Raw genomic sequence first — 56,247 nt, forward strand, 5'->3', positions numbered from 1 at the left:
CGCGTTCGCCGCCTTCCTGGTGATGCCGCTCGCCGGCCTGCTGCTGGCCAGGGCGCAGGTGCGTTACGCCAGGGCGATGCGGGTGCTGAGCGTGGTCGCGCTCGGCACGCTGGTGCTCGTCGTGGTCCCGTACGTGGTGCGGATGTTCGGCATCCCGCTCAGCAACGACGACATCCCCGCCGGTCTCATCCAGCGGGTCGTGGTCGTCACCGAGCTGGGCGTGCTCGCGCTCGCCGGGATGTCGAGGCTCCGGCCCGCCCCTCAATGCTCCCAGGGTGGCGTTTCGCCGATCTTGGCGTAGTACGTGGCCAGATGCCGCTTGATCGGGCCGACGTCCTCCTCGGGCACCTTGACCCCGCCCCTGGCGCCCTCCACGACGGCGGCCGCGGCGAACACCGCCCGGGGGACCGCCTCCAGCTCACCGTCCACGACGTCGGCGATCGGCAGCTTGTACGCGCCCAGCTCGTCGGCGTTGTCGGCGTCGTACCAGACGAACGCCTGACGGTACGTCGGTCCAGGCCCACCGGCCCACTCGCGTACCCGCTTCTCCGCCGCGTCGGCGTCCCACTCGCGGTCACGGTCGGCCAGGGGCAGGTCCTGGAACTTCGTCACGGTCATGACCTCCGGCTACCCGCCCGTCAGGCGTGAAACGGCGCACTGGTGGAAGGAGGGCAGAAAACCGACCGAGACTGAGGAGTGCGTGAGATGACGATCCTGGTGGCGTACGACGGTTCCGACGACGCCAAGGCCGCGATCACCTTCGCCGGCACGCTGTTCAAGGGGCAGCCCGCCGTCGTGCTGACCGTGTGGGAGCGGCTGGCGATGACCTCGGCCCGCGCGTCGGCGGGGCTCGCGATGACGTTCGACGCGACCGCCGCCGACGACCAGGCCATCGGCGACGCGATGCGGGAACTGGCCCATCAGGGGGCCGAACTGGCCGCGCAGGCCGGGCTGGACGCGACACCCCGGGTCGAGCTCGACTCGATCGCCGTCTGGTCCACCATCGTGGATGTCGCCGCGGAGATCGACGCGACCCTCATCGTGACGGGCACGCGAGGGCTCGGCGGGGTGCGCTCGCTGCTGCTCGGCAGCACGTCCGACCGGGTCCTGCACCACGCGCACCGGCCCGTGCTCGTCGTGCCGGGCCCGGAGGCGAGTCACTAACCGCCCGCCGGGCCGGGCTGCGCGCCGGGGCGGGCCGGGCGCTGGGTGAGGCGCCCGGGGTGCACCCTTATCCTGCCTGAGAGCCGAAGGAGGGGCGGGTGGGTGAGGGGCTGGCGCGACGGCTGGGCACCTCCGACGCGGTGGCCGTCGGGCTGAGCGCCATGATCGGGGCGGGGGTGTTCTCGGCGTTCGCCCCCGCGGCCTCGGCGGCAGGGCCGTGGCTGCTCGCCGCGCTCGCGCTCGCGGCCGTCGTCGCGTACTGCAACGCCACGTCCTCCGCCCGGCTCGCCGCGCTGTACCCCGAGTCCGGCGGCACGTACGTGTACGGCAGGCGGCGGCTCGGGCCGCTCTGGGGGTACCTCGCCGGGTGGGGCTTCACCGTCGGCAAGACCGCCTCCTGCGCGGCGATGGCGCTCACCTTCGCCGCGTACGTCGCCCCCGCGCTGGCCAGGCCGCTCGCCATCGCCGCCGTGGTCGGGGTGACCGTGCTCAACCTGTACGGCGTGCGACGGTCCGCCATGGCGGCCAGGGTGATGGTGGCGTTCGTGCTGGCCGTCCTCGCCGCGGTCGTCGCCGCCGGGCTGCTCGGCACCCCGCACACACCGTCGCCGATCGGCGACCAGCAAGCGTTCGGCGGCCACGACGTGTGGGGCGTGCTCCAGGCGGCCGGGCTGCTGTTCTTCGCCTTCGCCGGATACGCCAGGATCGCCACCCTGGGGGAGGAGGTGCGCGACCCGTCCCGGACCATCCCGCGCGCCATCGGCCTCGCCCTCGGCGTCACGCTCGTCGTCTACGTGCTGGTCGCCCTGGCCGCGCTGCGCACGCTCGGGGCCGCGGGGCTCGGCGCGTCCGAGGCGCCGCTCGCGGACGTGGTCGGCGCGTCCGGCGCGGGCCGGCTGCGGCCGGTGGTGGGGGTCGGTGCGGCGGTCGCGGCCCTGGGAGCGCTGCTCGCCCTGGTGCTCGGCGTCTCCCGCACGGTCCTCGCCATGGCCCGCAACCACGATCTGCCCGCCGTCCTGGCGGCGGGGCGGACCCCGCGCAGGGCCGAGGTGGCCGTGGGAGTCGCGGTGGTCATCCTGCTGCTGGCGGCCGACCTGCGAGGGGCGATCGGCTTCTCGTCGTTCGGCGTGCTCGGGTACTACGCGGTGGCCAACGCCTCCGCGCTCACGCTGAGCCGCGCGGAAGGGGCGCCGCCGAGGGTGATCCCGGTGCTCGGCCTCGTCCTGTGCCTGGTGCTCGCCGCGACGCTGCCGCTGGAGTCGGTGGTCGCGGGGGCGGCGGTCTTCGCGGTGGGGGCGGCGGTCTGGGTCATCCGGACGCGGGCCTGGCGGCGAGGGGTGTGATCGGCCGCACCTCGGGTTCGCGCTGGAGATCGTCCAGGGGGACGTGCTCGCCCGGCGTGATCCGCTCCCGCGGTTGGGTGATTGACGGGGATGTCGGCGGGGCTTAGTTTTGCGCGAACAGACCAGCCGGTATGGAGGTCGCCCGATGCCTGCCGTCAACACCGTCCGCGGTCCCGTCGACGTCGACGATCTCGGCCAGACGCTGATGCACGAGCACGTGTTCGTCCTGGCCGCCGAGCATCTCGACAACTACGGCAGAGGCGCCTGGTGGGACGAGGAGTTCCGGGTGGCCGACGCGATCAGGAAGCTCACCGCGGCCGCCGCGAAGGGCGTGCGGACCATCGTCGATCCGACCGTGTGGGGGCTGGGCCGCTACATCCCGCGCGTCCAGCGCATCGCCGCCGAGGTGCCCGGCCTGAACATCGTCGCCGCGACCGGCATCTACAGCTTCCACGAGCTGCCGCACCAGTACGAGCATCGCGGCCCCGGCCTGTTCATGGACGGGCCGGACCCGATGATCGACGACTTCGTCCGCGACCTCACCGTCGGCATCGCCGACACCGGGGTCAAGGCGGCGTTCCTCAAGTGCGTGGTCGAACAGGACGGCCTGACACCCGGCGTCGAGCGGATCTGCCGGGCCGTCGCCCAGGCGCACGTGCGCACCGGGGCGCCGATCACCGTCCACACCAACTCCTTCACGCAGAGCGGGCCGCTCGCGCTCGACCTGTTCGCCAAGGAGGGCGTCGATCTGACCAAGGTCGTCGTCGGGCACGCGGGCGACAGCAACGACCTCGACTACCTGATGCGCCTGGCCGACACCGGCGCCATCCTCGGCATGGACCGCTTCGGCCTCGACGTGTACAACCCGACAGCGCAGCGGGTCGCCACCATCGCGGCCCTGTGCGAGCGTGGCTACGCCGACCGGATGGTGCTCAGCCACGACGCCGCCTGCTTCATGGACTACTTCGCCGGTGCCTGGGACGAGGCCCGCGAGACGCTCGCGCCCAACTGGCGCTACGATCACATCCACGACGACGTCTTGGCCGCACTGCTGGACTCGGGTGTGACCGGTGACCAGATTGAGCAAATGCTGGTGTTCAACCCGAAACGCTACTTCTCGTAAAGTAGGGGAATCGGAAGAGCAATGCGGGTAGGTGGAGCTGGGTGACTTCGGAGCAGACCTTGTCGATCAGCCTCGGTCTCCAGGGGCCGTGCGTCATCGCAAGGTTGACGGGGGACTTCGACTTCGGCTCTGCGGCCGAGGTCCGAGATCGTGTCACGAAGGCCCTCGACCTGACCCAGCCACCGCTCCTCGTGATAGACATGCAGGCCGTCGCGGTCTGCGACTCCTCCGGCCTGTCCGTGCTCGTCTACCTGCACAAGGCGGTGACGGCGTCCGGCGGGCGGCTGCTGCTGTCCGGGCTGAACGGCAGGTGCAAGCACCTGTTCGCGATCACCGCCCTCGACAAGTTCTTCGACATCCGCACCAACGCCGAGCTCGCGATCGCCGAACTCAACGAACCTGGGAATTCGCCGCCGTTTACGGGGTAGTGCCCGGATATGTCGGCCGATGAGCCTGATCTGCTCGGCATGTACCTCGAGCAGATCGGCAAGACACCCTTGCTCGCCGCCGCAGACGAAGTGGACCTGGCCCGGCGCATCGAGGCCGGCCTGTACGCGGGCCACCTCATCGCCCACGGTTCGGGCAACCCGGAACTCGAACACGTCCGCCGCGACGGGCAGCTCGCCAAGGACCTGCTCATCAGGTCCAACCTCCGGCTGGTCGTGGCCGCCGCCAGACGCTACGCCCACCGAGGGCTGCCGCTGCTCGACGTCATCCAGGAGGGCAACCTGGGGCTGATCAGAGCGGTGGAGAAGTTCGACTACGCGCGCGGTTACAAGTTCTCCACCTACGGCATGTGGTGGATCCGCCAGGCCATCGAACGCGGCATCCACGACAAAGGCCGCACCGTGCGGCTGCCCGTCCACGTCGCCGAGGAACTGGCGCGACTGGCCAGGATCGACCGGCAGCTGTTCCGCGAGCTCGGCCACGACCCGAGCGACGCCGAACTCGCCAGAGCCGCCGACCGCACCCCCGCCGACGTCCGCGCCCTGCGGCTGCTCGCCCAGGAGACGATCAGCCTCGACCTGCCGGTCGGCGAGCGCGGTGAGGGCAACATCGGCGACCTCATCGCCGACGAGGACGGGCCGCAGATCCACGAGCTCACCGAGAGCCGGGCGCTGAGCGCGCTGCTGCGCGAGGTGGTCACCACCCTGCCGCCGCGCGAGGCCATCGTCATCAGGCTCCGGTACGGCCTGACGGGCCAGGACATCAGCACCTACGGCGAGATCGCGGACCGCCTCGGTGTGACCAGGGAACGCATCAGACAGCTGGAGAAGCAGGCGTTGAACCGCTTGAAACGGGGGAGCCCACTACTGGCCTGGGCCTCCTAACGCCCCAGCCCCCATCCCCGCCCCAGCCCCCTGCCACCCCTGACCGGCCATCCGGCGCCGCCCGGCCCGCCCCCTGCCGCCCTGACCGGCCATCCAGCGCCGCCCCGCCCGCCTTCTGCCGACCACGGTCGGCGGTCCGGTGCCTTTGCGGCCCCTGCGCGCCCGGACCGGGAGTCGCGGCCTCCGCACATCCTTGGCCCGCCACTCAGAGCGCAAGTGTTCCGCCTTGATCCACCTTTGGGCTGACTTGTTGACCATCGTCGCGTTGTGGTGGTTAATCGACATGAGTCGCTTTCAACGGGGGAAGCGGCTGTTCCACGTTGCAATGGGGGCAACATGACCAAGCGTTCTGTCAGCATGCTCTTAGCGGCATCCGCCACCGCCGCCGCCCTGCTCGCGGCGACCCCTTCACCAGCCGGAGCGACCACCCGGACCGCCGCCGGTGCCGCGTCTCCCGCCACCGTGCTCGCCCCTGCGGCCGGCGTCTCCTCCGCGTCCGCGGCCAGGCGGCACCTGCTCAACTACAAGATCTACTTCGGCCGTTGCAAGGACACCTGCCGGATCAAGGTCCGGATCACGAACATCTCCCGCCAGAGCCTCTACGCGGTCAGCCTGAACGCCCGCCTGAAGATCAACGGCAAGCGGGTCGGCTCGTGTTACGACTACGTCGGCAGCATGAGGGCGAAGCGCGTCCGCTGGGCTGGGTGCACCGTCCGCTCATCGACGCTCGCGCGGCAGTGGAACCGGTGGCTCGACGGCGAGATCCGCTGGGACCGGCGCGCCAGCACGGTCGTCCACTACGAGTACTACAGATGACGCGCCCCGGCAGGTGACCGCACCCCTGGGGCCACGTTCCCGGCGCGGTCGCGCCTGACACGCCGACGACAGGCTGACCACCGCCACGAGTTGTACGAGGCCCAGGGGACGAACCCGGTTCGGCCCCTGGGTACTACGAGGTGATCAGCAGGGCGAGGCCGATCAACACCACGATCGGCACAACCCAGACCACGGCCTCGGCAGCGAACTCCTTGTACATCGCGTAGATCTCCCTCGATACGCCCCAGTCGGGCGGCGTGAACGTCACTGCGCAGCATAGCCGCCCTCTTCTATATCTCCATCCCGCTTCCTCTGGAGATGGGGGCCGTCTTTCGTGAGGCGCGTCCTGTTCGCCGGGAGGTAGGCGTTGGTGGGTGCGGCCTGTCTCGTCTCCGTGGGAGCGCACGCCGTGGTTGCTTTGGGATGGGGTGCTGTCGAGCGGTGCGCTCTGTCCTGGTTGCTCGTGGGGACGTGTGGTCAGTGGCGGCGGTTCTGGGCGATGCGCTTGCCGAGGCCGGCGAGGGAGTCGTCGGCCATCAGGGCCGGAAGGCGAGGCGTGTCCTCCTCCACTCGGCGCAGGACCTCGTCCTGAGCGCCCACGAATCGCGACCAGGCTCGTAGGACCTCGGGCATGGCCTCGATCGCGGCGTCCGAGAGGATGGCCTCGCGGGGCAGCCACGACGTCAGGAACTGCGAGACGCGAGCTGGGCTCCACCAGAGCGGCCGATCGCCCACGAACTCCGCAAGCTTCTCGAAAGCCTCCTCCGCCCCGGGAAGCTCCGGAAGATCCTTGAAGCGGGCCACGGTGTCATCGGGAGAGTGCCGGACGGGGTTCGCCACCCGCGCACGACACACCGCGACCCCCCGAACCCCGGCCAACGTCTCCGCGACCGGCGCCCCCATGACCAGATCGGTCACCTCGAAGGCGTCGAGCACCCGGCCCGCGACCACACCGGGCTCGGCCACCTCGAGATCCAGGTCGTCGAGGAACTTCACCTCCTCGACCAGGGCGTCAACCGCCAACCCGCCGTTGACCTGGTCGATGGCCACCACGACGACGTGCGGCTCCTTGCCGTTCCCGTACCGGAAGGCGAGCGCCGCGAGCACCTGCTCCCCGTACGGATCGGCCTTCCCGTACCAGGCCCCCTCACAGGACACCCGCCCCATCCGCGCCACCCACTCGCGCGACGCCCGCACGGCCTCCCGCGCCGCCCGCCCGAACACCCCCGCATCGGCGGCCCCAGCACCGGCGCCCTCACCGGCAGGCGTCGGGACGTCGTTTCCGCCGGCAGGGGTGTCGAGGCCGCTGGCCGGGGCGTTGTTTCCGCCGGATGGTGTGTCGAGGTCGTCAGCCGGGACGTCGTTCTCGCCGGTAAGTGCGTCGAGCCCCTCGGGCGTGACCGCCGCCAGGGCGGCGAGGATGAGCCGGGCCTCATCGCTTTGGTCCGAGACCAGTCGCCGCAGGAACGGCTCCCTCTCCTCGGGACGCAGGGACGCCGTGAGCCGAGCCGCCCAGAGTTCCGTGCGCAGGGGCGACCTCCACCTGAGCAGATCGCGGGCCTGGTTGATCGCCGTGTCGAAGGTGCTGGTGCTCACACTCCGACCGTATCGCTCCGAACGGCCGCCTCCATCCGCCGGCGTTGCGCTGTCGGCGGAGCACTCCCGTCCCGCCCGCAGCCGAAGTCGCCAGAGGCGACGCGGACGACGAAGGACGGCGAATCGCCACCCCAGGGCTGTAGAGGTCTCGCGGCAAACCCCTCAAAGATCCCCTCTGGGACGAACGGCCCGGTGCCCAGCGAGGAAGGAGAGGCCACCCGCATACAAAGCTCGCCCAGCAATGGCCAGGGGCCGCCCGGAAGGATGGGCGGCCCCTGGTCGGGTGTTTCTAACGGTTGTCGCCGCCGAGGCCCGCCTTGCGGAGGGCTTCGGCCATGGCGCCGGTGGGAGCCGGGCGGTCCTGGCGGCGCTGGCCGCCGCCTCGCTGGCCACCGTCTCCTCGCCCGCGCTGGTTGGAGTCGCCGCGGCCGCGCTGGTCGGAGTCGCCGCGGTTTCTGCCGTCGCCGCGGCCCCGCTGGTCTCCCTGGTTGCGGTTGCCGGTAGGAGCGCGCCCGTCGCCGCGGGGGTTGCCGTCGCGACCGCGGCCGTTGCCGCCTCGGCCGCCTTCGCCGCGGGCGCCGTTGCGCGCGTCGGCGGAGGAGGTGGCCTCGTCCTCCAGACGCAGGGTGAGGGAGATGCGCTTGCGGGGGATGTCGACGTCGAGGACCTTGACGCGGACGATGTCGCCCGGCTTGGCGACGTCACGCGGGTCCTTGACGAAGGTGCGGGACATGGCCGAGACGTGCACCAGGCCGTCCTGGTGGACGCCGACGTCGACGAAGGCGCCGAAGGCCGCCACGTTCGTGACCACGCCCTCGAGGATCATGCCCGGCTGCAGGTCGGAGATCTTCTCGACGCCTTCCTTGAAGGTGGCGGTCTTGAAGGCGGGGCGGGGGTCGCGGCCCGGCTTCTCCAGTTCGCGCAGGATGTCGGTGACCGTGGGCAGGCCGAACGTGTCGTCGGTGAAGTCCTGCGGCTTGAGCGAGCGCAGGGCGGCGTTGTTGCCGATCAGGGTCTTGAGGTCGGAGCCGACCGATCCCAGGATGCGGCGGACCACCGGATACGCCTCGGGGTGGACGCTCGACGCGTCGAGCGGGTCGTCGCCGCCCGGGATGCGCAGGAAGCCCGCGCACTGCTCGAACGCCTTGGGACCGAGCCTGGAGACGTCCTTGAGAGCGGCGCGGGTCTTGAAGGGGCCGTTGGTGTCGCGGTGCCGGACGATGCCCTCGGCCAGCGTGGAGCCGATGCCCGACACGCGGGTGAGCAGCGGCGCCGAGGCGGTGTTGACGTCGACGCCCACGGCGTTCACGCAGTCTTCGACCACGGCGTCGAGCGAGCGGGAGAGCTTGGTCTCGGCCAGGTCGTGCTGGTACTGGCCGACGCCGATCGACTTGGGGTCGATTTTGACGAGCTCGGCGAGCGGATCCTGCAGCCGGCGGGCGATGGAGACCGCGCCGCGCAGTGAGACGTCGAGGTCGGGCAGCTCCTGGGACGCGTACGGCGAGGCCGAGTAGACCGACGCCCCCGCCTCCGAGACCACGATCTTGGTCAGCCCCGGCATGAGCTTGACCAGCTCGCCCGCCAGCTTGTCGGTCTCGCGGGAGGCGGTGCCGTTGCCGATGGCGATCAGCTCGACGCCGTGCCGCTGGGCGAGCGCGCCGAGCACGGCCAGTGACTGGTCCCACTGCCGCTTCGGCTCGTGCGGGTAGATCGTCGCGGTCTCGACGACCTTGCCGGTGGCGTCGACGACGGCCACCTTCACGCCGGTGCGCAGGCCGGGGTCGAGACCCATGGTCGCGCGGGTGCCCGCCGGGGCGGCGAGCAGCAGGTCGCGCAGGTTGGTGGCGAACACCCGCACCGCTTCGTCCTCGGCGGCCTGCCACAGGCGCATCCGCAGGTCGATGCCGAGGTGCACGAGGATGCGGGTGCGCCAGGCCCAGCGGACGGTCTCGGTCAGCCAGCGGTCGGCGGGACGGCCCTGGTCGGAGACGCCGAAGCGGGAGGCGATGCGCAGCTCGTACTCGGGGCTTTCGTCGGGCTCCAGCGTGACGCTGAGCGCCTCCTCCTTCTCGCCCCTGAACATGGCCAGGATCCGGTGGGAGGGCAGCTTGGTGAACGGCTCGGAGAACTCGAAGTAGTCGGAGAACTTCGCCCCCGCCTCCTCCTTGCCCTCGCGCACCTTGGACGCCAGCCGGCCACGGCTCCACAGCTGCTCGCGGAGCCCGCCGATGAGGTCGGCGTCCTCGGCGAACCGCTCGACCAGGATCGCGCGCGCGCCCTCCAGCGCGGCCGCGCCGTCGGCGACCCCTTCGGTGACGAACCCCTCGGCGACCACGGCCGGGTCGAGGGACGGGTCGCCGAGCAGCTGGTCGGCCAGCGGTTCGAGGCCGAGCTCGCGGGCGATCTGCGCCTTGGTGCGCCGCTTGGGCTTGTACGGCAGGTAGATGTCTTCCAGCCGGGCCTTGGTCTCGGCCGCCATGATCTGCCCGCGCAGCTCGTCGTCGAGCTTGCCCTGAGACTCGATCGACTCCAGGATCGCCGCCCTGCGCTCCTCCAGCTCGCGCAGGTAGCGCAGCCGTTCCTCGAGCGTGCGCAGCTGCGCGTCGTCGAGGGCGCCGGTGGCCTCCTTGCGGTACCGCGCGATGAACGGCACGGTGGCGCCGCCGTCGAGCAGCTCGACCGCCGCCCGCACCTGGCCTTCGCGCGCGCCGAGCTCTTCCGCGATCCGCTGGTGAATAGAGAGCACTTGCCTGCCTTTCGATGGTCCCGCCGGTCAATTGTGCAGGACGACGCCGTCCTTCATGACCAGAGTGCGCGCGGGGTGGACGACCACGGCCTCCGCCGGGCCGCCCGCGGGCAGCACGACGAGGTCGGCCCGGTCGCCCGGCGCCAGGCCGTACGCTTCCAGGCCGAGCGCCCGCGCGCCGCCGTAGGTGGCGGCCTCCAGCGCCAGCTCGATGTCGTCGTCGCCGCGGAACGTGCTGCGGTAGGCGACGTGCATGGCCCGCTCCAGCATGTCGCCGCTGCCATAGGGGCCCCACAGGTCGCGGATGCCGTCGTGGCCGCAGGCGACCGTGACCCCGGCCGCGCGCAGCTTCTTGATCGGCGGCACCGGGAAGCTGTAGACGGCGGCGGTGGCCACCGCCACGCCCGCCTCGGCGAAGCCCTGGGCCAGCCTGCCCTGGTAGGCGTCGTCGAGCTGGCCCAGCGCGTACGCGTGGCTGACCGTGACCCTGCCGCCGAGCCCGAGCGCCCGGGTGCGTTCGGTGATCAGCTCCAACTCCCACGCGCCGAGCGAGCCGCCGTCGTGCAGGTGGATGTCGAGGTGCGTGCCGTACCGTTCCGCCAGGCCGAAGACCAGGTCGAGGTGCCGGACGGGGTCGCGGTCGATGCCCGCGGGGTCGAGGCCGCCGATCGCCTCGACGCCGTTCTTCAGCGCCTCTTCGAGCAGCTCGGCCGTGCCCGGGTTGGTGAGCACGCCGTGCTGCGGGAAGGCGACCTGCCGCACCTCTACGGGGATGCCCGCCGCCGCCTCCCTGACGGCCTCCACGCCGCGCAGGCCCACCAGGGGGTCGATGTCGGTGTGCGTGCGGACGTGAGTGGTGCCGAAACCGCTCATCCGCCACAGGAGCGCGCTGATCCGTTCGACGCTCGGGACGCCCAGCTCGGACCTGCGGGCCAGGTCGTTGCCGATGCGCCCGGCCAGGGTGTCGTCGGCCGAGTGCGGCACCCACCGGCCGCCGTAGAGGGTCTTGTCGAGGTGGCAGTGCGCCTCGACGAGGCCGGGCAGCACGAGCTGGCCGGTGACGTCGACGGCCTGGGCGGCCGGCGCGTCGATGCCCGGGGCGACGCGGTCGATGCGGCCGTCGCGGACGAGGATGTCGGCCGGCGCGTCGAGACCCCAGGGACGCCCGCCGCGAAGGAGCACGTCGGTCATGCCAGCACCCTAGAGCCCGGCACCGACGATTTCCGAGCCCCTCCGCCGTGAGCTTTCCAAGCCTTGTCGGCGGGCGACGGCGGTCAGGCGTCGGCGAAACGGGAGAGGTCGGCGGCCAGACGCCGATCGCGGGCCCGGCCGGAAGGCCGGATGTCGGCCAGGTGGAAGGCGCCGGCCAGGTGGGGGGCACCGGCCCGGCCGGAGGTCAGATGTCGGCCAGGTGGGAGACGTTGGCCCGGTCGGCGGCGTCCGTGCTGGGCTCCCCGGAGAACCACGCGTCGAGGATCTCGGCGAGCACCACGTCGGACGTGAGCCGCAGGCTGAGCGCGAGCACGTTCGCGTCGTTCCACTTCCGGGCGCCGTCGGCCGTGTAGGCGTCGGTGCACAGGGCCGCCCGCACGCCGCCCACCTTGTTGGCCGCGATGGACGCCCCCGTGCCGGTCCAGCAGCACACGACGGCCTGGTCGGCGCGCCCGTCGCGGACGTCGCGCGCCGCCCGCTCCGCCGCCCAGGCCCAGTCAGCCCGCTCGTCGACGTCGAGTGCGCCGTGCGGGATCACCACGTGCCCCCTGTTGCGCAACTCCTCCACCACCCGCTCGGCCACCCCGTCAAGGCTGTCGGCGGCCACCGCGATCCGCATGCCACGCTCCTTCAATAGGTCTCCTCCCACAGGTACCAGGATCCTTGGAAGTGCGCATAGTCGGGAGCCTCGAGGACGTCGGCCGCCACCCGCGGGGGCCCGCCCGGACTCCAGGCGAATCCTCCCTGGTGGATCCCGTCATCCGCACCGTCGACGATCAGGTACACCGTGCCTTCCTGCTCGAAGGCCGAGGTCACCGTGTACAGGCCGACGCGTCTGGCCTGCTCATGCCGTTCGCCGCCCGGGGGGAGCGATCGGGCGAACTCTTCCAGGCTGCCCACCGACCAGGCGAACCGGGCGTCCGCCGGCACGTTGTAGTGCAAGGCCGTGGCGACGAGGGCCGCGATCAGGGGCGTCGCGGCCCATCGGGCCCACCGCTGTCGCAGATCGGGGCGGTGGCGCTGCTTGGCGAGCACCACGCCTAGGCAGAGCAGCCACACGCCGAGCAGCAGCGCTCCTGCGAAGAGCAGGCCGAGCCCAAGAAGGAAGTAGCCGCCCGGCATGCTCCAGGCGTATCCGAGCGCCAACCCGATCACGGCGGCGGCGAGCGCCAGCCATCCGACGGGCGCGCGTATCCGTAACTCTTCCGAAGCGTCGTTCACGGCCACAGCGGGCGAGCCTACCGGCGATCAACAGGAGGAGACAGAGCCGCACCTGCCTCTGCGGAACCCACAGGCGATCCCGGCGATGGTGGCGCCTTCGGCGGATGTCACCCTACGGAACCCACTGGCGGAATGGAGTGCCATGTGCTTGGTTGAGGCGCCTTATGAAGATTGAAGTAAAGGACATTCCGGCCCTCGCCCGAGGGTGCGCCGTGCTGGGCACCGGGGGCGGAGGAGACGTGCGTACCGGATCGTTAGCGGCGATCAGGGCGATCCAGACGTACGGGGAGGTGCCGCTCATCCAGCTGGCTGATCTGCCCGAGGACGCGCTGGTCGTGCCGCTGTCCGGGATCGGCGCGCCCACCGTCAGCCACGAGATGATCCACGGCGAGGACGAGCCCAGGCGCATCGCCGAGGAGATCGAGCGGATCTTCGGCAGGTTGCCGACGGCGGTCATGTCGTCCGAGATCGGTGGCGCGAACGGCGTCGCGCCCGTCGCGTGGGCCGCGCAACTCGGCCTGCCGCTGCTCGACGCCGACGGCATGGGGCGGGCCTTCCCCGAGGTCCAGATGGTGTCGATGTACGTGGCCGGGCTCCCCGCCGACCTGGTGATCATGTCGGACGTCGCCGGGAACGTGGTGACGATCAGGCCCGTCGACGGCCTGTGGTCCGAGCGGCTGGCCAGGGCCGTCTGCGTGGCGGCGGGCTCACACGCGCTGATGGCCGACTACGTCCTGACCGCCGGGCGGGCACGCGGCGCGGTCATCGAGGGCACGGTCACCCGGGCGCTGGCCCTCGGCAGGGCCACGGAGGGGACGTCCGAGCCGCTGAGCGCCCTCCAGCGCGAACTCGGCGCGTCCAGGCTGATCACCGGCAAGCTGACGGACGTGGAACGCCGCACCAGCGGCGGGTTCGTCTGCGGCACGGCCACCATCGAGGGCGCCGGCGACGACCGCGGCAGGACCCTCACCTTGGAGCTGCAGAACGAGAATCTCGTCGCCGTCGAGAACGGCCGGGTCAGGGCGATGGTGCCGGATCTGATCACGGTGGTCGACACCGAGACCGCCGTCGCCGTGCAGACCGAGGGGCTCAGGTACGGGCAGCGCGTCACGGTCCTCGCCTGGCCGTGCGACCCGCTGTGGCGCACGGCGAAGGGGCTGGAGACGGCCGGGCCGCGGGCCTTCGGCTATGACCTGGACTACCTGCCGATCGAGGAGCTGGAGGGGGAGCCGCGTGGCTGAGGGCGCGCTTCGGATCGGGATCGACGTCGGCGGCACCAACACCGACGCGGTCGTGCTGGACTCCTCCGACCGGGTGGTGGCCAAGGCCAAACGGCCGACCAGCCGGGACGTGACGGAGGGCCTCCGCGCGGCACTCGACGCGGTACTCACCGACCTGGACGGCGAGCAGGCCCACAGCGAGCGGGCCCACGGCGAGCGGGCCCACGGCGAGCGGGCCCACGGCGAGCGGGCCCACGGTGAGCAGGCCGACCACAGGCGGGGCGGCCACGGGCGGGGCGACCGAAGGCGGGGCGACGGTGGGCGGGCCGCGAGCCGGGTCACCCGCGTCATGCTGGGCACCACGCACGCGACCAACGCGATCCTGGAGCGCGGGAACCTCGGCCGGGTCGCAGTCCTGCGGCTCGGCGCGCCCGCCACCACCTCGGTGCCCCCGCTCTCCGACTGGCCCGAGGACCTGCGCAAGGCAGTGTCGGCCGGCGAGGCGATCGTCCCCGGCGGGCACTACGTCGACGGGCGCGAGATCGGCCCGCTCGACCTCGACGCGGTGCGTAGGTTCCTCGACGGCCGCCAGGCGGACGCGGTCGCCGTGACCGGCGTGTTCAGCCCGGCGAGCGCGGACCACGAGCGTGTGGTCGCCGACTTGGTCAGGGCCGAGTTCGGGCTGCCGGTGAGCGTCAGCCACGAGATCGGCTCGCTCGGGCTGCTCGAACGCGAGAACGCCACCGTGCTGAACGCCGCCCTGTACGAGGTGGCGGCCCACGTGACGGGCGCGCTGGTCGCGGCGCTGGCGGAACGCGGGATCGGCGCCGAGCCGTACCTGGCCCAGAACGACGGCACGCTGATGACGCTGGGGCAGGCGGCGCGGCTGCCGGTGTCCACGATCGGGTCCGGGCCGGCCAACTCGCTGCGCGGCGCGGCGTTCCTGTCGGGGGTGCGCGACGCGATCGTGGCCGATGTCGGGGGCACGTCCACCGACCTGGGCGTGCTGGTGGGCGGCTTCCCGAGGGAGTCCGCGGCGGCGGTGGAGATCGGCGGCGTGCTGACCAACTTCCGCATGCCGGACATCCTGGCCATCGCGCTGGGTGGCGGCACCGTGGTCAGGGACTCCCGCGTGCGGGTCGGGCCGGACTCGGTCGGCTACCGGATCGTCGAGGAGGCGCTGGTCTTCGGTGGCCGCACCCCCACCCTCACGGACGCGGGCGTCGCGTCGGGACGCGTCCCGCCCGGTGCTGACGGCTGGCCGGACCGCCTCGGAGCCGCGCTGTCGGCCACCGACACAGCGGAAGAAATCCGAGACACTCTGCAAAACGGGCTGGCTGCCGCAGACGAGATGATCTTCGATGCGGTCGACCGCATGGCGCTGGGACGGGCCGACCGGCCGCTGGTCGCGGTGGGGGGAGGCGCGTTCCTGCTGCCCGGCCGCATCCCCGGCGTGAGCCGCGTGCTCCGTCCCGAGCACGCGGAGGTGGCCAACGCCGTGGGCGCCGCGATCGCCCTGGCGAGCGGCAGAGTGGATACGATCTTGCCAGCTGGCGAAACCAGGTCAGAGGCGATCGAAAGGGTCAAGGAGGAGGCGGCGGCGCGAGCCGTGGCGGCGGGTGCGGACCCGGCGAAAGTGGAGATCGTCGACCTGCTCGAGGTGCCGCTGAGCTACCTCTCGGAGCCCGCTGTGCGGGTACACGTCAAAGCCGCCGGACCTCTCGCCCGGTGACGAATCGAAAGGAACCCCCCACCATGCGCTGGCACAAGCGTCTGCTCGTCGCCGGGGTCGTGGGCGCCGTGGCCGTGACCGCTTCCGCGTGCGCGGGCGGCCAGGTCCGCGGCGCGGATCGCACCCCCAAGCCGAGCACCGGTGAGACCGCGGCCCCCCAAGGCACCCAGGCGGGCAAGGCCAACGACGCCACGTTCGTCTACGCGCCCAACCTCGACGTGGTCACCGACTGGGACCCGGCGACCTCGTACTCGAACGAGATCATCGCCATGTCCAACATCTACGAGGGCCTCACCAGGTACAACGCGCAGACCCGGAAGCCCGAGCCGCGCCTGGCCACCGAGTGGACCTCGGCCGCCGGCGGCAAGGAGTGGACGTTCAAGCTGCGCCAGGGCGTCACGTTCCACTCCGGCGCCACACTCGACGCCGAGGCCGCCAAGAAGGCCATCGAGCGGACGATGAAGCTCAACGCGGGCGCCGCCTACATCTGGGGCGCGGTCGACAAGATCGAGGCCCCCGACGCGTCCACCCTCAAGTTCACGCTGAAGTACGCCACCCCGCTCGACCTGGTCGCCTCCTCCGGCTACGCCGCCTACATCTACGACACCGCCGCCGTGGAGAAGGTCAAGGACGGCAAGACGGACGCGGGAACCGGCCCTTACACCGTCGACACCTGGCAGAAGGGCAAGGAGACCGAGCTCACGCTGAAGGCGTTCGAGGGGTACTGGGGCGGCTGGAAGCCCGAGCAGTACAAGAAGGTCGCCTTCCGGGTCACCCCCGAGATCACCACGGCCTGGCAGCTCCTGCAGAAGGGCGAGGTCAACTTCGTCGAGCGGCTCAACCCGCAGCTGATCGCGCAGGCGGGCGCCGTCGACAACGTGCAGACCTCGCAGACGCCGTCGTTCCAGAACCTGCTGGTGCTCTTCAACACCGCGGGCGGCCCGACGAAGGACGTCCGGGTGCGGCAGGCCCTCCAGCTCGCCATCGACTACGACGGCCTGCTGGCGGCGCTGAAGGGCGCGGGCCAGAAGGCCTCCGGGCTGGTGCCGCAGGGCCTGATCGGCTACACGGCCAACCTGGCGCCCAAGCAGGACCTGGTGAAGGCCCAGGAGCTGCTCCAGCAGGCCGGGTACGGCCCCGACAACCCCGAGCTGAAGCTCAAGATGACCTACGCGCAGGGTGACGAGGACCAGAAGCTGCTGGTCACGCTGCTCAGCTCGGCGCTGAAGGGCATGAACGTGGACCTCCAGGCCAAGCCGATGGCCTGGAACGCCCAGTGGGACCTCGGCAAGAAGCAGGGCCAGGACCTCTTCGTCATGTACTGGTACCCGGACTACGCCGACGCCTACTCGTGGTTCCTCAACGTCTTCAGGAGCGCGGACAAGCCGCAGTTCAACCTCTCCTACCTGAAGAACGCCGAGATCGACAAGGCCATCGACGGGCTGCCCCAGCTCACGGCCACCGACCGGTTCGCCGCCGAGCAGTCGTACGAGGACCTGCAGAAGAAGATCATCCAGGACCAGGCCGCCGTCGCGGTGCCGTACGTGCAGACCTACCAGCGCGCGCTGTCCAGGGACGTGCAGGGGTACGCCGACAACCCGGCCTATCCCAACGTGGTCTTCTTCTACGACCTCAAGCCCGCCGGGTGAGGTAGTGCCGCGTTATCTGGCCCGCCGGCTCGGCCAGGCGCTCCTGGTCGTGGCCGGCGTGGTCGTGCTCACCTTCGCCGTCATGCGGCTGGTTCCCGGCGATCCGGCCGTCGCGTTCGCCGGGCCGAAGGCCACGCCCGAGCAGCTCGCCGCCGCGCGGCGGCAGTTCGGGCTGGACGACCCGATCCCCGTCCAGCTCTGGAACTACGTCCGTGACCTGGTGACCGGCGACTGGGGCATCAGCCTGCACACCCGTCAGCCGGTCCGCGACGACCTGTACCTGGCGTTCCCCGCGTCGCTGGAGCTGGTCGGAGCGGCGCTGCTCGTCGCGGTCGTGGTGGGCGTCCCCGCCGGTGTGCTCGCCGCCCGCTTCAAGGCGCGCGTCCCGGACTTCGGGGTGCGGCTGACGAGCGTGCTGGCCGTCTCGGTGCCGGTGTTCTGGCTGGCCCTGACGTTGCAGACGGTGTTCGCCAGCAACCTCGGCTGGTTCCCGGTGGCGGGCGAGTACGACGCCGGACTCGACACCACCAGCCCGCTGACCGTCTGGACCAACATCACCGTCGTCGACGCGCTCATCACCGGGAACTGGCCGATCTTCACCAGCACCCTGGAGCACCTGGTGCTGCCCGCGCTGGTCGTCGCCGCCTATCCGACGGGCGTGATCGCCCAGATGACCCGGGCGGCGCTGATCGAGGAGTCGGGCCAGGACCACGCCAGGCTGGAGCGCGCGCTCGGCTTCGGTGAGACGTCGATCCTCACCAGGTTCGCCCTGCGCCCGGCGCTGAACCCGGTGCTGTCGCTGATCGCCCTGGTCTTCGCGTACGCGATCGTGAACGGCTTCTTGGTCGAGGCGGTCTTCAACTGGCCGGGCCTGGGCCGCTACGCCGCCGAGTCGATCCGCTCGCTCGACACCCCGGCCCTCGCGGGCGTCACGCTCCTGGTGGCGCTGGTGTACGTCCTCGCGAACCTGGTGGTGGACCTCCTGCAGGGCGTGGTGGACCCGAGAGCGAGGGCCCGATGACCCCAATGGACACCGCAGCGGACGTGCCCCTCCGTCGCACCCTGCCGCGGATTCCCGACCGGTTCGCGGCCGTCGGCGCGGTGCTCATCGTGCTGGTCGTGCTCGCCACCGTCCTGGCGCCGTGGCTGGCGCCGTACCCGGTGGACGAGCTGCGCCCGGCCGACGGCCTCCAGCCGCCGAGCGGCGCGCACTGGTTCGGCACCGACAACGTCGGCCGGGACGTGCTCACCCGGGTCCTGTTCGGCGGGCGGACCTCGCTGTTCATCGCCGTGGCCGTGCTGGCCGTGTCGGCGGTCGTCGGCGTGACGCTGGGTGTGGTCGCCGGGTACGCGGGAGGCTGGGCACGGGACGTGATCATGCGCGTCACCGACGTCTTCCTGGCCTTTCCCGCGCTGCTGCTGTCGCTGGCCCTGGCCGTCGTGCTGCAGCCCAGCGTCACCACCGTGATCGTGGCCATCGCCGTGACGTGGTGGCCCTGGTACACCAGGCTGTCGGCGTCGGTGGCCGCGTCCATCGCCACCCGCGGTTACGTGGACGCCGCCCGCTGCCTCGGCGTGCCCGCGCCCCTGATCATCCTCAGGCATGTGCTGCCGAACTCGCTCACGCCCGTGCTGGTCCAGCTCTCGCTCGACGCGGGCGGGGTCATCCTGACGGCCGCCGCGCTGTCCTACCTGGGGCTGGGGGCGCAGGAGCCGACGGCGGAGTGGGGGCTGATGGTGGAGCAGGGGCAGTCGCTGTTCACCACGAACTGGTGGGTCGTCACCTTCCCCGGGCTGGCGATCCTGGTGACGGCGTTCGCGTTCAACGTGCTCGGCGAGGGACTGCGCAACGCCCTGGACCCGCGGAGGATCGTCAGATGATCGAGGTGAGGGACCTCCAGGTGAGGTACGGGACGCGGACGGTCGCCCGCGTCCCGGAACTGGACGTGGCCGCGGGGGAGTGCGTGGCGATCGTGGGGGAGAGCGGGTCGGGCAAGTCCACCACGCTGCTGTCGCTGCTCGGGCTCACGGAAGGCGCGCACGTCTCCGGAGACATCCGGGTCTGCGGGGTGGACGTGCTCGGCGCGTCCCCTCGGCGGCTCCGCGAGATCCGCGGCGCCAGGGTGGCGCTGGTGATGCAGTCGCCCCAGGCCGCGCTCAGCCCGACCACCCGGCTGGGCACGCTGATGCGCCGCGCCCTCCAGCTCCACGGCGTCGACCGCCCACCGAAGGGGGAGCGGCCCGACGGAGAGCGGGCCGACGGGGAACGGCCCGATGGGGAACGGCCCGATGGGGAACGGCCCGACGGGGAACGGCCCGACGGAGAGCGGGCCGGCGGAGAGCGGGCCGACGGGGAACGGCGGGGTGGCCGGTTGCGCGGCGGGCTCCAGGAGATCATGGCGGAGGCGGTCAGGGCGGTCATGCTCGACCCGGAGATCCTGCGCCGCTACCCGCACGAGATCTCCGGCGGGCAGGCGCAGCGGTTCGCGATCGCGCTGGCCATCGCGCTCGGCGCCGAGGTGATCCTGGCCGACGAGCCGACCAGTGCGCTCGACGTGACCGTGCAAGCCGAGGTGGTCGGGGTGCTGCGCAGGCTGCGGGAGGAGCGGGGGCTGGCGCTGCTGCTCGTCTCGCACGACCTGGCCCTGGTGTCGACGATCGCCGACCGGGTGCTGGTCATGAAGGACGGCGAGGTGGTGGAGACCGGCCCAGCCGCCGAGGTGCTGGCCGCGCCGTCGCATCCGTACACGCGCGACCTGCTGGAGGCCCTGCCGTGACCGAACAACCGGACGGCGGTGGTGAGAGAGTCCCCGCCGTGACCGAACAGCGGCAGACCGCGCCGGTGCTCAGGGCGGAGCGGGTGACACTCGGGTACGGGCGGACGCCCGTCGTCCACGATGTCACCCTCGACGTCACCGAGGGCGGCGTCGGCCTGATCGGGGAGAGCGGTTCGGGCAAGACGACGCTGGCGCGGGCCTTCCTCGGCCTGCTCACCCCCATGTCCGGAAATATCTGGTACGGCGAGCAAACGCTGAAAAATGCGGACCTGAGGGCGTTTCGCCGGGACGTCCAGCCGGTCTTCCAGGCCGAGGCCCTCGACCCCAGGATGCGCATCGGCGCCTCGATCGCCGAGGGACTGCCGAGGAGCGCCCGGCACCGCGTCCCCGACCTGCTCGAACAGGTCGGGCTGGCCGCCGACCTGGCGCACCGCCGGCCGCACCAGCTCTCGGGCGGCCAGCGCCAGCGCGTGGTGATCGCCAGAGCCCTCGCCGTCGAACCCCGCCTGCTCATCCTGGACGAGCCGACCAGCGCGCTGGACGTGACCGTCCAGGCCAGAATCCTCGACCTGCTCGCCGGCCTGGACACCGAGCGCCTGCTCATCACGCACAACCTGGCCGTGGTCGGCAGGCTCTGCCGTACCGCGTACGTGCTGTTCGCGGGGCGGGTCGTGGAGTCCGGCCGCACGGCCGACCTGCTCGACCGGCCGGCTCATCCGTACACGCTGGCGTTGCGCGACGCCGTCCCGAAGCTCGGAGGCCGGCCGCCGGAGGCGCGGGGCGCGACGGAGGCGAGGCCCGCCGAGACCGGCTGCCCCTTCCGGCTGCGCTGCCCGCTGGCCGACGCGGCCTGCGCGGAGCCGCCCGCCCTCAGGGAGGTCCAGGGCCGTCAGGTGGCCTGCCACCGCGCGGAGGAGGTCCTGGGCTGAGCGTCCTCAGCCAGGTGGCCGGGCGCCGCGGAGTCCTGGACTGAGAGTCCTCAGCCCTGTGGGCTCGCCCCCGCGCGGAGTCCTGGGTGAGTGTCCTCCGGGTGGGCTCGCCCCCGCGCGGTGTCCTGGGCTGAGCGCTCGATTGGCGGGGCTCTGCGCGAAGCGGAGCTGGAGGTGGGCGCAGACGTCGTCCGAGAGCTTGGAGAGCAGCCGCGCCAGCTCGGCGCGGTCGGACTCGGGCCAGCCCTCGACCGCGGCCTCGAACCATTCGAGGGTCACCTGCCGGCACCGCGCGGCCGCGTCGGCTCCCTCCGGGGTGAGGGCGATGCGCCACGCGCGGCCGTCGTCGGGGTCGCGCACGCGCTCCAGCAGGCCGCGCCGTTCGAGCTGTGAGACGTGGCGGGTCACGTGCGGGCTCTCCACCTGCAGCCCTTCGGCGATCGCGCCGATCCTGCACGGCTCGCCCGCGTCGAGCAGGTAGACGAGGACCTGCACGTCGGGCCGGTCGAGCCGGACGCCGGCGGCCTCGGTCAGCCGCTCGTGCGTCTTGGCACGGTGGAGCGTGGTCACCAGCCGGCGGTACGCGCCGACGGTTGTCACCAGGTCTTCGCCCTCGGGCATTTGCTTACCTAACTTAAGTATGTAGTATCGGCTCTCGGTTACTTACCTAAGTTATCCAAGGAGCCGTCATGGCGACACTTGTCGCATCCCAGACCCGCGAGACGTCGAGCAAGAACCCGTGGCCGGCCGTGGTCTCGCTGGCGTTCGCGGCGTCCATCGCCGCCCTGCAGAACACCGCCGTCGTGCCGTTGCTTCCCGTGCTCCAGCGCGAGCTGAACGCCTCGCTGGCGGCCGTGAGCTGGACCCTCACGATCAGCCTGCTGGTGAGCGCGGTCGCCACACCGCTGTTGTCAAGGTTCGGCGACATGTACGGCAGGCGCCCGATGATCCTCGGCGCCCTCGCCCTCCTCGTGGCCGGTTCCGTCATGGCGGCGCTGGCTACCTCGCTCACCTGGCTGATCGTGGCGAGGGTGCTGCAGGGGTTCGTGGCCGCGCTGGTGCCGCTGTCGATCGGGGTGGTCCGCGACGTGCTACCCAGGCAGCAGCTCGCCACCGGGATCGGAGTGCTCAGCGCCACGATGGGCTTCGGCAGCGGCGGCGGCATGATCCTGGCCGGGGTCACCTCCGGCGACTATCACGTGCTCTTCTGGGTCACCGGGGCGATCGCGGTGGTGGCCGGCGTCCTGGTGGCGTTCCTGGTCCGTGACACCGCCCCGGCGGGCAAGGGCCGCCCCGACCTCCTCGGCGCGTTCCTGCTGACCGTCTGGCTCGTCGCGCTCCTGCTCGGCATCAGCGAGGGCGGCTCGTGGGGCTGGACCTCTCCGGGAGTGATCGGGCTCTTCGCCGTCGCGCTGGTGGTGGCGCTCGCCTGGGTGGCCGTCGAGCGGCGGGTGGCGGAGCCGCTGGTGGAGATGGCGATGCTGGTGCAGCGCGGCACGGTCGGCGCGACGGTGGCGTCCATGCTGCTCGGGTTCGCCTTCTTCACCTGCATGACCGGGATCTCCGGATTCACCCAGGCCCCGGGCTTCGGCTTCGGCGCCTCCACCTTGCAGGTCGGCGTCTACCTGCTGCCCAGCACGGTCCTCATGCTGGTGATCTCCCTGTTCTCCGGCCGGTTCATGCGCCGCTTCGCCGCCTCCTCGCTGGTGGCGACCGGGTCGGCCGTCGTCGGCGCGTCGGCGCTGTGGCTGGTGGTCGCCCACGAAACGTCCGGGGACGTCTACGTGGCCACCTCGCTGCTGGGCGTCGGGCTCGGCGTCGGCTACGCCGCCCTGGGCACGATGGCCGTCGAGCACGTGGAGCCGGGCAAGACGGCCCTGGCCGCGGGCGTGAACGCGCTGGTGCGCATCGTGGGCGGCAGCACGGCGGGCGCGGTCATCGCCGCCGTCCTGGCCGCGCTGCCCGGCGTGCGCGGCTACCAGTGGGTGTTCGCGGTGGCCGCGGTGGCGGGCCTGGTGGCGGCCCTGTTCGCGGCCGTTTTCGGGCTGCTGAACCGCCGGGCCGTCACAGCGCCTTCAGCCCGCTGATCACCTCCAGCAGGACGCTGGCGGTCGGCGCGGGCGGCGGGTGCTCCACCTGGACGAGCTGCTGGGCGTGCAGGTCGCCGACGAGGACCCGCACCACGCCGATGGGCAGGTTCAGCTCGGCGGCCACGTCCACGAGCCTGGTCGGCCTCGTGCACTTCTGCAGGATGATCAGGTGCTCGGGGCCGAGGCCCACGGGCGGTGCCAGGCCGCCCGCCGTGATGATGACCGCGATGAGGTCGATGGCCTCGCTCGCGGGGACGGTCCGGCCCCTGGTCAGCAGGTAGGCGGGGACGATCGGGCCGGCGTCCTCGTCGAGCCAGCGCTCGTCACTCACTGGGCACCACCCGCATGGTGGGACGGGCGGGCTCTTCGGCACGGCGGTCCGGCTCCGGCGGCGGCGAGTCGGACACGTGCTCTGCCGGGATCAGCACGATGGCGGTGGTCCCTCCATATGGTGAACCGCGTAACGTCACGCGGATGTCATGCCTGGCGGCCAGGCGGGAAACGACGAAGAGGCCGAGCTGGTCGCTGTCGGCCAGGTCGAACTCGGGCGGGCTGGCCAGCCGCTCGTTGGTCTCGGCGAGTGTCTCGGGGCTCATGCCCAGCCCGCGGTCCTCGACCTCGATGGCGAAGCCGCGAGCCGCCGCCTCGCCGCGCACGATGACCGGGGTGTGCGCCGGGGAGTAGACGGTGGCGTTCTCGATGAGCTCGGCGATCAGGTGGATCACGTCGCCGACGACGGGCCCGGCCAGGCTCTGGCCGGGCATCGGCCCGACGGTGACCCGGGGGTAGTCCTCCACCTCGGCGGCGGCGCCCCTGACCACGTCGAGCATCGGCACCGGCCTGCTCCAGCCCCGCCCCGGCGTCGCGCCCGACAGGATGATCAGGCCCTCCGCGTGGCGGCGCATGCGGGTGGTCAGGTGGTCGAGGCGGAACAGGTCGTCCAGGGCGTCCGGGTCGGTCGCCCGGTGCTGCATGCCCTCCAGCTGGATGCGCTGGCGGTGCAGCAGGGTCTGGCTGCGCCTGGCGAGGTTGCGGAAGACGTGGCCGACCCCGTCGCGCAGCTGCGCCTGGCCGACCGCGGCCTCCACCGCCGTCTGCTGCACGGTGGAGAAGGCATGGCCGACGTCGGCGATCTCGACGGTCGTGCTCTCCACCGACAGTTCGGGGACGTCCACCGCCTCGCCCTTGCGCAGCTTGGCCACGACCTGCGGGAGCCGCTCCTGGGCGACCTCCAGCGCGGCCAGCCTGAGCGTGCCCAGCTCCTTGGACAGGCGGTTGCCCATCCGCAGCGAGAACCCGATCGACAGGATCATCAGCAGGAAACACGTCCCGGCCAGCAGCAGCGCCCGCTGCAGCACCGAGTCGGCGACGGGCTCGGCCCGCTCCGACAGGATGGTGCTCGCCTGCAGCTGGGACGTCTCGAAGGACTTGGCCAGCCTGTCGGTGGTGTCCAGCCAGCCGCGTGGCGTGCGGCCCGCGATGATCTGGTCCTCCATCAGCCGCATCCGCTGGTAGGAGGGCGAGGTGATCAGCGAGACCTGGGTGTCGCGCAGGCTCGGGTCGAGCTCGCCGAGTGCCTGGTCGATGAGGAAGCGCCGGTTGCCGACGAGCTGGGTGAACAGCCTGCGCTCGGCGGCCGTGGTGGGGCCGACGGCGAGGGCCTGCTCCCGGGTCAGCAGCTCCTTGGCGTAGCCCAGGTCCACCACGATCCGCGACTGCTCGTAGATCGGGATGTCGTCGATCATCGCGACGCGCCTGTGCAGGCCGAACAGCGAGTTGTTGATCCCGTTGTAGACCTCGATCGCGTGCAGGCGGTCGGACAGGCCCGCGTCGACCTCGGCTCTGATCGCCTCAAGCCGGTTGAGCTGCGTGAGGACGGTGTCGACCTGCGTGCGGATCGTCTCGGAGGTGTCACGCGACCGGCTGGAGAGCTGCCTGAACATCTCCCTGGCCTCGTCGGTGCGGGTGCGCTGGGTCGTGGTGGCCGTCTTTTCGGCCGTGCTGTCGACACGCAACCGCTTGACCGTGATGAGCCGCTCCTGCTGGATCTCCGTGATGAGCTGGTAGGCGGGGCGCCTCAGGTTCGTCCAGAGCGTCTTGTACGCTCTCAGCTGCAGACTCTCACTCGCGGTGACAGCGGTGATGACTCCCCAGAGCACCACCATCGAAGCGAGCGGCACCAGCAACAAGCCGATGATCTTCATACGGATCGTACGGCTGCGACCCATGGCACCTCATTCCGGTCGGTCCCTTGCTGGCAACCCCGGACGGGACAGGCACTGAGGATAGCAATTCGATCTCCAATTTTCCCAATTTTTCGGGACTTTTGGACACTAGATCGTCGTCTTGGATAGGTTGCGGGCTACACCGGTCACAGAGGGAGATGTGTTGCGCCGTCGTCTTGCAGCGGCCGTCGCGCTGATCCTTTCCCTCGCGGCGTGCGCGACCCCCGCGGAGGTCCGGCAGGCGCAGCCAGGAGACGCCGCCTTCGTCTACGTGCAGAACCTGGACGTGGTCACCGACTGGGACCCGAGCAGCTCGTACTCCAACGAGATCATCGCCATGCAGAACATCTACGAGACGCTCACCATCTGGAACCCCGTCTCCAAGAAGACCAGCCCCCGCCTGGCCACGTCCTGGCGCTCCTCCGCCGACGGCAGGTCCTGGACGTTCACCCTCCGCCCAGGAGTGACCTTCCACACCGGCAGGCCCCTCGACGCGGCGGCGGTGAAGGCGTCGATCGAGCGCACGATCAAGTCCAATGCCGGGGCCTCCTACATCTGGGACGCCGTGTCGGGCATCAGGGCCGACGACCCCAGCACCGTCACGTTCACGCTCAAGTACCCGGTGCCGCTCGACGCCGTCGCCTCGTCCTCGTACGCCGCCTACATCTACGACACCCAGGCCGCCCCCGACCTCCGCGCCTGGTTCCAGGCCGGCAGGGACGCCGGCTCCGGCCCGTACACGATCTTCTCCTGGCGCAAGGGCACGGAGGACGAGCTCGCGCTCAAGGCGTACGACGGCTACTGGGGCGGCTGGGCGCAGCCGCACTACCGCACGGTCAGGTTCCGGGTGGTGCCCGACGTCAACAAGGCGTGGCGGCTGCTGATGCGCGGCCAGGTCAGCTTCGTGGACCGGCTCAGCCCGCGCCTGTTCGCCAGGGCGGCGGTCACGCCCGGCGTGCGCACCTCGGAGCGCCCGTCGTTCCAGACCATGATGGCGCTGTTCAACACCGCCTCGGGCCCGATGACCGACGTGCGGGTGCGCAAGGCCGTGCAGAAGGCCATCGACTACCAGGGCATCATCAGAGCGCTCAGCGGCGCCGCCTCACCGGCCAGCGGCGTCGTCCCCGAAGGGCTGATGGGCTACCAGCCCGGCCGCGTCCCGCGCCAGGACCTGCCGGGCGCGGCGCAACTGCTCCGGCGGGCCGGCTACGGCCCGGGAGGCAGGCCGCTGACCCTGACCCTCACCTACGCCGAAGGCGACAACGACCAGCGGGTGCTCGTCGCCAGGCTGGCGGCGGCGCTCAGGACGCTCAACGTCAGGTTGCAGGCCAGGGCGATGCCCTGGAACGCGCAGTGGGAACAGGGCAAGAAGCGCGGCCAGGACATCTTCGTCATGTACTGGTGGCCCGACTACGCCGACGGCAACTCATGGTTCGAGAACGTCTTCCACAGCGAGAACCCGCCCGTCTTCAACCTCGGCTACCTGAAGGACCCGGCCACCGACAGCCTGCTCAACAAGCTGCCCGAGCTCGCCGTGACCGACACCAACGCCGCACAACGCGCGTTCGCCCAGGCCACGACCCGGGTGCTGGACCAGAAGGCCGCCGCCGCAGTCCCGTGGGTGGTCAACTACCAGCGGGCCTACCAGGGTGGCATCCAGGGCTACGACGACAACCCCGCCTACCCCGACGTGGTGTTCGTCTACGAGCTTCGGCCCTCGGGCTGACCCTCGGCCCGGCTGCGCAGCCGGGCCCTGATCTCCTCCGGCGTGTACGCGCGGCGCCGCCGCTCCGCCCGCGCGATCGCCACCCCGGTCGCCGCGACTCCCGCGACCCCTGCCAGCCCGAGTATCTTCCACCAGCGCATCTGCCTAGGCTAGCCATGTGCTGACTCTCGACGAGGCCGTGAACCTCACGCGCACCGGCGATCTGTGGGTCTTCCGCGGCCGGTCCGTGCCCGATCGCGCCATCCAGACCGTGACGAACAGCCCTGTCAACCACGTCGGCATGGCCCTCGTGATCGAGGACCTGCCGCCGATGATGTGGCACGCCGAGCTGGGCAGATCGCTGCTCGACCTGTGGTCGGGCACGCACCACCGCGGGGTGCAGCTGCACGACCTGCGCGACGCCGTCACCGTCTGGGCCGACCGCTACGGCCAGCGCGCCTGGCTGCGCCAGCTCGAACCGCAGGCCACGACCGAGATGGAGGACGCCGCCCTGCGCACCGTCGCCCGCCTCGACGGCACCCCGTTCCCGAGCACCGCCCGGCTGGCGGGTCGCTGGGCGCGAGGCCGCGTCCCGCGGCTCCGCGGCCGTGCCACCGATCGGGCCCGCGCTCGGGCCGCCGACCGGACACTGGAGAGCGCCTACTGCGCCGAGGTCGTCGCCGTCACCTACGAGGAGATGGGGCTGCTGCCGGCCGGACGGCGCCCCAACTGGTACGACCCCGGCAGGTTCTGGAGCGGCGACGAGCTCGGCCTGCTCGGCGACCACAAGCTGGGCAACGAGATCACGGTCGGCGTCGAGCGGGCGGCCCGGTAGCCACATCTGGGGAGGACGAGTGGTATCCGCCCTGATGGGGGCAGGACCACGGTATGGACGGCGACAGGCCCGGACTGGTGACGTTGTTCCTCTGCGGCGACGTCATGCTCGGCCGTGGCGTCGACCAGATCCTCCCGCACCCCGGCGATCCGTCCCTCCGGGAGCCGTACGCCTTCGACGCCGGTGACTACGTCCGTCTCGCCGAGGCCGAGAACGGCCCGATCCCGCGGCCGGTGGACTTCGACTGGCCGTGGGGAGACTCCCTGGCGGTGCTGGAGGAGGCCGCCCCCGACGTCCGGGTGATCAACCTCGAGACGAGCGTCACGCGAAGCGACGACTTCTCCCCGGGCAAGGGCATGCACTACCGGATGAACCCGGCGAACCTTCCCTGCCTGGTCGCGGGACGTCCCGACGCCTGCGTGCTGGCGAACAACCACGTGCTGGACTTCGGCCGCCGCGGACTGGCCGAGACGCTGGACGCGCTGGCCGGGGCCGGGCTCCGGCAGGTGGGCGCCGGGCGGGACGCGGGGGAGGCGTGGCAGCCGCTCGCCGTCCCGGTGGAGGGCGGCCGGGTCCTGGTCTTCTCGGTCGGGATGCCGTCCAGCGGCGTCCCGGCGGACTGGGCGGCAACCCCTGACCGGTCGGGGGTCTGCTTCGTGCCCGAGCCCTCCGTCGCCGCGGCGTCCGAGATCGTCGGCCGCGTGCGAGCCGCGAAGCGCCCCGGCGACCTCGCGGTCGTCTCCGTCCACTGGGGCTCCAACTGGGGCTACGACGTCTCGCGAGCGCAGAGGCGCTTCGCGCACCAGCTGATCGACGGCGGAGTCGACGTGGTGCACGGGCACTCCTCGCACCATCCGCGGCCCGTCGAGGTGTATCGCGGCAAGCTCGTCCTGTACGGCTGCGGCGACCTCATCGACGACTACGAGGGCATCCACGGCTACGAGCGCTTCCGGGACGACCTGCGGCTGCTGTACCTCGCCTCGCTCGAACCGGAGTCGGGGGAGCTGGCCGAGCTGCGGATGGCGCCGATGCGGGCCTGGCGGATGCGCCTTCGCCGCGCCCGCGCCGACGACTCCCGGTGGCTCCAGGAGGTACTCGACCGGGTCAGCCGCCGGTTCGGGGTCCGCTGCGACCTCGGGCCGGACGGCCTGCTGGCCCTGCGGTCGCCGTGAGCGCCTCGCCCGGCGACCTGGTCCGGGCCGTCCGCGCGGCGGGCGTCCGCGACCCGCGGGTGCTCCGGGCCATCGAGGCGACGCCGCGCGCGGGCTTCGTCCCGGCGGAGCAGGTCGCGGACGCCTACGAGGACGAGCCCATCCCGATCGGGCACCAGCAGGTCACCACGCAGCCGTCGCTGTCGGCGAGGGTCATCGAAGGTCTCGCCCTCGCCGGGGACGAGCGCGTGCTGGAGGTCGGCACCGGGCTCGGCTTCCAGACCGCGCTTCTCGCCCGCCTGGCGGCCGAGGTGGTGACCATCGACAGGTGGCCGGACCTCGTCCGGCAGGCACGGCGCAGTCTCGCCAGGGAAGGCATCGGCAACGTCGTGCTGCTCGTCGGCGACGGCAGCGGCGGCGTGCCCGGCCACGCCCCCTACGACGCCGTCGTGGTGTCGGCGGCCTTCCCCGAGGTGCCTCCGCCGCTGGCCGGGCAGCTGCGGCCCGGCGGCCGTCTCGTGCAGCCGATCGGGCCGGGCGGGCACGAGGAGGTCGTCCTGTTCGAGCGCACCGAGACCGGGTTGGAACGCCGGGAGGTGCTCACGCTCGCCAGGTACGTCCGGTTGTACGGGGAGTACGGCTTCACCCCCTGACAGCTCTCCCCAACCGACCCAACCAACCCAACCGACTCAACCGACCCAACCGATCTAACCGGCCTTGCCGACCTTGCCGAGCGGCGCGTCCCCGGCGGGCGCCGGTTCCGGCGGGAGGGCCGCCTGTCGCGTGAGCGGCAGCGTGGCGGCGACCAGCGCGGCCACCAGCGCGAAGCCCAGCGGGTAGCCGGTGTGCCCGGCCAGCAGGCCGAACCCCGTCGCGCCGACGCCCATGCCCGCGTCGAAGGCGAGGTTCCACACCGCGCTGACCCTGCTCACCGACCCGCGCTCGAACATCACCGCCAGCGTGGCGTTCTGCAGGACCCCGAACCCTGCCCCGAACAGCGCCATCCCGGCGACCACCGGCACCGGACCGTCCAGCCAGACCTGCAGCGCCATCCCTGCGGCGGCGGCCAGGACGCCGGGGGCCAGCAGCCTGGCGGAGCCGTGCCGGTCACCGAACCTGCCCGCCCACCAGCGGGCCGCCGGCGTGCCGAGCGACTGCATCAGCAGCGCCACGGAGGCCAGCTCTGGCGAACCCGCCAGCGGCAGGAACGTCACCAGGACCCCGACGGCCACCGTGACCGAGGCGAAGACCAGCGTCGGCGCCGTCAGCCCGCGCAGCCCCGCCCCGCCCTCACCACGGCTTCTCGCGGGCCTGGTGGAAGGCAGTCCGAGCGCCGCCGCCAGCCCGACCAGCGGAACCAGACCGGCGACGAGGAAGACCGGGGTGAACCCGAACGTCCCGGCCGACCACAGGCCCAGCGGCAGCCCGAGGATCGACGGGATGCCGACCGCGATCCCGTACAGGCCGAGCCCCTCGCCGCGCCGCTCGGCGGGCACCAGCTCGGCGGTCAGCGCCGTCCCGGTCACCACGATGACGCCGAGCCCGCCGCCGCGCAGCAGGCTCACGGCCGCGACCAGCGGCAGCGCGGGGGAGAGCGGCAGCGCCAGCGCGGGCAGGCCGAGCAGCACCAGGCCGAGCGCCATCACGGCCCGGTACCCGAGGCGCGCCAGCAACCACGGCACGGCCAGCTCCATCAGCACCGTGGAGAGCATCATCGCGCCGGTCGACAGCCCCGCCCCGGACTCGCCCCCGCCACCGGAGGCCGCGTAGAGCGGCACAGTGGAGAACAGCAGGTAGAAGCCCAGCAGACCGCTCAGGGAGACGGCCATCATCAACATCATCGGACGCGTCAGCATGCCCATCACCCTCGCAAGCCGCGAACTCCCGCACATCGGGCATGATGCGTAGCCGCCTCTTCATAATGGGGGCCGGACGGTGTGGAAGCGGGGGGCGTGAGGTGAGGTTCGTCGGGCGCGAGGCCGAGCTGGCGGCTCTGGAGGCCGCGCTCGACGCCGCGCGGGCTCGGGCGCCGCAGGCGGTGCTGGTCGTCGGGGAGGCGGGAATCGGCAAGTCGAGGCTGGTGAGCGAGTTCACCGGACGGCTCGACGCGCTGGTGGCGCAGGGCGGGGCCGACCCGGGCGCGATGGCGTACGCGCCGTTCGTCCCCGTGCTGCGCCGCCTGGTGCGCCAGTACGGGACGGAACTGGTGCCCGACGGCGGGCGCAGGGGCCTGGCGCGGCTGCTCCCCGAACTCGGCGAGATCGACGAGGACGCCGACCTCGGGCAGGCCAGGCTGTTCGAGGAGGCGCTGCTGCTGATCGAGCGGTCGGCGGAGCGGCGTCCCCTGGTGATCGTCCTGGAGGACCTGCACTGGGCCGACCAGGCGACCCGCCACCTGCTCGCGTTCCTGCTGCGCAACCTGATGCGGCCGGGCGTCCTGGTGATCGCGACCTCCCGCGAGCCGCTGCGGCTCCCCGCGTCCGAACTGCTCAGGGTGCCCCCGCTGGGCCGCGACGAGGTGGCCGCCATGCTCGGACGCGCCCGGCAGGACGTCGAGCGGATCATGACCCGCGCCGAGGGCAACCCGCTGTTCGTGGAGGCGCTGGCGGACGCCGGCACCACCACGCCCGCCTCGCTGCGCGAACTCCTGCTGGCCGGAGCGGAACGGCTCGGCGGGGCCAGCCTCGACGTGCTCCGCGTCGCCGCCGTGGCCGGCCACAGGATCCCGCACGAGACGCTGCGGGCGGTCGCCGGCCTCGACGACCTGGCGTTGGACGAGGCCCTGCGGCCGATCGTGAAGGCCCGCCTCCTGCTCGTCGACGGCGACGGCTACGCCTTCAGGCACGCCCTCATCAGGGAGGCCGTCTACGACGACCTGCTGCCCGGCGAGCGCATCAGGCTGCACGCCCGCTGCGCCGAGGCCCAGCCCGACCTGGCCGCCGACCACTGGTACGCGGCGGGCGACAGGCCCCGCGCCTTCCACGCGGCCTGGCAGGCCCGCCGCTGGGACCGGGTGCTCGAACTCTGGGACGACTCCCTGCGACCCGGCATGGACCACGCCCGGGTCCTCGAACTGGCCGCCAGGGACGCCATGCACGCCGGTGACGCCGAGCGGGCCGAGGAACTGGCGAGCCGGGCCCTCGACGAGGTGGCGGACGATCCACCGCGCGCCGCGCACCTGCTGGAGCTGCGGGTCGGCATCCGCGACCTGCTCGGCGAGGAGGGGCTGGACGACCTGCGCCTGGCCGTCCGGCTCGCGCCGCGTGCGGCCAGGCTGATCGGCGCCCTCGCCAACACGCTGCACTGGAACGGCCAGGACGCCGAGGCCCGCGCGCACGCCGAGGAGGCGCTGGCGCTCGGCGACACCAGGTCCCTGGTCACGCTGGCCGCGATCACCGGGCTCCAGGGCGACCTCGACTCCGCCGCCGCCCTGTACGCCGAGGCGAGGGCGAAGGCGTCCGACGACGACACCGTCCTGGTCGCCTACGCCAGCGAGGCTGACGTGCTGGAGGCGGCGGGCGAGCACGCCAGGGCGGAGGCGGTGGCCCGCAGGGGCGTCGCGCAGGCCAGGCGGGTCGGGATGGCCCGCTCGCGCGGCGCGCACATCGCCGCGAACCTCGCCGAGACGCTGGCCTCGCTCGGCCGCTGGAAGGAGGCCCGCGAGGTCGTCGGCGCGGCGCTCGCGCTCGACCCGCCGCCCATCCACCGCGCCTGGCTGCTGCTGGTCCTCGGCACGGTCGCGGTCTGCGACGGTTCCCTGGACGAGGCCGCCGAGGTCGCCCGGCAGGCGCGTCCGCTGATGCGGGGGCGGTCGCGGGGTTACGACTCCTGCCTCGAACCCGACCTGCTCGACGGCCGGCTGGCGCTCGCCCAGGGCGACCTGGAGCGGGCCGGACGACTCGCCGACCACGTGCTGACGGCCCACGACCTCACGCTGAGCTGCCGTTACGCCTGGCCGTTGCTGGTCGTGGCCGCCCGCACGGGCCGGGTGCGCCGGTCCCCCGCCGGGATCCACACGTCCGGACGGCTGCAGCAGGCGCACCGGGCCACGTTCGAGGCCGAGTGCGGAGGCTCGTGGGCGTCGGCGGTGGCGGCCTGGCGCGCGCTCTGCCAGCCGTACGCGCTGGGCCAGGCGCTGGTCAGGGCGGCCGAGCAGGACCGGGCGGGCGCTCGGGAGCTGCTCCGCGAGGCCGCCTCGATCGCCGCCGCGCTCGGTTCGGAGCCGCTGCGGCGGGAGGTCGAGGCGGCGGCGGCCAGCGGCCGGGTCGCCCTGACGGCCGACTTCGGGCTGTCGGCCAGGGAGTTGGAGGTGCTGGGGCTGGTGTCCGAGGGGCTGAGCAACCGTCAGATCGCCGAGCGGCTGTTCATCTCGGCCCGCACGTCGGGCGTGCACGTGTCGAACATCATGGCCAAGCTGGGCGTCGCCTCCCGGGTGGAGGCCGCCGCGCTGGCCCGCCGCACCGGCCTGATCTGAGTGATGGAGGCCGCCTCTGGGCCGCGCTGACGGCTCGCCGCTGGAGGTGGAGGCGCGCATGGTCGTCGAGGACTCGCCGAGCGCGGCGGGCGACGTCCTGGACTCAGTTGGTGAGAGGGGTGCGGACCAGCCCGTGGGCGAGCAGGTCGAATGCCTGCTCGGCCTCTGCGTAGGCGGTCGGTCGACGGGCTCCGGCGCGTTCGCCCGCCAGCATCGCTGTCAGGTTGTGTACGACGAGGCGCTGCAGGACCGCGATCACTTGGGCGGCCGCGATGTCGGCCAGTGGCGAGTCCCATGTCTCCCGCAACGCCGCGGTCAGGCTGTCTTGAGCACGGTCGCTCTGTTCGGCCGGTCGTAGCCGCAGGCTCGGCGTGGACAGCACCATGCGCTGGAACGCCAGATAGCCGGGGTCGTCGTTGAGCCCGGTGAGCACATCTCCGGCGTCCAGGGCGAGGAGGAAGTGGCGGCGGAGCGCCTCCAGCGGCCTCTCGCCGTCACGGCGCCTGCGAACCACAGCCGCCGCTTCCTCGTAGTGGTCCTCCAACCGGTGCATGACCAGGTCTTCCTTGGCCGGGAAGTAGTTGTAGACGGTCATGCTCGACACCTGGGCGGCCGCTGCCACGTCGGCGACGGACACGTTGTCGAAACCACGCTCCACGAACAGGGCGATCGCCGCTTCCGAGATCGCCTTACGAGTCTGGATCTTCTTGAGCTCCCGCAGCCCGACCGCACGCGCCATGGCGTCATCCTACTCGCGCTCAGTAGAGGCTCTAAAAATTTGTGTAATATAAAAACTTATAGAGTCTAAAAGAAAGGTCCGCGGGATGTCGCTCAACACCGTCTACGACGGAAACACCCAGCTCATGGGCCGGACGCAGGTCACCATTGCGGCCCTGGGCTGCTTCCTCACCCTGTTGCTGTCCCTGCTCGACATCAACATCGTCAGCGCCGTCTCGTGGCGGATGGCTCAAGCGCTCGACCCGGTCCATGGCCTGTCCCTCCTGCCATGGATGGTCACCGCCTACGCCCTGGCCGACTGCATCGTGGTTCCGCTGTACGGCAAACTCGCCGACGTCTACGGCGCCAAACGCCTCTACACGGCCGCGCTGCTCATCTTCCTCACCGGCTCCTGCCTGTGCGGCCTGGCGGCGAACATGACCGAGATGATCGTCTTCCGGGCGATCCAAGGCGTGGGAGGCGGTGGGCTCATGTCGGTCACCATGGTTGTCCTCGGCACCTTGACCCGCTCGGCCGACGAGCAAGCACCCCGGAGCGGCGCCATGCGGGTCGGTGGGGGTGGCATCATGGTCGGCCTCGGCATCGCGCTCGGCCCGCTTCTCGGCGCTCTGGTGGCCGACAACCTCGATTGGCGCTGGGTCTTCTACATCAACATCCCCCTGGTGCTGGCCGCCCTGTACATCGCACTGTTCGTGCTCAAGCTGCCGGTACACCGCCTCGACCGGCGCGTCGACTTCACCGGCGCCGCCCTGATCGCAGCCGCCGCCGCCGCGCTGCTGCTCGCCTTGCAATGGGGAGGGCAGCAGTACGGCTGGACGTCCGCACCGGTCCTGACGCTGGCCACCGTCGGCATGATGCTGGCCGTGGCCTTCGCCTGGCGTTCCCTGAGGGTGCCCGAGCCGCTCATCTCGCTGGCGCTACTGCGCAACCCGGTGTTCCGCCTCATGGTGCCGATCGGCACACTTTCCGGCGCCGGCCTGGCCGGACAGGTACTCGGCATAGGTGGCTACCTCCAGCTCGGACACGGCCTGGGCCTGGGCGGCGCGAGCCTGCTGAACCTGCCCATGGCCGCCGGCATGATGGCCTCCGTCATGGTCGCCAGATGGATCGTGGCCTGGTTCGGCGACTACAAGTACCTGCTCGCCGCCGCCGGAGTACTGCAGGCGTCGGTCCTGTTCTGCTTCTCCGTCACAGACCAGCACACAAGCCTCGTCTGGATCGCCGTCGGCATGTTCGTCCTCGGCCTCGGCATGGGACAGTCACTCGGCCTGGCCCTGCAGTACATGCAGAACTCCGTCGCCATCCACGACCTCGGCATCGCCACCACCACCCAGCGGTTCTGCCAGCAACTGGGCACCTCTCTGGGGTTCGCGCTCTTCGGCCAGCTCATCAACCGCGGCCTGACCGGCACGAGCGAAGCCGCCTTCACGACGGCCACGACCACAACCCTGTTCTACGCCGCCTGCGTGGCACTGATCCCAGCCGCGCTGGCCCTCCTCATCAAGACAAAAGGCGTGACCGCCTAGTGTGACCAGCGAGGAGTGCGGGGTCCTGGAAGACGGGCTGCACACTGCGCCTGAGCGATGGGGCCGGGATTGACCTGGTCTAATCCTGTTCATGACTTTTGTGAACGTCGGCCTGGTCGGTGTGGGCAACTGTGCGTCCTCGCTGGTGCAGGGCGTCGAGTACTACCGCGACGGCGACGCCCCCGGCCTGCTGAACCCCGTGTGCGCCGGATACGACGTCTCCCAGGTGCGCTTCACCGCCGCCTTCGACGTGAACGGCCGCAAGCTCGGCCGCGACCTGTCCGAGGCGATCTGGGTCGCGCCGAACAACGCGCGCAGGTTCGCCGACGTCCCCCACCTCGGGGTCGAGGTCGTCGAGGGGGCGCTCGGCGACGGCGTCGGCGCCGACTCCGCCGACCTGGTCGACCCGCGCGGCGCCGCCACCGTGGACGGCGTCGCCGCCCACCTGCGGGAGACCGGCACCCACGTCGTGGTCAACTTCCTGCCGGTCGGCGCGCAGCGGGCCACCGAACTGTACGCGGAGGCGGCGCTGCGTGCCGGGTGCGGCTTCGTCAACTGCATGCCGGCCGTGCTCGCCCGCTCGCCGGAGTGGGTGAGCCGGTTCGCGGAGTCCGGGCTGCCGCTGATCGGCGACGACTTGAAGAGCTCGTTCGGCGCGACGCTGGTGCACCGCGCGCTCGTGGACGCCCTGACGGCGTCCGGAGTGCGGCTGACGGACGGCTACCAGCTCCTGGGCGGCGGCAACATGGACTTCGTCAACATGCAGGACGCCGACCGGATGAAGTCGAAGAAGGCGACCAAGGCGCACGGGGCGGGCACGTCCACGCACGTCTCCGCCCAGTACGTGCCGTTCCTCGACGACCGCAAGATCGCCTACATCCGGCTGGACGGCGAGGGGTTCGGCGGCTCGCCCCTGGAGGTGGAGGTGCGCATGGTCGTCGAGGACTCGCCGAGCGCGGCGGGCAACGTCCTGGACGCCGTCCGGCACGCCAGGGCCGCCATGGACTCCGGCGCCGGAGGGCTGCTCGGCGAGGTGTCCGCCGCACTGATGAAGGCCGATGGTCGCCAGCCCTGACCGGCCCCGCCCGGTAGGCGGGGTGGTCAGCGGAGGCGGCTCAGGCGGGGGACGCTGTCGAGGAGTCTGCGGGTGTACGGGTGGCCGGGGGAGCCGAGCACCGACGACGTCGGGCCCTGCTCGACGACGCGGCCGCGTTCGAGGACGGCCGTCTCCTGGCAGAGCGCGGCGACCACCGTCAGGTCGTGTGAGACCATCACCACGGTCAGGCCACGGCCCTCGCCGAGCTGGGCGAGCAGTTCGACCACGCGCACCCTGGTCGACACGTCCAGCGCGCTGACCGGCTCGTCGGCGAGCAGCACCCGCGGCTCGCACACGATGGCCCTGGCGATCGCGACGCGCTGCCGCTGCCCTCCGGAGAACTCGTGCGGGTAGCGTCCGGCGGCGTCCGCGGGCAGGCCGACCGCGCGCAACGCCTCGGCCACCCGGTCGGCGGCCTCCTCGCGCCGGGCCGCCCGCGAGCCGTGCAGCAGTTTCAGCGAGCGCAGCGGCTCGGAGACGATCCGGCCGACGCGCTGGCGGGGGTCCAGCGAGGAGTACGGGTCCTGGAAGACGGGCTGCACACTGCGCCTGAACGCGCGGTCGCCGGGCGACAGCTCGCCTCCGTCGAACAGGACCTGGCCGGTGGTGGGCCTGGCCAGGCCGAGCAGCAGCCGCAGCAGCGTGGTCTTGCCCGCACCCGACTCGCCGACCAGCGCGAGACTCCGCCCGGCGGGAACGGCGACGGACACGCCCTCCAGCGCGGGCGCCGCCCCCCGATAGGCGAAGCCCACCTCCCGGGCCTCCAGCACCGGCACGTCGTCCTGCACGCGGGGCGGCCGATCCGGTTCCGGCGCGGAGGTCACAGGGTCCGGTTCTCGCGCGGGAGTCATGGGGCCATCCGATCGAGTTCGCCTTCCAGAGCCCACGCGCTGTCCACCAGCGAGCGGGTGTACGGGTGCCGCGGTTCGCGGACGAGGTCACGGACCGGCCCCGACTCGACGGCGACGCCGTCCTTGAGCACCACGACCCGGTCGGTCACGCCCGCGACGACGGCCAGGTCGTGGCTGATGAACAGCAACGCCATCCCGCGCCCGGCGACCAGGCCGTCGAGCAGCGCGAGCACGTCGGCCTGCACGGTGACGTCCAGCGCGGTGGTCGGCTCGTCGGCGATCAGCAGCTTGGGCTCGCAGGCGAGCGCCATCGCGATGGCGACCCGCTGGCGCTGCCCGCCGGAGAGCTCGTGCGGGTAGGCCCGCGCGATCCGTTCGGGGTCGGCCAGCCGCACCTCGTCCAGCGCCTCCAGGACGGCGGCCCGCAGCGCCGCCCCGCGCAGCCCGCGCCTGCGCCCGAGCGGCCCGGCGAGCTGCCTGCCGACGCGCATGAGCGGGTCGAGCGCGGTCAGCGGCTCCTGGAAGACCGTGGTGGCGGCCCTGCCGCGTACCGTGTCGAGTTTCCTGTCGGGGGCGCCGACGATCTCCGTTCCGTCCAGGACGGCGCTGCCGTGCGCGGTCAGGCCCGCAGGGAGGAGCCCCATGACGGCGAGGGCGGTGAGCGACTTGCCGGAGCCGGACTCGCCGATGAGGCCGAGCCGCTGCCCGCTGTCGACCGTGAACGACACGCCGGAGACGAGGTCGCGGCCGTCGGCGTGGCGTACCGTCAGCGCGTTGACGTCCAGCAGGCTCATCGGCTCCACCGGCGGGTCGGGTCGGCCAGGTCCCTGAAGCCGTCGGCGACCAGGTTCACGCCGACGACGAGCACGACCAGCAGCACGCCGGGAGCGATCGCGCCGGTCGGGGCGGTGAGGACGGTCGCCTGCGCCTCCTGGAGCAGGCGTCCCCAGGACGCGTTCGGCGGGGGCGGCCCGAGCCCCAGGTAGGACAGCGCGGCCTCGGCGAGCACCGCGAGCCCGAGCTGGAGGGCGAGGTTGACCAGCAGCGTCGGCCAGATGTTCGGCAGCACGTGCTCGGTCACCACGCGCGGCCAGGACGTGCCGGACGTGCGCGAGGCCGTGATGTAGTCCTCGGCGAGCACCCGCTTGACGAGCACCCTGGTCAGCCGGGCGACCACGACCGACATGGCCAGCCCGATCGCCAGGATCGCCGACCCCAGCGACGCCTGCCGCACGGCCACCACCAGCATGGCCAGCAGCAGCGTCGGGAATGCGATGAGGATGTCGAGCACGGCCGAGATCGTGTCGTCGAGCCAGCGGGTGGCGAATCCGGCGAGCAGCCCGGCCGTCACCCCCAGCAGGCCGCCGACCAGCACGGACCCGACGCCGACGGTCAGCGCGATGCGGGCGCCGATCATGAGTTGGGTGAGCAGGTCGCGGCCGAGCTTGTCGGTGCCGAGCGGGTGCCCGCCGCCGGGCGGGGCGAGCCGCCCGCCCGAGGTGTCGGACGGGTCGTAGGGCAGCCAGACCAGCGAGACGACGGCCACGACCAGGACGGCGGCGACCAGCACGGACCCGATCGCGAAGGTGGGCCTGCCCTTCACGGCCTGCCTCCGCCCAGGTGCGCCCGCAGCCGCGGATCGACCAGCCGCTGGGCCAGGTCGGCGGCGAACCCGATCAGCAGCACCGCGAACGTGCTGACGACCAGGATGCCCTGGATGACCGGGTAGTCGTGCTCGGCGATGCCCTTGACCAGCATGCCGCCCAGCCCCGGCAGCGCGAACACGCTCTCCACCACGACCGCGCCCAGAAAGGTCGTGGCCAGCTCGATGCCGAGGATGGAGATGACGGGCACGGACGCGTTGCGCAGCCCGTGCCGCCACATCGCGCCGACGAACGACGAGCCGAGCGCCCTGGCGGTTCGCAGGTAGTCGCTGCCCAGCACGTCCAGGGTGGCGGAGCGGACGTAGCGGATCAGCGACGCCGACATGACCAGCGCGATCGTGATCACGGGCAGCGTCAGCGAGGTCAGCGCGTCGGCCGGGTCCGCCCAGTCCTCGCGCGGGAATCCGCCCGCTGGGAGGACGCGCAGGTACAGCGCGAACACGGTGACGAGCAGCATCCCGATCCAGAAGACCGGCACCGCGATGCCGAGCTGTGAGACGCCGCTGAGCAGCGGCCCGTACCAGCGGTCCGCCCGGTGGGCGGCCAGGAACCCGACCGGCACCGCGACCAGCACGGCCAGCGCGAACGACAGCAGGGTCAGCGGCACCGTGACGACCAGCCGCGCGGCGATCTCCTGGCCGACGGGCAGCGTGCTGACGAACGACGTGCCCAGGTCGAGCCTGGCCAGCCCGCCCAGCCAGGAGGCGAACTGCTCCAGCAGCGGCCGGTCCGAGCCGATCTGATGCCGGGCCGCCGCGATCTGCTCCTGCGTCGCGCCCACCGACAGCAGCGAGTTGGCCGGGTCGCCCGGCAGCAGCCGCAGCAGCACGAACAGCAGCGACGCCGCCAGCAGCAGCGACCCGAGCAGGAACGCGGTACGGCGCAGCAGATAGCGCCCCATCAGCCCTTCTTGATGCCGTAGGCGTAGAACTGCGAGTTCAGGCCGTTCACCGGGTAGCCCGACAGCTTCGACGAGGCGACGACGATCTGCGGGTAGAGGTAGAGCCAGTCACTGGCCGCGTCCTCGGCGATCTGCCTGCCGACCTTCTTCAGCAGCTCGGTCTGCCCCTCGGTGGTGTCGGCCTGCTCGGCCTGCTGGACCCACTCGGTGACCTGCGTGTTGTCGTAGCCCCAGTAGAAGTCGGGGTCGCCGTACCAGACCACGTCGCGGTCGTTGACGTGCTCTTGGAGCGTCGCGGCGAAGTCGCGGTTCTTGTAGACCTTCGAGTACCACTCGTCGGCCGTGATGACGTTGATGTTCACCGTGATGCCGACCTTGGCCAGCTCGCTCTTGACGAAGGTGGCGGCCGTGGGGTGCGGGTCGTAGTTCGGGGTGTCGAGGGTGAAGGTGAAGCCGTTGGCGTACCCGGCCTCGGCGAGCTGCTTCTTGGCGAGGGTCACGTCGTACGGGTTGACCTTGGTCAGGTCCTCGTACCAGGGGTCGGTCGGGGGCACCATCGAGCCGATCAGGCTGCCGTGACCGTCCCAGATCGACTGCAGGAGCTTGGCGTTGTCGATGGCCGAGGTGACGGCCTTGCGCACGAGCGGCTTGTCGAACGGGGCCTTCCTGTCGTTGAAGGCCAGCAGCAGCTTCGTCGTGGAGTGCCCGTCGTTGACCTTGAAGTCGGCGTTGCCGGTGAACTGGGCGAGCGCGTCGGGGCTCTGCTCGCTGGTGACGACGTCCACGGCGTTGGTGAGCAGCGCGTTGTTGAGCGCGGTCGCGTCGGTGAAGTAGTGGAAGACGACGCCGTTGTTGGCGGGCTTGGCGCCCCAGTAGGCGGGGAAGCGGTCCAGGCTCAGCGTGGAGCCACGCTTCCAGGCGCCCAGCTTGTACGGCCCGGTGCCGTCCTCGGTGGTGGTGAGGTTCTTGGCCTGGGAGTTGATGATCCAGACGTAGCTGAGGTTGTAGACGAGCGAGATCGACCTGCTCGACAGCTTGATGACGACCGTGCCGTCGTCCGGGGTCTCGATGCTCTTGATCGGCTTGAAGCTGCTCTTGCGCGCCGACTGCGAGTCCTTCGCCGTCACCTTCTCGATGCTGTCCTTCACGTCGGACGCGGTCAGCGGCTTGCCCGAGTGGAACGTGACGCCCTTGCGCAGCTTGACGGTGTAGGTGAGGCCGTCGCCGCTGACCTGGTGACTCTCGGCGAGCAGCGGCTCGACCTTGCCCTCGTCGGTCAGCTTGAACAGGCCCTCGTAGACGTTGCCGTTGAACGCCTCGGTCACGCCCTGCCCGCCGCCCGCGGTGTTGTCGAGGTTCTGCGGCTCGTACAGGGAGCCGATCTCGATGGTCGCGCCCGCGTCGGGCGTGGCGGCGGTGGGAGAGCCGCCTCCGGTGCCGCACGCCGCGAGCGCCAGGGTGAGTGCGAGCGCGGCACCGACGATCTTGCTGGTCAACGTTTCCCCCGGTCCGGAGATCAATACTAAATGGGTAGGTTTAGCAGACTACATGGCGTTCTCTGGCGGTTTATGCTCGGGCGGGATGGATATCCGTCTGTTCGGCCCCGTCGAGGTTCGTGTCGGTGGCAACGAGGTCCCGCTGGGCGGGGCCCAGCAACGCTGCGTGTTCGGCGTCCTCGCCGCGCACCACGGCACGTTCGTGCCCGCCGAGAGGCTGGCCGCCGCGCTGTGGGAGGACGACCCGCCCAAGACCGCGCGGACCGTCATCCAGGTGAAGGTGTCACAGCTGCGCAAGGCACTGGGCGACGTGATCCAGAGCACGTCCGCCGGCTACTCGCTGGTGGTGCCCGCCGAACACCTCGATCTCGGACGGTTCCGCAGCCTCGTGGCCGAAGGCAGGGCCGCGGCACGGCGCGAGGACGCGGTCGACGCCTGGACGCGGGCGCTCGACGAGTGGCGCGGCCAGCCGCTGCAGGGGCTCGGCACGTCCTGGGTGGACCAGCGCGTGCGCGGCCCGCTGCTGCGCGAGCGCTGGGACCTCGTCGAGGAGTACGCCGCCGCCCTGATCGAGCTGGGCTGCCACAGCGCCGTCCCGGGCGTGTTACAGGAGCTCAGAGACGAGGAGCCGTTCAGGGAGACGTCCCACGCGCTGGTGATGACGGCCCTGTGGCACGCCGGGCGCAGCACCGAGGCGCTGGAGCTCTTCCGGGACGTGCAGCGGCTCTTCGCCGCCGAACTCGGCGTCGACCCCGGGCCGCGCCTGCGCGACCTGCACCAGCGCGTCCTGGAAGGACGGCTGCCCGTCCCGCGCCAGCTCCCCATGGACCTGGCCGGCTTCGTCGGCCGCGACGCCGAAGTGGAGCGGCTGCTCGCCCTGCTGCGACCGGGCGGCGTCGTCGCCGTGGTGACCGGGGCCGCGGGCATCGGCAAGTCCGCGCTGGCCACCCACGTCGGGCACCTGCTCGCCGAGCACTTCCCCGACGGCCAGCTGCACGTGGACCTCAACGGCTACGGCCAGGGCGACCCGCTGCCGCCCGAGCGCCTGCTGCCCCGCTTCCTCGTCGCGCTCGGCGTGTCGGCGCCCGCGGGCTTCGCCGAGCAGCTCGACCTGTACCGTTCCACGCTCGCCACCCGGCGGGTGCTGCTGGTGCTCGACAACGCGGCCCACGTGGAGCAGGTGCGCCCGCTCCTGCCCGGTGGCAGCCCGTCCGCGGTGATCGTCACCAGCCGCGACGCGCTGCGCGGCCTGGTGGCCCTGCAGGGCGCGCGGAGCGTGACCCTGCGCACGCTCACCCCCGCCGACGCCCGCGACCTGCTCGCCGACCTGATCGGACGGCGCCGCGTCGAGGCCGACCCCGAGGCGGCGGCCGAAATGGCTGAACTCTGCGGGCACCTGCCGCTGGCCCTGCGCATCGCGGGCGCCAACCTCGTCGCCGGGCACGCCCCCGACCTGCGCCGGTACGTCGCGGAACTGCGCGCCGACCGCTGGAACACGCTCGCCGTCGAGGGCGACGCCCAGGCCACGGTCGCCGCGGCCTTCGGCCACTCCTACGCCGCGCTCGCCCCCGGCACACGGCTGCTGTTCCGGCGGCTCGGGCTGATCCCCGGCTGCGACTTCACCGCCCGCTCCGCCGCCCGCCTCGCCGGAACCGATCCAGGGACGGCCGGACGGCTCCTGGCCGGACTCGCCTCTGCCCACCTGGTCGAGGAGCACGCCACCGGCAGGTACCACCCGCACGACCTGGTCAGGCTCTACGCCCGCGACCGCTGCACCGACGAGGACGCCCCGGCCCCCGCCCGCCTGCACGCCTACTACCTGCACACCGCGCGAGAGGTCGCCCGCCTGCTCGAACCGTCCATCGAGCTGCTGCCGCTCGACGAGTCCGACCTGCCACCCGACACCGAGCACCTCGCCGACGCCGCCGCAGCCCGCGACTGGCTCGACGCCGAGCAGCACAACCTGCTCGCCGTGATCGACCACGTCGAAGGCCGCACCCTGTGGCGGCTGGTCGAGGTGCTGCGCGCCTTCCTGACCGGCCGGATCCACCTCGACGTGGTCGCCACGCTCGCCCGCCGCGCGCTGGAGGCCACCGAACGCGACGGCGACCTGGCCGGGCAGGCCAGCATGCACCACACGCTGGCCAACGTCCGTTTCGTACTCAACGACCCGCGCGCCGCCATCACCCACTACGAGCGCGCCTCGGCCCTGTACGAGGAGCTCGGCTGGGCCTCGGGCACCCTGCTGACGCTCACCAACCTCGCGTCCGCCAACTGCAGCCTCGGCGACTTCCGCACCGGGTCCGCCCACTACGCGCACGTGATCAGGGTCTGGGAGGAGCTCGGCCCCTCGGTGAAGCTGGCCGCGACGCTGGAGAACCACGCGCTCGTGCTCCTCTGGCAGGGGCATGCCCGCGAGGCGCTCGAACAGCAGCGACGCGCCATCCGCATGCGGTCGGAGCTCGCGGAGCCCAACGACTCGTCCACGTGGCGGATGCGGTCCCAGTGCATCCTCGGCGACATCCACATGGCGCTCGGCGACCTGACCGCCGCGGAGGAGGTCCTGCACGACGGCCTGGAGTGGACGGGCGAGTTCCAGACGGCCGCCGCGCTCTCCAGCGCGGCCGTGCTCCAGCACCTGCGCGGCGACGCCGGCGTCGCCGCGATGCTGGCCCGGTGCGCCGTGCAGGCCGGGCGGGGAAAGGGGCTGTCAGGCGAGTACGACGAGGCGCGCACCACCCTCGCCCGGGTGGACGAGTCCCTTCCCCTTGAGGAGCGGCTCGCGATGCTCCAGGAGGTCCTCGACTCCTACGGGGAGCGCACGCACCCGTACCTGAACACCCGGGTCCGCCTCGCCATGGCCGGAGTCCTGCTTCGCCACGGGCGGCACGAGGAGGCCGCGCAGCCGGCCAGGCAGGCCCTCGACACCGCCACGGGACACGGGCTGCGCCGCCTGATCGGGCAGGCGCTCACCCTGATCGCCCGCGTCCACCTGGCCGAAGGACGGCTCCCGTCCGCCCGCGAGTACGCCGGCCGGGCCGCCGCCCTGCACCGCGAACTCGGCCACCGCCTGGACGAGGCCGACGCGATGGCCGTCCAGCGGGCCCTCGACTGACCCGGGCCCGTCAGGGGCGCCACGGACCAGGGCGGCCCGCCCTGGTCACGGGCGGCCCGCCAGGAGCGACTCGAAGGTGGCCCGTAGTTCGGGGCCCGGGTCCACGCCGAGGTGCTCGGAGAGCCACCGGCGGGTCCTGTCGTACAGGTCGAGGGCCTCCGCCTGGCGTCCGAGCTGGTAGAAGGCGGTCATCAGCAGCGCCACGAGACGCTCCCTGTGCGGGTCCGCCGTGACGGCGGCCCGCAGGTGCGACACGGCCCGCTCCGGCTGCCCCAGCCGCAACCGCCGCCTGGCCAGCTCCTCGACGGCCGACAGGCGGGCCTCCTCCAGCTCGACCGCCGCCACCTCCAGCGGCTTGCCGCCCCCGGGCCCGCCGAACGCCGGGCCCGCCCACAGCTCCAGCGCCTCGTCCAGCAGATCCGCGCCGCGCTCGTCGTCCGCGTCCCCGGCCTCGCCCACCAACCGCATGAAGCGCAACGCGTCCACCTGGCAGGGCTCCGCGCGCAGGACGTAACCGGCCCCCGCCGTCTCCACCATCACCGCCGGGACCAGCGTGCGGCGCAGCCGGTACACGTGCCCCTGGACGGTCACCCGCGCGCTGTCCGGCGGCTCGCCCTCCCACACCGCGTCGATCAATCGCTCCACCGGCACCGTTCGGTTCAGGTCGAGCAGCAACGCGGCCAGCGCGTAGCGGCGCTTGCGCGGCCCCAGCTCCAGGCGGCTCCCCCCGTGACAGGCGTCGATGGACCCAAGCAGACGAAACTCCAAAAGATCCATCTGACACAGCATGGCCGACCCCGCTAAACGCTCGCTAAAGCCCGGGACGCCAACGAAACACCAAGATCTTCTGTCAGGGTCTTGCCCTCATTGATGTCGTACCTACCAGGAAGAGACGGAAGTTGATCACGAAGAAGGCCGCGATCGCCGTCATGGCCGGTTCGTTGCTCGTCGCCCCGCTCGTCGCGGCGCAGGCCGCCAGTGCCGACACCGCCACGACCGCCGGTGCGGTTCAGGCCGCCAACGACCGGCTCGGCCCCGGCGAGTCGCTGCTCCCGGGACAGTCGCTGACCTCGGGCAGGTTCAAGCTCGTCCAGCAGGCCCAGGGCAACCTGGTCTTCTACGACGGCACCAAGGCCCTGTGGACGTCGCCGACCTCGGGCAAGCCCGGCGCCCGCGCGACCATGCAGAAGGAGGGCAACCTGGTCATCTACGGCGTCGACAACAAGCCGCTGTGGTCGACGCCGACGGCCGGCAACCCCGGCGCGTACCTCCTGCTGCCCAAGGACAGCGGCAACCTGGTGCTGTACTCCCGGGACAACGCCCCGCTCTGGTCCTCGAACACGTACTTCGGCAAGCTCCCGTCCGGCCACGTGCTGCGCGCCGGGCAGTGGGTGCAGTCGGCCAACGGCCGGTTCAAGCTGTTCCAGCAGCCGGAGGGCAACGCCGTCCTGTACGACACGCAGGGCGGGCAGAAGGCCGTGTGGACCACGCCCACCGACGGGCACCCCGGCGCCCGCTCGGTGATGCAGCCGGAGGGCAACTGGGTCGTGTACGGAGCCGACGACAAGGCGCTGTGGACCACCAAGACGGCGGGCAACCCGGGCGCCTGGCTGGCGGTCAACAACGATGGGCAGATCGTCATCTACTCCAGCGACAACAAGCCTCTCTGGTCCAGCCGCAACCGCTAACCCACCCCGGCTGGCCCACCCCGGTCGGCCTGTCTTTGGTCGGACTGGTCGGCCGCACGGCGGCCGGCCCGCCTCGGCTAACCCGCCCCGGCTAACCCACCCTGGTCGGCCCATCAGAGCGGCCCGTCCTTCGGCCGGACCGGTTACGGGTGGCCAGCCTCGGGCGGCTCGGTTTCGGCCAGCCCAGGCTGGGCGGTTCACCTGGACAGGGCGGGATCCGCGACAGCGCCACGCGGGTCCCGCTCTTCGTGTGTTCGTGCTGGCGTTGCCGAAGGCGGGCCTCGCCCGCTCGCGCCGCTGACGCCGTACGTGCTCGGGACATACGTGCTTCCAGGACGTCGGCGCGGGGTCAGCGGCGGCGGAGGCGCCAGGCCGTGAGGACCGCCAGCCCGGCCGCCGCCAGGCTGACCGCCCGGGTGAGGCGGACCGCCCGCCTGACGTCCCCGACCTCGGGCGCGCGGCCGTCGCCCATGGTGGGCCGGTGCTCGGTCCTGCCGCCGTACACGTTCGTGCCGCCCAGCGTGACGCCCAGGGCGCCGGCGAACGCCGCCTCGCATCGTCCGGCGTTGGGGCTCGGATGCCGGTGGCCGTCCTTCAGCAGGACGGCCAGCGTCCGCGCCCGGTCCCGGCTGAGGAGGACGGTCAGCACCCCGGTCAGCCGGGCCGGGACGTAGTTCGCGGCATCGTCCAGCCTGGCCGCCGCCCAGCCGAACCGCGCGTAGCGGGGGGAGCGGTGGCCGATCATCGCGTCGAGCGTGTTGATCGCCCGGTAGGCCAGCAGCCCCGGCACGCCCGCGACCGCGCCCCAGAAGAGCGGCGCCACGACGGCGTCCGACGTGTTCTCGGCCAGAGACTCGACCGTGGCCCTGGCCAGGCCCTTCTCGTCCAGCTGCGAGGGGTCGCGCCCGCACAGGTGCGGCAGCCGCTCGCGGGCCGCCGCCAAGTCGTCGTCCTCCAGGGCGCCCGCCATGATCGCCCCCTCGCGGGCCAGAGTGGTGCCGCCGAGGACGGCCCAGGTGGCGAGCGCGGTCAACGCCGTACGAGCGGCGGGGTTGACGACCCGTTCCGCCAGAACGCCGAGTCCGGCCGCGCCACCCACGCAGAGAATGACGTGGACGGCGCCGCGCGGCTCGCTGTCGCCGTACAGCCTCTCCTCCAGCTTGGACGCGGTACGTCCGAACAGGGCGACAGGATGGCCCGCGCGCGGATCGGCGAAGATCGCGTCCAGCGCAACCCCCAGCGCCAATCCCAGCGCGCGATCAGACGAGATGTGCATGACCCTCATCTTCCTGCACATACGCCCAAAGACACGATCAACCCGTACGAGACCAGCACGAAGCCCACCTCCCTGCGCAGATGGCCGCGACTGGAAGCCCACCTCCCGGCACACGCCACGCAGGACGAGACCCCGCACGAACCCCACCTCTCGGCATATGCGGCCGACTACTCGTCCACGCAGGACGAGACCCGCACAAAGCCCACCTCCCGGCATATGCGGCCAGCTACTCGTCCGCGCAGGACGAGACCCGCACAAAGCGGTGGCCAAGAATCGGGACCAGAAGAGAGGTGTCTGAGGCTCGTCGCTCTGCGGGCGGGATGGATCAGACCAGATGCTGACGAAGGTCGTCCTCGTGGGCGTCCAGCCAGGCTGAGGCGCGGCGGATGCGCTGGCCTGCGCCGCCCGCCCACATCCTGGCCCAGCCGCCGCCCGAGGCGGCGCGGGCGTGCATGGCCGCGTAGGACCGGTGGAAACGGAGCCGCGACAGTTCGAGCAGGCGGCGGCGGTCACGCGCGGCCACCCCGTAGGCGTCGCAGAACAGGCGCAACCGGGCACCCGCGCTGACGTTCCGGTGGAGCGGATGGCGGTCGACCGGGTCGGCGATGGGGGCCCAGTGCCGGAGCGTGGTCACGATGTCGAACAATCGCGTGGTAGGCCGGGCCATATCAAAATCAATCATCGCCCTAGGACTTCCATCACGAAAGATCACGTTATCTGTCGTCAAATCACAATGACCGATGACTTCGGGCGATAAATCATCATTCGAACCGCACTCCCAGCCGTCCGCATGCAGCGGAAAACCGGCCGTCGCATCGTGAAACTCCCGCAGCAACCCGGCAACCCCGGCCAAAGCCTCGTCGGTGGCGGTGAGGAGATTCAACCCGGTGCTCCCCGGGACATACGTGAGAATCTCTCGCCCCAGCGCGTCCATGCCGACCACCCGCGGCGCACCCGCGAACCCCGCGGCTTCCAGGTGGCGGAGCAGAGCGTGCACGGCGGGCGTCGACGGTTTCGCGGGCCTGCGCACGGTATCGCCGACGCGCACCACCCCGTCTGTCACGTCCCCGCCCTGCAGGGGAATTTCATGCAGGAGCGTCGCGACCATGCCAAGACAGTTTAGACCTATCTGTCCAACTCCCGCGCGCCGTTTTGATCAGGCCACGAGGCGTGTCGGACGATCCGGAGATCACTATCCCGGGCAACTCGTGATCATGTGGCATCCGGCGAACGTCCCCGGAAATTTCCGACTATCGATGGCCTTTAACCTTGCCGTACTGGCCCTTCCGGTCGGGTAGGCGTCGCAGGCTCGCCCGCCCAGCCGCCGGTCGGCCCCCTGCCCGGAACGTCGTCCGGCATCGTGGCCAAGCTGGCAGACCGTCCGATCCAGTTCACGTCCTACACGAGCTCTACGGGGACGAGGTCGCCCTTCTCCAGACCTGGGCAGCGTCACCGCCTCGCCCGACGAACGCTGGGTCGCCACCCAACCCGAGCGGACGATGCCAGACGGTGTCACTCCTGGACCGGAAGACCGGCAAGGTGACGCAGGTCGAGCTTCCGGTGCCGCCACCCCCGACGGCCAGTATCCCCAAACGATCTGTGGTCTCCGGACGGCCGCTCCCTGCTCCTCAACCTCTTCGAACCCGGCTTCGAGCCCCGTTCGCAGGGAATCGTGCTGATCGACGTCCCCTTGCTGCAGCCCCGCTTCGTCCGCATCGACAAGGCGCTGATCACGGTCGGCGGCTTCCAGCGGACCCACGACAGCAAGGCAGTCGGGGTCCGCTGGGGGAAGAACGGCAAGTCCATCGTCCGTCAGTACGACCTCACGGGAGCCGTCAAGCGGACCTGGCACGTCCGAGGCCGGCTGGCGGGGGAGGGGCTGGGCGCCTTCACGCCGTCCGGCCGCCGCTTCGTCACGGCCTGCACCTCCCTGGAGAAGGCGGCCCGTGTGTGGGACACCAGGACCGGCAACGCGGTCACCCGGATCCGCCTGGGCTTCAGCGTGTCCTGGGGCACGGTGCTCGGCTGGTATGACGACGTCTACCGACAAGGGAGTGGGCATCGTGAGCCTGAACGGCAAGGTCGTCGAGACGCTGATCAGGGCCGACAAGAAGCAGCACTTCCGCCCGTACTTCAACCACTGCCCCGCCCTTCACAGCAAGTCCGGAGCCACGACCCTGGCCACGGAACTCACGAGCCGAACCCCTGCCGTCCACGGCTCTGCGAGCCCTGCGAGCCCTGCCTCCCGGACTGACACTTCGAAAACGTGTGCATGACATGTCGCCGGATCATGCACAATAAGGCGGGAGCGCCCTTAGCTCAGCTGGATAGAGCACCGGACTTCTAATCCGACGGTCGCAGGTTCGAATCCTGCAGGGCGCGCGTCCTGTGATCAGGAAAAACAGCCCCTGACCAGCGGTAACGCCGGTCGGGGGCTCTTGCGTCTTGTGCGGTGGTGTGCGGCTACCGGCGGGCGACTGCGGTTGATCGTGCCGAATACGTGCCCAAGTTTCCCAGGGGTTCCAGATCAGTCTTCCTCGAGCGCGTCGGCGATCCGGCGCTTGGCGGCCTCGTCTTGGCCGACGATGCACTTGGCGTAGATCCTGAGCAGGACTTCCACGCTGTGGCCGGCCCACTCGGCTACCTGCGTGGGCGCTACGCCTGCGTTGAGCCACGTGGAGACGCAGGCGTGGCGGAGGTCATAGACCCTTCTGGCCAGCGGTGAGGCGGCCTCCTCGGGGGTGAGTGCGTCCTGGCGGGCCTTGGCCCAGACGCGCCGGTAGGTGATGCTGGGTAGCTCTCCTCCACGAACGCCCGAGAACAGCCGGCCGTCGGCGGCCCTGCCGTACGGCGCGGCCAGGTGCTCACGGAGAATCCGGACCAGGGCTGGGGGGATTGGCACGGGGCGAGCATGGCCGTCGGCGCGATGCTTGAGTGAGCGTTCCTCGCGGAGCGTGCCGTCATCTGTCCACTCCCGGCCAGCGAATGGGGCCGCCTTGGCGAAGTGCAGCTCTCCCCACTCCTCAGACTCCTCCCGGTCGCCGGTCTTCTCGTTCAGAACCAGAGGCGGAAGGGTGACGTTGTGGTCCCGCAGGTTGACGACTTCCTCGGGGCGCAGTCCCGCGTAATACATGAGCGCGAAGAACGCCACCAAGCGTTTGCCGCTCGGGTACTGGGCCTTGACCGCGGTGAGCAGGGCGCGAGCCTGAGCGTGATTGACCACGCTGCGGCGGTCCACCTCGCGGCTGCTCTTGGGTGCCTTCCACTTGATGCCCTTGAGCGGATTGGCTGGAAGGAGTTTCAGCTCCACGCCGTAATCCAGGGCGCTTTGCAAGATGGTCTTGTTTCGGAGGACAGTACTCGTGGCAGCCCGCTTTCCGTCGAGGCGGGACGTGGCCGTGTCGAGCAGGGCTCTCACGAGAACGGAGTCATCAGCCAGCGCGGACACAGGTCTGGTGTTGGCTGACAGCCAGCGCAGCGCGTCGGCTATATCGTCGGACGCCTCATCGCGCTGCTTGGTGTTGAACCCCCAGCGGCGCATGGCCGTTCGGAGCGCGAGGTCATCGGGCTTACCGCGCTCATTCGCGAGCATCGCGGGGGTGGCGGCGGTGAGCGCTCGGGCGATGTCCTGGCGATACTTCGCCGACGCGCCTTTCCACTTCATGTCTACGAACGTGCAGGCGAAGGCATACCAGGTCATGGCCGGGCGCTCCCTGCGACTCCATGAGACTGGCTCTCCCGTGAGCAGGCTGAACGCCTCGCCCTTCCGCGCGGCGGCCTGGATCTCGCCCCGGTAGGTGTCGGCCTGGGCCGCGTTGCGAAACGGCTTCTTCCACGTCCTGGCTCCGGCCTTCCAACGCACGTAGTTGGTGGTGGCAGGGGGTGTCCGGCTTGCTCGCAGACGAGGGCGAACACGTCCGCGCCGTCGGTTACCCCCGGCAGGTCCCAGGGGGGCGGGGGGCGAAGCCCCTCCTCACGTGGAACCGTCGCGGCGCCGCTTGCGGTGCCGGGGCGAGCAGGCCGGCGTGGAGCATGTCGACCAGTCGGCCGGGTGCGGCTCCTCGGCGACCTGGTTGGCCTGGCACGTGGTGGTCAGGTGCTGGGAATGCGTGAGAGCCTCGGCGCTGTCGGCGCCGAGGCTCTTTCGTGCGTTGATGCTGGTACGGGTGGCCCCCTGCTCTCAGCTCAGTGAGCAGGGGCCGCGTTGCCGTGGGAGGCGATTACAGGTTGCTTACGTGCTTGGCGTGGTCTTGCCGGTCGCGGATGCAGCAGCGGTCGAAGTCGAAGGGTTCGGCTGATGCTTCCTGCCAGATGGCCATTCTGTTGGGGCGCGAGGGGGAAGGGTCTATCACTCTGATGATGACGAGCGCGACGACTTCTTCCGCCCCGTGTTCGAACAGTTTGGATGCGGCGCTCTGTACGTGGGCACCGGATATGAACCAGTCATCCACGAGGAGTACCCGTTCGCCGCGCAAGACCTGATCTTCTTTCTGTGCCCCCATTACGTGGAAGGCGTCGGGGTGGGAGTACCGGTCGTAGAGCCTTGGTACGTACTCATCGTTGGCCAGCAAAAGTTGCGGCTTGTGCAGGTCCTTCAATGCGCTGACGTCATTGATGACCCGTATCAGGGGGTGGAAAGCCTCAACGGGCTGGTTTCTCCGGGTGGTGGGGATGGAAGTCACCAGCGTGAACGGTCCGCCGGCTAAGCCTGTAAGGCATGCCTCGTGGGCTTCGTAGAAGCGGGATAGAGTCGCCGCCATCAGGGTGTGAGGCGTCATCCAACTCGGAGCCGCGCGCGCGTTTGCCTTGCTGACCACAATCTTGAACAGGCCGTTATCGTCGCCGTCCTGGACGGCTAACGAGATAGGTACCACATGTGTGGTCGGACGGTAGAGCCCGCCCATGGTGCGTTCGCAGCTTGAGCAAATGCAGTATGGCTCTCCTGTGTCGTACCTATTGTTGGGCCCCGTGTGGCAGATCCGGCAGACTCCGGAGCGCGTCGCCGGAACGTTCCTGTAGAGCTGGATGACGTGGTCGGTGACCGCCCTAGCGTCACCCATGGTCAGAACATGGTCGGTTGGGAGCACATATCTACGAGATTGACCGCGTGCTTGGACAGGTCGTCAGTGTCCTGGACGACAGTGATGCCTCCCCGGAACCCTGCCTGTGCGACCCACGCCTGTTCCTGCTGAAGCTGCTGGGGAACGAAGACATGCTTGCCCGTCTTCAGCACCATGTCGGTGCAGCGGTGGCCGGGCCCGTCGTCGCCGCCGTCCACGATGTACACGGTGGCGGCTAACCCGCAGGCCACGACGCGTTCCCGCGCGATCGTGCGGTCGGTGGGGGTGGTGTCGGGCCAGAACGGGGAGACCAACGCGCCGCGCTGGCCTATCTGCTGCGCGACATTCGCGTGCGGTCCGAGCGTGTCGGGTGCGGCTATCCCGCCGGCCAGCACGCCGAGCGTACGCCCGCCGGCTTCGAGTGCGGCCTCGTGGACGGCTGCGTCCAGGTCGGAACGCAGCGGCGCGATGACGGTTAGTCCAGCCTCGACCAGAGCGCGGGCGGCGGCGGTGGCATGCTCGCTGTCGTGTTCCCCGACGATGGCGACGGCCCGGTAGTCCTCGGGAGCCATCCGGCCGCGCACCCACACGAACGGCTGGTAGTTGTTCGCCCACAGCATGTTGCCGGGGTAAGTGTCGTCGAGGACGGTGATGAGGTGGACGTCGTCAGCGCGCATGGTGGTGATGAGGTCGCGCGCCTGATCGAGGTCTTCGATGCTCACGCGGGAGCGGAGATCAGCGGCGTGTGCCTGGTCGATTTCGACCAGCCCGGTCACATCGCCATCCATGAGCTTGAGGGCGCTACCTGCGGAGGCGATGGCGCGGGCAGTGTGGTGCCAGGGCTGCGTGTGGGTGGCTTTTGTGAGGGCGAGGACGGCGGCTTGCTCGTCGATCGTGGTCATGGACATCACCATCTCGAACGTGGTTTCGGTGTGAACGTACGCGCCGACGCCGACAAAAGCGGCGACGGGATGCGTGGTTGCCTTGGGGCTATCGTGCCGAGGTCGGCACCACGGCGGGGCGGGTTTGCCGGGTTGAATCCATCGCCGTACCGGCCGCGCGGCGAGTGCCAGGTTTGTTGAGCAGGTCACCGGGCTCCGGCTCGGTACGTGGGTGGTGTTGTTCATGCGGCACCTCCGGCGTTTCTAGTTGCTGTGCGCATGCGGTAGGCGGTTTGGCGGCAGGCGTGGGAGCAGTACCGAGAGGGACGGCCGGCGCCTGAGTGAGGTGATGGCAGGGGTCTTTCGCAGACGGCGCAGCGGCGCTTGGGCAATCGGATAACGTCACGAATAACGTCACGCCAGAGCTCCTCAGGAAGGGGTGCAGCTTCGGAGGTGGCGAACTCCCAGAGTCGGCGTCCGATGTGCTCCGTCCCAAGAGTGGTGCGGGGACGACTGGGGGTGTCCCAACCAGGCCGCGGCGGCAGGGTGGCGACCAGTCGCATGCCAGCTGCGCGCAAACTGACGCCGGTTTCGCCGTCTTGGATGTAGGTGATCAGACGGCGGTAGCCGGCGTTGCGGAAGGTGCGCCATGCCGCAGCTGGTAGTGCCGAGCAGGCGTTGGGGTGGCCGTTGGTGGCCACTCGGGTGGCCTCGACGATCTCGCCGGTGTCCAGGATGCGACTCACCGGGCGCCCCACGACAGCCACGCCTACCAAATGCCCGTCTGAGGTGACCACGCCGAAAGACAACTTGTGACCTTGTGGCGCAGCGTGATGGCGGTGGTACTGGGTTATGAACGCTCGCGCTCGGGCGAGCGTCATGGGCACGATGCGGAGTCGGGTGGAACCTTCGGGGGCGTAAGCGTTCATGTGGCGCCGCAGAACCAGTCCATCAGTGTCAGCATCAGGTGTTCCCTTCGCTCAGGCGGCGGTACGGCCGGTGGTGGGTGCGCCGGTGCCGGTGGGCAGCCAGCCGGTCAGCGGGTCGGAGGTGTTCTCGCGGGCCGTGGTCAGGTCCATGGGCATGGCCAGGCCGAGGAAGTGGGTGCCGCAGGTGATGACCATGACGCGTCCAGCAGGGCGGATCTCCAGGGGCAGGTGGTCGCGGGATGCGGTGCGGAAGCGGGTCAGGTAGGCCGAGTTCAGGGCGACGCCGCGGTCGGAGGTCATCACCGGCTCGGGCTTGGTGGCCAGCTGCTTGGCGAGCCAGGAGATTCATGAGGCCAGCCAAGCGTTCGATTGTCGCTGTCGGACTCCTCGGAGCCGCCCTATTCGGGACCGCTGCCCCCGCATCGGCGGCTACGTTCCTAGTCGAGCATGGCGCAAACACGGCTGTCACCTCTCTCGACGACAAAGAAGTCACGCTTTGTGACGGCGAGGACGACAACCTCGGCGTTCAGGTCAAGTACGTGCGCGCCTCCGGAAATTCGGGCGCATTCTGGGAAAAGCGCGGTGTGGGTGCCTGTGCGACGTCGGGTTCGGGCACGGTCATCGTCAGGATGCAGATTTGCGAGCAGCGACCGCGCGGAGCGGACAGCTGCACGGCCTGGAAGGATAATCCGAACCTAGGCTTCGCGCCGATAAAGATCACAGAAGAGGACCTTCGTCGCGAAGCAGAAGACCCCTACATGAACCGATAGCATCCTGTCTCTTCGAAAGGGGATCAGTGAACACACTCATTCGCCCCGCAAGAGCCATTCTTGCAGGCCTGGTCGGGCTTACCGTTCTGGCGGCAGCGCCCAGCGCAATGGCAGCTTCCGCGCCCCCCAGCGCCGTCGCCAGCATGATCCCAGACGGCTGTAAGGTTGAGGAGAACTTCGCTACCACGGCGGACGACTACATCTCCAAATGCAGGTTAGCGTCTGTGAGGACCAGGTTCCCTAGCGAGTACCTGCCATTGGCGCTCGCGCAGATTAAGGTCGAACTACTGCAGGCCGGACGGCCTGGAAGCTCCTCGCGGACAGCAGATTCTCTAAGCCGTAATATATACGTTCAACAATCCGCTCCGACCTAATCCTATTTCTGGTCGGAGCGGATTGTTCGTCGTGAAGGAAAAGGGTGATGGTGAGCAGCGGAAATACGTCTCCGTACATTGCGACCCTGATATTCAAGAGTCAGGTTGGTGGAGGCTATAAGCCCCCTCTTTTTAGCGAGGATATCGTGTTGCTTCATTGTCGCTCCCTCGATGAAGCTCGCATGGCAGCAGAAGTGCGAGGACGCGAGGATGAGACTACCTATAGCAATGAATATGGAGAGGCCGTTACCTGGACATTTGTTGGAGTAGCCGACGTGCGGGAAGCATTGTACGATTCTCTCGACGAGAATGTGAGCCTTTATTCGAGGAGTTTCGACAACTTGACAGAGTACACAAGGGTTTTCTCTGTCGAGCCCTTGCCACACGAACGTGGTATATAGGCCATCTCGCAGGCTCCTCTACCGCACTTATAGCATGTGGAAGGACTTGCAGTGGCTGGCCCCTTGCTTCTGTCGCGTGGGCCTCAACCAGTGCACCGTTGCCGAATAGTTCTTATAGACGATCAAGCGGCGGCGCGGCGCG

The 56,247-nt window shown here is 70.9% G+C and carries 53 protein-coding genes and 1 tRNA gene (1 of these 54 cut by a window edge); 28 read left to right on the forward strand and 26 right to left on the reverse strand.

Annotation, left to right across the window (positions count from 1 at the left end):
- Window positions 1–301: the 3' end of a DUF998 domain-containing protein gene (locus tag ABT294_RS42810; protein ID WP_350812207.1), read on the forward strand. Its footprint begins 329 nt before the window's first position; the window shows 301 of its 630 coding nt (coding positions 330–630); its start codon lies beyond the left edge, outside the window; it ends in the stop codon at window positions 299–301.
- Here ABT294_RS42810 and ABT294_RS42815 read toward each other — a convergent pair.
- The gene (locus tag ABT294_RS42815) at window positions 262–618 is read right to left on the reverse strand and encodes a hypothetical protein (RefSeq protein WP_350812208.1); all 357 of its coding nucleotides are present in this window, start codon (window positions 616–618) and stop codon (window positions 262–264) included. The genes ABT294_RS42810 and ABT294_RS42815 overlap by 40 nt on opposite strands.
- A gap of 87 nt (window positions 619–705) precedes the next feature.
- Between ABT294_RS42815 and ABT294_RS42820 the strand changes: the two genes are divergently transcribed.
- The 6 genes from ABT294_RS42820 (at window position 706) to ABT294_RS42845 (ending at window position 5,777) form a co-directional block, all read left to right on the forward strand.
- Complete coding sequence (locus ABT294_RS42820; RefSeq protein ID WP_350812209.1) at window positions 706–1,164, forward strand: universal stress protein; 459 nt, start codon at window positions 706–708, stop codon at window positions 1,162–1,164.
- A gap of 98 nt (window positions 1,165–1,262) precedes the next feature.
- Entirely contained in the window at window positions 1,263–2,507 is a 1,245-nt protein-coding gene (locus ABT294_RS42825; RefSeq protein WP_350812210.1) for an APC family permease, read from the forward strand.
- Window positions 2,508–2,652: 145 nt separating this feature from the next.
- The gene (locus ABT294_RS42830; RefSeq protein WP_350812211.1) at window positions 2,653–3,630 is read left to right on the forward strand and encodes a phosphotriesterase family protein; all 978 of its coding nucleotides are present in this window, start codon (window positions 2,653–2,655) and stop codon (window positions 3,628–3,630) included.
- A gap of 41 nt (window positions 3,631–3,671) precedes the next feature.
- Window positions 3,672–4,058 (forward strand): STAS domain-containing protein, encoded by a 387-nt coding sequence (locus tag ABT294_RS42835; protein WP_350812212.1) that lies wholly within the window; start codon window positions 3,672–3,674, stop codon window positions 4,056–4,058.
- Window positions 4,059–4,067: 9 nt separating this feature from the next.
- Window positions 4,068–4,961: a sigma-70 family RNA polymerase sigma factor gene (locus tag ABT294_RS42840; RefSeq protein WP_350812213.1), complete on the forward strand. Its 894-nt coding sequence runs from the start codon at window positions 4,068–4,070 to the stop codon at window positions 4,959–4,961.
- A gap of 336 nt (window positions 4,962–5,297) precedes the next feature.
- Window positions 5,298–5,777 carry a hypothetical protein gene (locus ABT294_RS42845; RefSeq protein ID WP_350812214.1) on the forward strand — a complete coding sequence of 160 codons (480 nt, stop codon included), beginning with the start codon at window positions 5,298–5,300 and terminating at the stop codon, window positions 5,775–5,777.
- 133 nt (window positions 5,778–5,910) lie between these two features.
- Here ABT294_RS42845 and ABT294_RS42850 read toward each other — a convergent pair whose 3' ends face one another.
- The 6 genes from ABT294_RS42850 to ABT294_RS42875 all read right to left on the reverse strand — a co-directional run bounded on the left by ABT294_RS42850 (window position 5,911) and on the right by ABT294_RS42875 (window position 12,558).
- Window positions 5,911–6,045: a hypothetical protein gene (locus ABT294_RS42850; RefSeq protein ID WP_350812215.1), complete on the reverse strand. Its 135-nt coding sequence runs from the start codon at window positions 6,043–6,045 to the stop codon at window positions 5,911–5,913.
- Between the two features lie 209 nt (window positions 6,046–6,254).
- Window positions 6,255–7,373, reverse strand: coding sequence for a hypothetical protein (locus ABT294_RS42855; protein ID WP_350812216.1), 1,119 nt, complete (start codon window positions 7,371–7,373; stop codon window positions 6,255–6,257).
- Between the two features lie 289 nt (window positions 7,374–7,662).
- Window positions 7,663–10,119 (reverse strand): Tex family protein, encoded by a 2,457-nt coding sequence (locus ABT294_RS42860; protein ID WP_350812217.1) that lies wholly within the window; start codon window positions 10,117–10,119, stop codon window positions 7,663–7,665.
- A gap of 27 nt (window positions 10,120–10,146) precedes the next feature.
- Window positions 10,147–11,310 (reverse strand): amidohydrolase, encoded by a 1,164-nt coding sequence (locus tag ABT294_RS42865; protein ID WP_350812218.1) that lies wholly within the window; start codon window positions 11,308–11,310, stop codon window positions 10,147–10,149.
- A 205-nt stretch (window positions 11,311–11,515) separates the two neighbouring features.
- Window positions 11,516–11,950: an RpiB/LacA/LacB family sugar-phosphate isomerase gene (locus ABT294_RS42870; protein ID WP_350812219.1), complete on the reverse strand. Its 435-nt coding sequence runs from the start codon at window positions 11,948–11,950 to the stop codon at window positions 11,516–11,518.
- An 11-nt stretch (window positions 11,951–11,961) separates the two neighbouring features.
- Entirely contained in the window at window positions 11,962–12,558 is a 597-nt protein-coding gene (locus tag ABT294_RS42875) for a hypothetical protein (RefSeq protein WP_350812220.1), read from the reverse strand.
- 158 nt (window positions 12,559–12,716) lie between these two features.
- Here ABT294_RS42875 and ABT294_RS42880 point away from each other — a divergent pair, with 158 nt between their 5' ends.
- Genes ABT294_RS42880 through ABT294_RS42910 form a run of 7 tightly spaced genes read left to right on the forward strand, consistent with a single transcriptional unit; the run spans window position 12,717 to window position 20,859 of the window.
- Window positions 12,717–13,793, forward strand: a complete 1,077-nt coding sequence (locus ABT294_RS42880; protein ID WP_350812221.1) for an S-methyl thiohydantoin desulfurase family protein — start codon at window positions 12,717–12,719, stop codon at window positions 13,791–13,793.
- Window positions 13,786–15,504: a hydantoinase/oxoprolinase N-terminal domain-containing protein gene (locus tag ABT294_RS42885; RefSeq protein ID WP_350812222.1), complete on the forward strand. Its 1,719-nt coding sequence runs from the start codon at window positions 13,786–13,788 to the stop codon at window positions 15,502–15,504. Before ABT294_RS42880 ends, ABT294_RS42885 begins: the two co-directional genes overlap by 8 nt.
- Window positions 15,505–15,527: 23 nt before the next feature.
- Complete coding sequence (locus tag ABT294_RS42890; RefSeq protein ID WP_350812224.1) at window positions 15,528–17,153, forward strand: ABC transporter substrate-binding protein; 1,626 nt, start codon at window positions 15,528–15,530, stop codon at window positions 17,151–17,153.
- Between the two features lie 4 nt (window positions 17,154–17,157).
- Window positions 17,158–18,174, forward strand: coding sequence for an ABC transporter permease (locus ABT294_RS42895; RefSeq protein ID WP_350812225.1), 1,017 nt, complete (start codon window positions 17,158–17,160; stop codon window positions 18,172–18,174).
- A gap of 5 nt (window positions 18,175–18,179) precedes the next feature.
- Window positions 18,180–19,034 (forward strand): ABC transporter permease, encoded by an 855-nt coding sequence (locus ABT294_RS42900; RefSeq protein ID WP_350812226.1) that lies wholly within the window; start codon window positions 18,180–18,182, stop codon window positions 19,032–19,034.
- Window positions 19,031–19,930 carry an ATP-binding cassette domain-containing protein gene (locus tag ABT294_RS42905; protein WP_350812227.1) on the forward strand — a complete coding sequence of 300 codons (900 nt, stop codon included), beginning with the start codon at window positions 19,031–19,033 and terminating at the stop codon, window positions 19,928–19,930. Before ABT294_RS42900 ends, ABT294_RS42905 begins: the two co-directional genes overlap by 4 nt.
- Window positions 19,931–19,968: 38 nt before the next feature.
- Entirely contained in the window at window positions 19,969–20,859 is an 891-nt protein-coding gene (locus tag ABT294_RS42910; RefSeq protein WP_350812228.1) for an ABC transporter ATP-binding protein, read from the forward strand.
- 6 nt (window positions 20,860–20,865) lie between these two features.
- Here ABT294_RS42910 and ABT294_RS42915 read toward each other — a convergent pair whose 3' ends face one another.
- Complete coding sequence (locus tag ABT294_RS42915) at window positions 20,866–21,480, reverse strand: MarR family winged helix-turn-helix transcriptional regulator (RefSeq protein ID WP_350812229.1); 615 nt, start codon at window positions 21,478–21,480, stop codon at window positions 20,866–20,868.
- Window positions 21,481–21,548: 68 nt separating this feature from the next.
- Here ABT294_RS42915 and ABT294_RS42920 point away from each other — a divergent pair, with 68 nt between their 5' ends.
- Window positions 21,549–22,946, forward strand: coding sequence for an MFS transporter (locus ABT294_RS42920; protein ID WP_350812230.1), 1,398 nt, complete (start codon window positions 21,549–21,551; stop codon window positions 22,944–22,946).
- Here the strand turns inward: ABT294_RS42920 and ABT294_RS42925 are convergent.
- Window positions 22,924–23,280: a DUF742 domain-containing protein gene (locus ABT294_RS42925; protein ID WP_350812231.1), complete on the reverse strand. Its 357-nt coding sequence runs from the start codon at window positions 23,278–23,280 to the stop codon at window positions 22,924–22,926. The genes ABT294_RS42920 and ABT294_RS42925 overlap by 23 nt on opposite strands.
- On the reverse strand, window positions 23,273–25,153 hold the full coding sequence (locus ABT294_RS42930; RefSeq protein WP_350812232.1) for a sensor histidine kinase: 1,881 nt from the start codon (window positions 25,151–25,153) through the stop codon (window positions 23,273–23,275). Before ABT294_RS42930 ends, ABT294_RS42925 begins: the two co-directional genes overlap by 8 nt.
- Before the next feature lie 181 nt (window positions 25,154–25,334).
- Here ABT294_RS42930 and ABT294_RS42935 point away from each other — a divergent pair, with 181 nt between their 5' ends.
- Window positions 25,335–26,900, forward strand: a complete 1,566-nt coding sequence (locus ABT294_RS42935; RefSeq protein WP_350812233.1) for an ABC transporter substrate-binding protein — start codon at window positions 25,335–25,337, stop codon at window positions 26,898–26,900.
- On the opposite strand, the gene ABT294_RS42940 is transcribed toward ABT294_RS42935, so the two are convergent.
- Window positions 26,876–27,040 carry a hypothetical protein gene (locus tag ABT294_RS42940; protein ID WP_350812261.1) on the reverse strand — a complete coding sequence of 55 codons (165 nt, stop codon included), beginning with the start codon at window positions 27,038–27,040 and terminating at the stop codon, window positions 26,876–26,878. The genes ABT294_RS42935 and ABT294_RS42940 overlap by 25 nt on opposite strands.
- A 20-nt stretch (window positions 27,041–27,060) precedes the next feature.
- Here ABT294_RS42940 and ABT294_RS42945 point away from each other — a divergent pair, with 20 nt between their 5' ends.
- The 3 genes from ABT294_RS42945 to ABT294_RS42955 are packed head-to-tail and all read left to right on the forward strand — an operon-like array spanning window position 27,061 to window position 29,518.
- Window positions 27,061–27,714 carry a hypothetical protein gene (locus ABT294_RS42945; protein WP_350812260.1) on the forward strand — a complete coding sequence of 218 codons (654 nt, stop codon included), beginning with the start codon at window positions 27,061–27,063 and terminating at the stop codon, window positions 27,712–27,714.
- Window positions 27,715–27,767: 53 nt separating this feature from the next.
- Complete coding sequence (locus ABT294_RS42950; protein WP_350812234.1) at window positions 27,768–28,886, forward strand: CapA family protein; 1,119 nt, start codon at window positions 27,768–27,770, stop codon at window positions 28,884–28,886.
- Window positions 28,883–29,518: a protein-L-isoaspartate(D-aspartate) O-methyltransferase gene (locus tag ABT294_RS42955; RefSeq protein ID WP_350812235.1), complete on the forward strand. Its 636-nt coding sequence runs from the start codon at window positions 28,883–28,885 to the stop codon at window positions 29,516–29,518. The genes ABT294_RS42950 and ABT294_RS42955 overlap by 4 nt, the downstream gene beginning before the upstream one ends.
- Before the next feature lie 54 nt (window positions 29,519–29,572).
- Here the strand turns inward: ABT294_RS42955 and ABT294_RS42960 are convergent, their stop codons facing one another.
- Window positions 29,573–30,721, reverse strand: a complete 1,149-nt coding sequence (locus tag ABT294_RS42960) for an MFS transporter (protein ID WP_350812236.1) — start codon at window positions 30,719–30,721, stop codon at window positions 29,573–29,575.
- 101 nt (window positions 30,722–30,822) lie between these two features.
- Here ABT294_RS42960 and ABT294_RS42965 point away from each other — a divergent pair, with 101 nt between their 5' ends.
- On the forward strand, window positions 30,823–33,339 hold the full coding sequence (locus ABT294_RS42965; protein WP_350812237.1) for an ATP-binding protein: 2,517 nt from the start codon (window positions 30,823–30,825) through the stop codon (window positions 33,337–33,339).
- 103 nt (window positions 33,340–33,442) lie between these two features.
- Here ABT294_RS42965 and ABT294_RS42970 read toward each other — a convergent pair whose 3' ends face one another.
- Complete coding sequence (locus ABT294_RS42970) at window positions 33,443–34,078, reverse strand: TetR/AcrR family transcriptional regulator (protein WP_350812238.1); 636 nt, start codon at window positions 34,076–34,078, stop codon at window positions 33,443–33,445.
- 85 nt (window positions 34,079–34,163) lie between these two features.
- Here ABT294_RS42970 and ABT294_RS42975 point away from each other — a divergent pair, with 85 nt between their 5' ends.
- Both ABT294_RS42975 and ABT294_RS42980 read left to right on the forward strand, forming a co-directional pair.
- The gene (locus tag ABT294_RS42975) at window positions 34,164–35,603 is read left to right on the forward strand and encodes an MFS transporter (RefSeq protein WP_350812239.1); all 1,440 of its coding nucleotides are present in this window, start codon (window positions 34,164–34,166) and stop codon (window positions 35,601–35,603) included.
- Window positions 35,604–35,694: 91 nt separating this feature from the next.
- Window positions 35,695–36,678, forward strand: coding sequence for an inositol-3-phosphate synthase (locus tag ABT294_RS42980; protein ID WP_350812240.1), 984 nt, complete (start codon window positions 35,695–35,697; stop codon window positions 36,676–36,678).
- A 26-nt stretch (window positions 36,679–36,704) separates the two neighbouring features.
- Here ABT294_RS42980 and ABT294_RS42985 read toward each other — a convergent pair whose 3' ends face one another.
- From ABT294_RS42985 to ABT294_RS43005, 5 genes are read right to left on the reverse strand one after another with little or no spacing between them, the layout of a single operon-like run.
- The gene (locus ABT294_RS42985; RefSeq protein ID WP_350812241.1) at window positions 36,705–37,550 is read right to left on the reverse strand and encodes an ABC transporter ATP-binding protein; all 846 of its coding nucleotides are present in this window, start codon (window positions 37,548–37,550) and stop codon (window positions 36,705–36,707) included.
- Window positions 37,547–38,344, reverse strand: coding sequence for an ATP-binding cassette domain-containing protein (locus tag ABT294_RS42990; protein WP_350812242.1), 798 nt, complete (start codon window positions 38,342–38,344; stop codon window positions 37,547–37,549). The genes ABT294_RS42985 and ABT294_RS42990 overlap by 4 nt, the downstream gene beginning before the upstream one ends.
- Window positions 38,341–39,153, reverse strand: a complete 813-nt coding sequence (locus tag ABT294_RS42995; protein ID WP_350812243.1) for an ABC transporter permease — start codon at window positions 39,151–39,153, stop codon at window positions 38,341–38,343. The genes ABT294_RS42990 and ABT294_RS42995 overlap by 4 nt, the downstream gene beginning before the upstream one ends.
- Complete coding sequence (locus ABT294_RS43000) at window positions 39,150–40,115, reverse strand: ABC transporter permease (RefSeq protein WP_350812244.1); 966 nt, start codon at window positions 40,113–40,115, stop codon at window positions 39,150–39,152. Before ABT294_RS43000 ends, ABT294_RS42995 begins: the two co-directional genes overlap by 4 nt.
- On the reverse strand, window positions 40,115–41,611 hold the full coding sequence (locus tag ABT294_RS43005; RefSeq protein ID WP_350812245.1) for an ABC transporter substrate-binding protein: 1,497 nt from the start codon (window positions 41,609–41,611) through the stop codon (window positions 40,115–40,117). Before ABT294_RS43005 ends, ABT294_RS43000 begins: the two co-directional genes overlap by 1 nt.
- An 85-nt stretch (window positions 41,612–41,696) precedes the next feature.
- Here ABT294_RS43005 and ABT294_RS43010 point away from each other — a divergent pair, with 85 nt between their 5' ends.
- Complete coding sequence (locus ABT294_RS43010; RefSeq protein WP_350812246.1) at window positions 41,697–44,726, forward strand: AfsR/SARP family transcriptional regulator; 3,030 nt, start codon at window positions 41,697–41,699, stop codon at window positions 44,724–44,726.
- Between the two features lie 45 nt (window positions 44,727–44,771).
- Here the strand turns inward: ABT294_RS43010 and ABT294_RS43015 are convergent, their stop codons facing one another.
- Window positions 44,772–45,503 carry an AfsR/SARP family transcriptional regulator gene (locus ABT294_RS43015; protein ID WP_350812247.1) on the reverse strand — a complete coding sequence of 244 codons (732 nt, stop codon included), beginning with the start codon at window positions 45,501–45,503 and terminating at the stop codon, window positions 44,772–44,774.
- Window positions 45,504–45,625: 122 nt separating this feature from the next.
- On the opposite strand from ABT294_RS43015, the gene ABT294_RS43020 reads away from it, so the two are divergent.
- Entirely contained in the window at window positions 45,626–46,414 is a 789-nt protein-coding gene (locus ABT294_RS43020) for a hypothetical protein (RefSeq protein WP_350812248.1), read from the forward strand.
- A gap of 349 nt (window positions 46,415–46,763) precedes the next feature.
- On the opposite strand, the gene ABT294_RS43025 is transcribed toward ABT294_RS43020, so the two are convergent.
- Both ABT294_RS43025 and ABT294_RS43030 read right to left on the reverse strand, forming a co-directional pair.
- Window positions 46,764–47,690, reverse strand: coding sequence for a cobalamin biosynthesis protein (locus ABT294_RS43025; protein WP_350812249.1), 927 nt, complete (start codon window positions 47,688–47,690; stop codon window positions 46,764–46,766).
- Between the two features lie 325 nt (window positions 47,691–48,015).
- Window positions 48,016–48,798: a phosphotransferase gene (locus ABT294_RS43030; RefSeq protein ID WP_350812250.1), complete on the reverse strand. Its 783-nt coding sequence runs from the start codon at window positions 48,796–48,798 to the stop codon at window positions 48,016–48,018.
- Window positions 48,799–49,362: 564 nt separating this feature from the next.
- Between ABT294_RS43030 and ABT294_RS43035 the strand changes: the two genes are divergently transcribed.
- On the forward strand, window positions 49,363–49,944 hold the full coding sequence (locus ABT294_RS43035) for a hypothetical protein (RefSeq protein WP_350812251.1): 582 nt from the start codon (window positions 49,363–49,365) through the stop codon (window positions 49,942–49,944).
- A gap of 54 nt (window positions 49,945–49,998) precedes the next feature.
- Window positions 49,999–50,072 (forward strand) — tRNA-Arg (locus tag ABT294_RS43040).
- A gap of 145 nt (window positions 50,073–50,217) precedes the next feature.
- Here the strand turns inward: ABT294_RS43040 and ABT294_RS43045 are convergent.
- The 5 genes from ABT294_RS43045 to ABT294_RS43065 all read right to left on the reverse strand — a co-directional run bounded on the left by ABT294_RS43045 (window position 50,218) and on the right by ABT294_RS43065 (window position 54,860).
- Window positions 50,218–51,390, reverse strand: a complete 1,173-nt coding sequence (locus ABT294_RS43045) for a tyrosine-type recombinase/integrase (protein WP_350812252.1) — start codon at window positions 51,388–51,390, stop codon at window positions 50,218–50,220.
- Window positions 51,391–51,910: 520 nt separating this feature from the next.
- Window positions 51,911–52,750: a phosphoribosyltransferase gene (locus tag ABT294_RS43050; RefSeq protein ID WP_350812253.1), complete on the reverse strand. Its 840-nt coding sequence runs from the start codon at window positions 52,748–52,750 to the stop codon at window positions 51,911–51,913.
- A 2-nt stretch (window positions 52,751–52,752) separates the two neighbouring features.
- Complete coding sequence (locus ABT294_RS43055; protein ID WP_350812254.1) at window positions 52,753–53,877, reverse strand: DNA-processing protein DprA; 1,125 nt, start codon at window positions 53,875–53,877, stop codon at window positions 52,753–52,755.
- Entirely contained in the window at window positions 53,874–54,560 is a 687-nt protein-coding gene (locus tag ABT294_RS43060; RefSeq protein ID WP_350812255.1) for an XF1762 family protein, read from the reverse strand. Before ABT294_RS43060 ends, ABT294_RS43055 begins: the two co-directional genes overlap by 4 nt.
- A gap of 51 nt (window positions 54,561–54,611) precedes the next feature.
- On the reverse strand, window positions 54,612–54,860 hold the full coding sequence (locus tag ABT294_RS43065) for a hypothetical protein (protein ID WP_350812256.1): 249 nt from the start codon (window positions 54,858–54,860) through the stop codon (window positions 54,612–54,614).
- A gap of 47 nt (window positions 54,861–54,907) precedes the next feature.
- On the opposite strand from ABT294_RS43065, the gene ABT294_RS43070 reads away from it, so the two are divergent.
- Both ABT294_RS43070 and ABT294_RS43075 read left to right on the forward strand, forming a co-directional pair.
- The gene (locus ABT294_RS43070) at window positions 54,908–55,330 is read left to right on the forward strand and encodes a hypothetical protein (protein ID WP_350812257.1); all 423 of its coding nucleotides are present in this window, start codon (window positions 54,908–54,910) and stop codon (window positions 55,328–55,330) included.
- Window positions 55,331–55,751: 421 nt separating this feature from the next.
- Window positions 55,752–56,105, forward strand: a complete 354-nt coding sequence (locus ABT294_RS43075; RefSeq protein WP_350812258.1) for a DUF4288 domain-containing protein — start codon at window positions 55,752–55,754, stop codon at window positions 56,103–56,105.
- The last annotated feature ends 142 nt before the right edge of the window (window positions 56,106–56,247 follow it).

The sequence above is a fragment of the Nonomuraea sp. NPDC000554 genome (assembly GCF_040300065.1).
In the GTDB taxonomy this organism is placed as follows: domain Bacteria; phylum Actinomycetota; class Actinomycetes; order Streptosporangiales; family Streptosporangiaceae; genus Nonomuraea.

Coding starts and splice junctions, on each gene's coding strand:
- ABT294_RS43045 (WP_350812252.1), bottom strand. CDS start 51,390: ATGACCTGGTATGCCTTCGCCTGCACGTTCGTAGACATGAAGTGGAAA.
- ABT294_RS42920 (WP_350812230.1), top strand. CDS start 21,549: ATGGCGACACTTGTCGCATCCCAGACCCGCGAGACGTCGAGCAAGAAC.
- ABT294_RS42975 (WP_350812239.1), top strand. CDS start 34,164: ATGTCGCTCAACACCGTCTACGACGGAAACACCCAGCTCATGGGCCGG.
- ABT294_RS43075 (WP_350812258.1), top strand. CDS start 55,752: ATGGTGAGCAGCGGAAATACGTCTCCGTACATTGCGACCCTGATATTC.
- ABT294_RS43015 (WP_350812247.1), bottom strand. CDS start 45,503: ATGGATCTTTTGGAGTTTCGTCTGCTTGGGTCCATCGACGCCTGTCAC.
- ABT294_RS42880 (WP_350812221.1), top strand. CDS start 12,717: ATGAAGATTGAAGTAAAGGACATTCCGGCCCTCGCCCGAGGGTGCGCC.
- ABT294_RS43060 (WP_350812255.1), bottom strand. CDS start 54,560: ATGAACGCTTACGCCCCCGAAGGTTCCACCCGACTCCGCATCGTGCCC.
- ABT294_RS43030 (WP_350812250.1), bottom strand. CDS start 48,798: ATGGTCGCGACGCTCCTGCATGAAATTCCCCTGCAGGGCGGGGACGTG.
- ABT294_RS43070 (WP_350812257.1), top strand. CDS start 54,908: ATGAGGCCAGCCAAGCGTTCGATTGTCGCTGTCGGACTCCTCGGAGCC.
- ABT294_RS42845 (WP_350812214.1), top strand. CDS start 5,298: ATGACCAAGCGTTCTGTCAGCATGCTCTTAGCGGCATCCGCCACCGCC.
- ABT294_RS43055 (WP_350812254.1), bottom strand. CDS start 53,877: ATGAACAACACCACCCACGTACCGAGCCGGAGCCCGGTGACCTGCTCA.
- ABT294_RS42915 (WP_350812229.1), bottom strand. CDS start 21,480: ATGCCCGAGGGCGAAGACCTGGTGACAACCGTCGGCGCGTACCGCCGG.
- ABT294_RS42940 (WP_350812261.1), bottom strand. CDS start 27,040: ATGCGCTGGTGGAAGATACTCGGGCTGGCAGGGGTCGCGGGAGTCGCG.
- ABT294_RS42985 (WP_350812241.1), bottom strand. CDS start 37,550: ATGACTCCCGCGCGAGAACCGGACCCTGTGACCTCCGCGCCGGAACCG.
- ABT294_RS42865 (WP_350812218.1), bottom strand. CDS start 11,310: ATGACCGACGTGCTCCTTCGCGGCGGGCGTCCCTGGGGTCTCGACGCG.
- ABT294_RS42820 (WP_350812209.1), top strand. CDS start 706: ATGACGATCCTGGTGGCGTACGACGGTTCCGACGACGCCAAGGCCGCG.
- ABT294_RS42870 (WP_350812219.1), bottom strand. CDS start 11,950: ATGCGGATCGCGGTGGCCGCCGACAGCCTTGACGGGGTGGCCGAGCGG.
- ABT294_RS43010 (WP_350812246.1), top strand. CDS start 41,697: ATGGATATCCGTCTGTTCGGCCCCGTCGAGGTTCGTGTCGGTGGCAAC.
- ABT294_RS42960 (WP_350812236.1), bottom strand. CDS start 30,721: ATGCTGACGCGTCCGATGATGTTGATGATGGCCGTCTCCCTGAGCGGT.
- ABT294_RS42905 (WP_350812227.1), top strand. CDS start 19,031: ATGATCGAGGTGAGGGACCTCCAGGTGAGGTACGGGACGCGGACGGTC.
- ABT294_RS42930 (WP_350812232.1), bottom strand. CDS start 25,153: ATGAAGATCATCGGCTTGTTGCTGGTGCCGCTCGCTTCGATGGTGGTG.
- ABT294_RS42830 (WP_350812211.1), top strand. CDS start 2,653: ATGCCTGCCGTCAACACCGTCCGCGGTCCCGTCGACGTCGACGATCTC.
- ABT294_RS43025 (WP_350812249.1), bottom strand. CDS start 47,690: ATGCACATCTCGTCTGATCGCGCGCTGGGATTGGCGCTGGGGGTTGCG.
- ABT294_RS42840 (WP_350812213.1), top strand. CDS start 4,068: ATGTCGGCCGATGAGCCTGATCTGCTCGGCATGTACCTCGAGCAGATC.
- ABT294_RS42970 (WP_350812238.1), bottom strand. CDS start 34,078: ATGGCGCGTGCGGTCGGGCTGCGGGAGCTCAAGAAGATCCAGACTCGT.
- ABT294_RS42815 (WP_350812208.1), bottom strand. CDS start 618: ATGACCGTGACGAAGTTCCAGGACCTGCCCCTGGCCGACCGTGACCGC.
- ABT294_RS42950 (WP_350812234.1), top strand. CDS start 27,768: ATGGACGGCGACAGGCCCGGACTGGTGACGTTGTTCCTCTGCGGCGAC.
- ABT294_RS42900 (WP_350812226.1), top strand. CDS start 18,180: ATGGACACCGCAGCGGACGTGCCCCTCCGTCGCACCCTGCCGCGGATT.
- ABT294_RS43000 (WP_350812244.1), bottom strand. CDS start 40,115: ATGGGGCGCTATCTGCTGCGCCGTACCGCGTTCCTGCTCGGGTCGCTG.
- ABT294_RS42980 (WP_350812240.1), top strand. CDS start 35,695: ATGACTTTTGTGAACGTCGGCCTGGTCGGTGTGGGCAACTGTGCGTCC.
- ABT294_RS42990 (WP_350812242.1), bottom strand. CDS start 38,344: ATGAGCCTGCTGGACGTCAACGCGCTGACGGTACGCCACGCCGACGGC.
- ABT294_RS43065 (WP_350812256.1), bottom strand. CDS start 54,860: ATGACCTCCGACCGCGGCGTCGCCCTGAACTCGGCCTACCTGACCCGC.
- ABT294_RS42890 (WP_350812224.1), top strand. CDS start 15,528: ATGCGCTGGCACAAGCGTCTGCTCGTCGCCGGGGTCGTGGGCGCCGTG.
- ABT294_RS43050 (WP_350812253.1), bottom strand. CDS start 52,750: ATGGGTGACGCTAGGGCGGTCACCGACCACGTCATCCAGCTCTACAGG.